This window comes from Rhodococcus sp. 14C212 (assembly GCF_011058195.1).
GTDB lineage: Bacteria > Actinomycetota > Actinomycetes > Mycobacteriales > Mycobacteriaceae > Rhodococcus > Rhodococcus aetherivorans.
Window position 1 is genome coordinate 1 of sequence record NZ_JAALEH010000038.1, and the last position, 51,537, is coordinate 51,537.

The 51,537-nt window shown below is 70.4% G+C and carries 49 protein-coding genes, 1 tRNA gene and 1 other RNA gene; 21 read left to right on the top strand and 30 right to left on the bottom strand.

Features of this window, described 5'->3' with window-relative positions; translation table 11 throughout:
* Positions 1–69: 69 nt before the first annotated feature.
* The 4 genes from G6038_RS17285 to G6038_RS17300 all read right to left on the bottom strand — a co-directional run bounded on the left by G6038_RS17285 (position 70) and on the right by G6038_RS17300 (position 3,162).
* On the bottom strand, positions 70–1,566 hold the full coding sequence (locus G6038_RS17285; RefSeq protein ID WP_165039046.1) for an MFS transporter: 1,497 nt from the start codon (positions 1,564–1,566) through the stop codon (positions 70–72).
* Between the two features lie 100 nt (positions 1,567–1,666).
* A complete protein-coding gene (locus G6038_RS17290) occupies positions 1,667–2,224 on the bottom strand; it encodes a TetR/AcrR family transcriptional regulator (protein WP_006947463.1) in 558 nt (185 codons plus the stop codon).
* Complete coding sequence (recR, locus tag G6038_RS17295; protein WP_003935373.1) at positions 2,221–2,829, bottom strand: recombination mediator RecR; 609 nt, start codon at positions 2,827–2,829, stop codon at positions 2,221–2,223. The genes G6038_RS17290 and recR overlap by 4 nt, the downstream gene beginning before the upstream one ends.
* 9 nt (positions 2,830–2,838) lie before the next feature.
* Positions 2,839–3,162: a YbaB/EbfC family nucleoid-associated protein gene (locus G6038_RS17300; protein ID WP_191902761.1), complete on the bottom strand. Its 324-nt coding sequence runs from the start codon at positions 3,160–3,162 to the stop codon at positions 2,839–2,841.
* A gap of 89 nt (positions 3,163–3,251) precedes the next feature.
* Between G6038_RS17300 and G6038_RS17305 the strand changes: the two genes are divergently transcribed.
* Positions 3,252–4,010, top strand: coding sequence for an Rv3717 family N-acetylmuramoyl-L-alanine amidase (locus G6038_RS17305; protein WP_165039048.1), 759 nt, complete (start codon positions 3,252–3,254; stop codon positions 4,008–4,010).
* Here G6038_RS17305 and G6038_RS17310 read toward each other — a convergent pair.
* Entirely contained in the window at positions 4,007–4,441 is a 435-nt protein-coding gene (locus G6038_RS17310) for an SRPBCC family protein (RefSeq protein WP_029547133.1), read from the bottom strand. The two genes, G6038_RS17305 and G6038_RS17310, sit on opposite strands and share 4 nt — an antisense overlap.
* A gap of 137 nt (positions 4,442–4,578) precedes the next feature.
* Here G6038_RS17310 and G6038_RS17315 point away from each other — a divergent pair, with 137 nt between their 5' ends.
* Both G6038_RS17315 and G6038_RS17320 read left to right on the top strand, forming a co-directional pair.
* Positions 4,579–6,012, top strand: coding sequence for an FAD-binding oxidoreductase (locus tag G6038_RS17315; RefSeq protein WP_165039049.1), 1,434 nt, complete (start codon positions 4,579–4,581; stop codon positions 6,010–6,012).
* Positions 6,009–7,310, top strand: coding sequence for a class I SAM-dependent methyltransferase (locus G6038_RS17320; RefSeq protein ID WP_165039050.1), 1,302 nt, complete (start codon positions 6,009–6,011; stop codon positions 7,308–7,310). The genes G6038_RS17315 and G6038_RS17320 overlap by 4 nt, the downstream gene beginning before the upstream one ends.
* 32 nt (positions 7,311–7,342) lie before the next feature.
* Here the strand turns inward: G6038_RS17320 and G6038_RS17325 are convergent, their stop codons facing one another.
* From G6038_RS17325 to G6038_RS17390, 14 genes are all read right to left on the bottom strand, one after another.
* Complete coding sequence (locus G6038_RS17325; RefSeq protein ID WP_165039051.1) at positions 7,343–8,380, bottom strand: type IV toxin-antitoxin system AbiEi family antitoxin domain-containing protein; 1,038 nt, start codon at positions 8,378–8,380, stop codon at positions 7,343–7,345.
* Positions 8,381–8,525: 145 nt separating this feature from the next.
* Positions 8,526–10,676: a 3-hydroxyacyl-CoA dehydrogenase NAD-binding domain-containing protein gene (locus tag G6038_RS17330; protein ID WP_165039052.1), complete on the bottom strand. Its 2,151-nt coding sequence runs from the start codon at positions 10,674–10,676 to the stop codon at positions 8,526–8,528.
* A gap of 28 nt (positions 10,677–10,704) precedes the next feature.
* A complete protein-coding gene (locus G6038_RS17335; RefSeq protein WP_100056842.1) occupies positions 10,705–11,919 on the bottom strand; it encodes an acetyl-CoA C-acetyltransferase in 1,215 nt (404 codons plus the stop codon).
* 148 nt (positions 11,920–12,067) lie between these two features.
* Complete coding sequence (locus G6038_RS17340; RefSeq protein WP_165039053.1) at positions 12,068–12,730, bottom strand: response regulator transcription factor; 663 nt, start codon at positions 12,728–12,730, stop codon at positions 12,068–12,070.
* On the bottom strand, positions 12,715–14,649 hold the full coding sequence (locus G6038_RS17345; protein ID WP_165039054.1) for a histidine kinase: 1,935 nt from the start codon (positions 14,647–14,649) through the stop codon (positions 12,715–12,717). Before G6038_RS17345 ends, G6038_RS17340 begins: the two co-directional genes overlap by 16 nt.
* Before the next feature lie 44 nt (positions 14,650–14,693).
* Positions 14,694–15,380 (bottom strand): hypothetical protein, encoded by a 687-nt coding sequence (locus G6038_RS17350; protein ID WP_165039055.1) that lies wholly within the window; start codon positions 15,378–15,380, stop codon positions 14,694–14,696.
* Positions 15,381–15,594: 214 nt separating this feature from the next.
* Entirely contained in the window at positions 15,595–15,732 is a 138-nt protein-coding gene (locus G6038_RS17355) for a hypothetical protein (RefSeq protein ID WP_165039056.1), read from the bottom strand.
* Positions 15,733–15,856: 124 nt separating this feature from the next.
* On the bottom strand, positions 15,857–17,074 hold the full coding sequence (locus G6038_RS17360) for a site-2 protease family protein (protein WP_165039057.1): 1,218 nt from the start codon (positions 17,072–17,074) through the stop codon (positions 15,857–15,859).
* Complete coding sequence (locus G6038_RS17365) at positions 17,071–17,757, bottom strand: cutinase family protein (RefSeq protein ID WP_165039058.1); 687 nt, start codon at positions 17,755–17,757, stop codon at positions 17,071–17,073. The genes G6038_RS17360 and G6038_RS17365 overlap by 4 nt, the downstream gene beginning before the upstream one ends.
* 119 nt (positions 17,758–17,876) lie before the next feature.
* Positions 17,877–18,749, bottom strand: coding sequence for a polysaccharide deacetylase family protein (locus G6038_RS17370; RefSeq protein WP_165039059.1), 873 nt, complete (start codon positions 18,747–18,749; stop codon positions 17,877–17,879).
* A complete protein-coding gene (locus G6038_RS17375) occupies positions 18,746–19,234 on the bottom strand; it encodes a hypothetical protein (protein WP_165039060.1) in 489 nt (162 codons plus the stop codon). The genes G6038_RS17370 and G6038_RS17375 overlap by 4 nt, the downstream gene beginning before the upstream one ends.
* 5 nt (positions 19,235–19,239) lie before the next feature.
* A complete protein-coding gene (locus G6038_RS17380; RefSeq protein WP_165039061.1) occupies positions 19,240–21,186 on the bottom strand; it encodes a primary-amine oxidase in 1,947 nt (648 codons plus the stop codon).
* Complete coding sequence (locus tag G6038_RS17385; RefSeq protein ID WP_165039062.1) at positions 21,183–22,664, bottom strand: APC family permease; 1,482 nt, start codon at positions 22,662–22,664, stop codon at positions 21,183–21,185. The genes G6038_RS17380 and G6038_RS17385 overlap by 4 nt, the downstream gene beginning before the upstream one ends.
* Positions 22,665–22,872: 208 nt before the next feature.
* Positions 22,873–24,378, bottom strand: a complete 1,506-nt coding sequence (locus G6038_RS17390; RefSeq protein WP_165039063.1) for an aldehyde dehydrogenase family protein — start codon at positions 24,376–24,378, stop codon at positions 22,873–22,875.
* Positions 24,379–24,824: 446 nt separating this feature from the next.
* Between G6038_RS17390 and G6038_RS17395 the strand changes: the two genes are divergently transcribed.
* Together G6038_RS17395 and G6038_RS17400 are read left to right on the top strand one after the other, a co-directional pair.
* A complete protein-coding gene (locus G6038_RS17395; RefSeq protein ID WP_165039064.1) occupies positions 24,825–26,246 on the top strand; it encodes an APC family permease in 1,422 nt (473 codons plus the stop codon).
* Complete coding sequence (locus G6038_RS17400; protein ID WP_165039065.1) at positions 26,243–26,998, top strand: IclR family transcriptional regulator C-terminal domain-containing protein; 756 nt, start codon at positions 26,243–26,245, stop codon at positions 26,996–26,998. Before G6038_RS17395 ends, G6038_RS17400 begins: the two co-directional genes overlap by 4 nt.
* 45 nt (positions 26,999–27,043) lie before the next feature.
* On the opposite strand, the gene G6038_RS17405 is transcribed toward G6038_RS17400, so the two are convergent.
* The 3 genes from G6038_RS17405 to G6038_RS17415 form a co-directional block, all read right to left on the bottom strand.
* A complete protein-coding gene (locus G6038_RS17405) occupies positions 27,044–27,757 on the bottom strand; it encodes a response regulator transcription factor (protein WP_165039066.1) in 714 nt (237 codons plus the stop codon).
* A gap of 92 nt (positions 27,758–27,849) precedes the next feature.
* Positions 27,850–29,265, bottom strand: coding sequence for an amidase family protein (locus tag G6038_RS17410; protein WP_165039067.1), 1,416 nt, complete (start codon positions 29,263–29,265; stop codon positions 27,850–27,852).
* A gap of 98 nt (positions 29,266–29,363) precedes the next feature.
* A complete protein-coding gene (locus G6038_RS17415) occupies positions 29,364–31,523 on the bottom strand; it encodes a DNA polymerase III subunits gamma/tau (protein WP_165039068.1) in 2,160 nt (719 codons plus the stop codon).
* A gap of 73 nt (positions 31,524–31,596) precedes the next feature.
* Between G6038_RS17415 and G6038_RS17420 the strand changes: the two genes are divergently transcribed.
* Positions 31,597–32,391, top strand: coding sequence for an SDR family NAD(P)-dependent oxidoreductase (locus tag G6038_RS17420; protein WP_165039069.1), 795 nt, complete (start codon positions 31,597–31,599; stop codon positions 32,389–32,391).
* Positions 32,392–32,405: 14 nt separating this feature from the next.
* Here the strand turns inward: G6038_RS17420 and G6038_RS17425 are convergent, their stop codons facing one another.
* Positions 32,406–32,735, bottom strand: coding sequence for a hypothetical protein (locus G6038_RS17425; protein ID WP_165039070.1), 330 nt, complete (start codon positions 32,733–32,735; stop codon positions 32,406–32,408).
* 294 nt (positions 32,736–33,029) lie between these two features.
* On the opposite strand from G6038_RS17425, the gene G6038_RS17430 reads away from it, so the two are divergent.
* The 5 genes from G6038_RS17430 to G6038_RS17450 all read left to right on the top strand — a co-directional run bounded on the left by G6038_RS17430 (position 33,030) and on the right by G6038_RS17450 (position 37,049).
* On the top strand, positions 33,030–34,175 hold the full coding sequence (locus tag G6038_RS17430; protein ID WP_165039071.1) for a beta-mannosidase: 1,146 nt from the start codon (positions 33,030–33,032) through the stop codon (positions 34,173–34,175).
* A 222-nt stretch (positions 34,176–34,397) separates the two neighbouring features.
* Positions 34,398–34,673: a DUF4193 family protein gene (locus G6038_RS17435; protein ID WP_165039072.1), complete on the top strand. Its 276-nt coding sequence runs from the start codon at positions 34,398–34,400 to the stop codon at positions 34,671–34,673.
* Between the two features lie 151 nt (positions 34,674–34,824).
* Entirely contained in the window at positions 34,825–35,103 is a 279-nt protein-coding gene (locus G6038_RS17440; protein ID WP_165039073.1) for a GlsB/YeaQ/YmgE family stress response membrane protein, read from the top strand.
* A gap of 216 nt (positions 35,104–35,319) precedes the next feature.
* Entirely contained in the window at positions 35,320–35,502 is a 183-nt protein-coding gene (locus tag G6038_RS17445) for a hypothetical protein (RefSeq protein ID WP_165039074.1), read from the top strand.
* Between the two features lie 221 nt (positions 35,503–35,723).
* A complete protein-coding gene (locus tag G6038_RS17450) occupies positions 35,724–37,049 on the top strand; it encodes an ammonium transporter (RefSeq protein WP_165039075.1) in 1,326 nt (441 codons plus the stop codon).
* A gap of 6 nt (positions 37,050–37,055) precedes the next feature.
* Here G6038_RS17450 and G6038_RS17455 read toward each other — a convergent pair whose 3' ends face one another.
* Both G6038_RS17455 and G6038_RS17460 read right to left on the bottom strand, forming a co-directional pair.
* Positions 37,056–37,631: an HhH-GPD-type base excision DNA repair protein gene (locus G6038_RS17455; protein WP_165039087.1), complete on the bottom strand. Its 576-nt coding sequence runs from the start codon at positions 37,629–37,631 to the stop codon at positions 37,056–37,058.
* 393 nt (positions 37,632–38,024) lie between these two features.
* Entirely contained in the window at positions 38,025–38,477 is a 453-nt protein-coding gene (locus G6038_RS17460; protein WP_165039088.1) for a DUF6098 family protein, read from the bottom strand.
* Positions 38,478–38,743: 266 nt separating this feature from the next.
* On the opposite strand from G6038_RS17460, the gene G6038_RS17465 reads away from it, so the two are divergent.
* Positions 38,744–38,911 (top strand): hypothetical protein, encoded by a 168-nt coding sequence (locus G6038_RS17465; RefSeq protein WP_165039076.1) that lies wholly within the window; start codon positions 38,744–38,746, stop codon positions 38,909–38,911.
* Between the two features lie 66 nt (positions 38,912–38,977).
* Positions 38,978–40,462: an alpha/beta hydrolase gene (locus G6038_RS17470; RefSeq protein WP_165039077.1), complete on the top strand. Its 1,485-nt coding sequence runs from the start codon at positions 38,978–38,980 to the stop codon at positions 40,460–40,462.
* A gap of 130 nt (positions 40,463–40,592) precedes the next feature.
* Here the strand turns inward: G6038_RS17470 and G6038_RS17475 are convergent, their stop codons facing one another.
* Entirely contained in the window at positions 40,593–41,882 is a 1,290-nt protein-coding gene (locus tag G6038_RS17475; RefSeq protein WP_165039078.1) for an aminotransferase class I/II-fold pyridoxal phosphate-dependent enzyme, read from the bottom strand.
* A 49-nt stretch (positions 41,883–41,931) separates the two neighbouring features.
* An RNA gene (gene ffs / locus G6038_RS17480) (signal recognition particle sRNA small type) lies at positions 41,932–42,026 on the bottom strand.
* Positions 42,027–42,143: 117 nt separating this feature from the next.
* Between ffs and G6038_RS17485 the strand changes: the two genes are divergently transcribed.
* A tRNA-Ser gene (locus tag G6038_RS17485) sits at positions 42,144–42,231 on the top strand.
* 141 nt (positions 42,232–42,372) lie between these two features.
* On the opposite strand, the gene G6038_RS17490 is transcribed toward G6038_RS17485, so the two are convergent.
* Complete coding sequence (locus tag G6038_RS17490; RefSeq protein WP_165039079.1) at positions 42,373–43,371, bottom strand: DUF1524 domain-containing protein; 999 nt, start codon at positions 43,369–43,371, stop codon at positions 42,373–42,375.
* Positions 43,372–43,505: 134 nt separating this feature from the next.
* On the opposite strand from G6038_RS17490, the gene G6038_RS17495 reads away from it, so the two are divergent.
* A complete protein-coding gene (locus G6038_RS17495; RefSeq protein ID WP_165039080.1) occupies positions 43,506–44,156 on the top strand; it encodes a YoaK family protein in 651 nt (216 codons plus the stop codon).
* Positions 44,157–44,216: 60 nt separating this feature from the next.
* The gene (locus tag G6038_RS17500) at positions 44,217–45,029 is read left to right on the top strand and encodes a helix-turn-helix domain-containing protein (RefSeq protein WP_206024966.1); all 813 of its coding nucleotides are present in this window, start codon (positions 44,217–44,219) and stop codon (positions 45,027–45,029) included.
* Between the two features lie 34 nt (positions 45,030–45,063).
* On the opposite strand, the gene G6038_RS17505 is transcribed toward G6038_RS17500, so the two are convergent.
* Positions 45,064–46,221 carry an RNA-guided endonuclease TnpB family protein gene (locus G6038_RS17505; RefSeq protein WP_165039090.1) on the bottom strand — a complete coding sequence of 386 codons (1,158 nt, stop codon included), beginning with the start codon at positions 46,219–46,221 and terminating at the stop codon, positions 45,064–45,066.
* A gap of 117 nt (positions 46,222–46,338) precedes the next feature.
* Here G6038_RS17505 and G6038_RS17510 point away from each other — a divergent pair, with 117 nt between their 5' ends.
* Together G6038_RS17510 and G6038_RS17515 are read left to right on the top strand one after the other, a co-directional pair.
* Entirely contained in the window at positions 46,339–46,896 is a 558-nt protein-coding gene (locus G6038_RS17510) for a TIGR03086 family metal-binding protein (RefSeq protein ID WP_165039081.1), read from the top strand.
* A gap of 19 nt (positions 46,897–46,915) precedes the next feature.
* On the top strand, positions 46,916–48,448 hold the full coding sequence (locus G6038_RS17515) for a metallophosphoesterase (RefSeq protein WP_165039082.1): 1,533 nt from the start codon (positions 46,916–46,918) through the stop codon (positions 48,446–48,448).
* A gap of 7 nt (positions 48,449–48,455) precedes the next feature.
* Here the strand turns inward: G6038_RS17515 and G6038_RS17520 are convergent, their stop codons facing one another.
* Positions 48,456–49,343 (bottom strand): LLM class flavin-dependent oxidoreductase, encoded by an 888-nt coding sequence (locus G6038_RS17520; protein WP_165039083.1) that lies wholly within the window; start codon positions 49,341–49,343, stop codon positions 48,456–48,458.
* A gap of 125 nt (positions 49,344–49,468) precedes the next feature.
* Here G6038_RS17520 and G6038_RS17525 point away from each other — a divergent pair, with 125 nt between their 5' ends.
* The 3 genes from G6038_RS17525 to G6038_RS17535 all read left to right on the top strand — a co-directional run bounded on the left by G6038_RS17525 (position 49,469) and on the right by G6038_RS17535 (position 51,352).
* A complete protein-coding gene (locus G6038_RS17525) occupies positions 49,469–49,876 on the top strand; it encodes a hypothetical protein (RefSeq protein ID WP_165039084.1) in 408 nt (135 codons plus the stop codon).
* 110 nt (positions 49,877–49,986) lie between these two features.
* Complete coding sequence (locus G6038_RS17530) at positions 49,987–50,637, top strand: superoxide dismutase family protein (protein WP_165039085.1); 651 nt, start codon at positions 49,987–49,989, stop codon at positions 50,635–50,637.
* A gap of 130 nt (positions 50,638–50,767) precedes the next feature.
* Entirely contained in the window at positions 50,768–51,352 is a 585-nt protein-coding gene (locus tag G6038_RS17535; RefSeq protein ID WP_165039086.1) for a TetR/AcrR family transcriptional regulator, read from the top strand.
* Positions 51,353–51,537 lie beyond the last annotated feature (185 nt).

Consider the following 51,537-nt stretch of genomic DNA (forward strand, 5'->3'; position numbering starts at 1 on the left):
GGGTACTGATCCGGGGGGAGGGGAGGGCGCCGGCCCGCCCGCCCGGGAGGGGCGGGGGGCCGGCGCGCGTCACCCGGCGGGCACCTCGGCGACGTGCTCGACAGGACGCCGGTTCGCCGCCGGCAGGGCGAGCGCGGCGACGAAGACCACCACCGCGCAGGCGGCGCACACCAGGTAGGCGATCGAGAATCCCGCCGTGGTGATGCCCCCGTTCGACAGATGTGCAGCGAGAACGGTCGCGACCACCGCGCTGCACACGGTGCTGCCCGTGGTTCGCAGCAGCACGTTGACACCGTTCGCCGCCGCGGTCTGCTCCAGCGGGACCGCACCCATGATCAGCACCGGCAGCGTGCAGTACACGAGTGTGGTGCCGATGGCGGCGACGCCGAGCGCCACCACCACCGACCACAGCGGCTTGTCCGGCACCGCATGCAGCGAGTATCCGCACAGCAGGAACAGTGCGCCGGCCAGCATGGGGACCTTCGTTCCCCACCGGTCGGACAACCGCGCCGCGACGAGGGAGAACGACATCATCGCGAAGCTCGCCGGCAGCTGGCACACGGCCGCGAGCAGGATCGGCAGCCCGTAACCGGCGCCGCGGTCCGGGTCGGCCTGCAGCAGCTGCGTGGTGATGAGAGTGTTGCCGTAGAACGCGAACCCGACCAACAGGGCGGCCAGGTGCGGCATCAAAACGGTGCGCCGCGCCGAGACCCGCAGATCCACGAGCGGGTTGCGGTTGCGCAACTGCTGGAAGCCCCACAGTCCGAACAGGACCACGGCGGCGGCGAACATCGACAGCACGGCCGGGCTGGTCCAGCCCCAGGTGCTGCCCTGGGTGATCGGGACGAGCAGGCTCACCAGCGCGGCCGTCAGGCCGACCGCGCCGACGCCGTCGAACCGGCCTCCGGTGCGGGTGCGGGACTCCCGGACGAACACCGCGGCCGCGGTCATCACCGCCGCTCCGATCGCGGTGGTGACCCAGAACAGCACGTGCCAGTCCGCGAACTGGACGATGGCGGCGGCGAACGGGATGCCCAGGGCGGTGCCCAGCCCGAGAGTGGAGCTGAGCAGGGCGATCGCCCGTCCGATCCGTTCCCTGGGCAGTTCCTCGCGCAGGATCGACATGCCGATCGGGATGATCGCGGCGCCCGCGCCCTGCAGGCCGCGGGCGGTGATGAGCACCGAGATGTTCGAACTGATCGCGCACAGCAGCGACCCGACGGTCATCAGAACCAGAGCGACGAGCAGCATGCGCTTCTTGCCGACCATGTCGGCGAGCCGCCCGAAGATCGGGGTCATCACGGCCCCGACGAGCAGCGTGGTTGTCACCAGCCACGACACGGCCGTGGTGCCGGCACCCGTCAGCGCCGGCATGCTCGGCAGCAGCGGCACCATGACCGTCTGCATGATCGCCTGGAAGATCGCCCCGACCGCGAGGATCGGGAAGACGAAACGCGACGGCCGGGGCGCGACGGCCGTTCCCGACCCGCCGGCGGACGACACGGCGAGGGGCCGCTGCGGCCGGGACCCGCGCAGCCGGAGGGGATGGCTGGACACGTACGCCATCGGTCCTCCTCCGCGTGGGGTGAATAATTGTTTACCAGGCTAAGTGAATAGCCGTTTACCCCGCAACAGAGGTGACCCGCGTCTCACCCCGGACCGTCCGTCACTCCGCCCCGTCGAGCAGCTCCTGCACCAGCGGCGCGTACCGCGCCACCACGTCCGGAACCGAACCGGTGGCCCGCTCCCCCAGCATCCGGCGCCGCATGATCGCCAGCCCCATCACCATCGACATCGCCAGCTCCGCGCGCAGCCGCGCGTCCGGACCGGGCAACCGCGCGGCGAGCGCGTCGATCATCTGCTTCGAGTAGTTCTCCCGGAGCGTGCGGTTGCTCTCCTCGCTCGCCCCGCTCATGAACAGGATGTTCATCGAGAGCGGTTTGTACGGCTCGAGCGGCCGGGCCAGCATCGAGACCATCCGCTCCCCCAGCTCCCCGAGCGGGCCGTCGAACAGCACCCGCGCCGCCTCCTGGAAGTCGACCAGGGCGTCGAACAGCTGTTCCTTGGAGCCGAAGTACTTGATGATCAGCGGCGCGCTGACCCCGGCATCCTCGGCGATGTCCTTGAGGGTGATCTCGCGGTACGGGCGCGTCGCGAACGCCATGCCCGCCGCGTCGAGGATCCGGCGGCGCGTCTGCTCCCCGGTGCGCCTCGGCGCCGTCACAGTGTGCGTCGGCCCGAGAGCGCCCGACCGAGGGTCAGCTCGTCGGCGAACTCGAGGTCGCCACCCATGGGCAGACCGGACGCCAGCCGCGTCACCGTCAGGCCGGGGAAGTCCCGCAGCATCCGCACGAGGTACGTCGCGGTGGCCTCGCCCTCCGTGTTGGGGTCCGTCGCGATGATCACCTCGGTGACGTCGACGCCGTCCTCCTGGTTACCGATGCGGGTGAGCAGCTCGCGGATCCGCAGCTGGTCCGGCCCGATGCCGCTGAGCGGATCGAGCGCGCCACCGAGCACGTGGTAGCGGCCCCGGAACTCGCGGGTGCGCTCGATGGCCTGCACGTCCTTCGGCTCCTCGACCACACAGATCTGGGTGCGGTCCCGGCGCGGATCGGAACAGATCCGGCACCGCTCCTGATCCGACACCGTGCCGCACACCTCGCAGAACCGGACGCCGTCGCGCACCTGCTGCAGGGCCGCCTGCAGCCGGTCGATCTCCGGCGGCTCGAGCGACAACAGGTGGAACGCGATGCGCTGGGCGCTCTTCGGACCGATGCCCGGCAGCTTGCCGAGCTCGTCGATCAGGTCCTGGACCGGTCCCTCGTACACGTGACTCCTCTAGAAGCCGGGCAGGCCGGGGATGCCGCCGCCCAGCCCGCCGGCCAGCGGGCCGAGCTTCTCGGAGGCGATCTCCTGCGCCTTCGCCGACGCGTCGGCGATCGCGCCGATCACCAGGTCCTGCAGCGTCTCCACGTCCTCGGGGTCCACGACCTTCGGGTCGATGCGCAGGCCGACAACCTCGCCGGTCCCCTTCACCGTCGCCGTCACCAGGCCACCACCGGCCTGGCCGGTCACCTCCGCCTGCGCCATCTCCGCCTGGGCGGCCATCAGCTGCTGCTGCATCTGCTGGGCCTGCGCCAGGAGCTGCTGCATGTCGGGCATTCCACCGGGTTCCAAGGCATGTCCTTTCGCGGGATTTCGCAACCGGGATTTCGCAACTCAGGGTAGTCCGTCCCCGGTACCGTGACGGCATGCGCGTGCGTGGACTGTCCCGCCGGATCACCGTCGCCGCCGCCTGCGTGCTAGCCCTGTCCCTACCGGGACTGCCCGCGACCGCGAACCAGGACCTGCCGCTGGCCGGACGCACCGTCTTCCTCGATCCCGGCCACAACGGCGCTAACGACGCGAGCATCGCCACCCAGGTACCCACCGGTCGCGGCGGCACCAAGAACTGCCAGACCACCGGCACCAGCACCGACTCCGGCTACGCTGAGCACACCTTCAACTGGGACGTGGCCACGCTCGTGCGCGCCGAACTCGAGCGGCTCGGCGCGCACGTGCTGCTCAGCCGGCCCGACGACACGTCCGTCGCCGCGTGCGTGGACCGCCGCGCCGAGGAGGCCAACGCCTCCGGCGCGGACGTCGTGGTCAGCCTGCACGCCGACGGCGGGCCGGCCGACGGCCGCGGCTTCCACGTCAACTACTCGGCGCCCCCGCTCAACGAGGTGCAGGCCGGCCCGTCCGTCGCCCTCGCCACCGCCGTGCGTGACGCCCTCGTCGACGCGGGCCTGACCCCGTCCACCTACCTCGGCACCGACGGCCTGCTCGGCCGCGACGACCTGACCGGGCTCAACCTGGCCCGCCGGCCGTCCGTGCTGGTCGAGTTCGGGAACATGCGCAACGCGGCGGACGCCGCGACGATGACCGGTCCCGAAGGGCGGCAGCGCTACGCCACCGCCGTCGTCGCCGGGATCGTCGCGTTCGCCGGCGAACCGGCCGAGGCTCTCTAGTCCAGTTCGCGCTTCAGGTTCGCCAGCACCTGCTCCTGGATCTTGCGCAGCCCGAGCGGCGCGAAGGTCTTCTCGAAGAAGCCACCGATGCCACCCGCGCCCTTCCACTCCGTCAACGTCACCACGGTCGAACCGGTGCCGTTGGGCACCACGCTCCACGTGGTCACCAGGGACGAGTTCGCGTCCCGCTCGGTGATCGTGCTACCCGACACCGCCACCCGCGCCTCGACGTCGCGGGCCCGCTTCTTCGTCGCCTGCAGGATCCAGTGCACGACCGTGCCGTCGCCGCGGCCACCCGAGAGCACCCGGTAGTCGCGGTACTGCTCGGTGAGGATGCGCGGACGCACCGACTCGTAGTCCGCGAGAGCCTCGAGCACCCGCTCCGGCGCTGCGGCGAGCTGAATCGAACTGCTGGCGCTTACCTGTCCCACTGTTCCTCCTGCATCTCGTGGGCCGCTCACGTCGCGGCCGTCACCTAGTCCCATCCTGCCTGCTGCATCGTCGCGCCCGGCCGGGCCCGCGGGGCTATTGTGAAGATCGCCACCGGCGCGTCGCCCCAGGGAGTCGTATGCAGAAGCCGAAGTCAGTCGTAGCCCCGAGCGGAGAATCCGCCCACCGGGCCGGTGTCGAGCGCCTGTTGCGCTCCTACCGCGCCATCCCGTCCGACGCTCCCGTGCGCCTGGCGAAGAAGACCTCCAACCTGTTCCGGGCCCGGGCCCGGGTGAACGCGCCGGGCCTCGACGTGTCCGGCCTCGGCGGGGTCGTCTCCGTCGACCCCGCCGCGCGCACCGCCGACGTCGCCGGCATGTGCACCTACGAGGACCTGGTCGACGCGACACTGCCCCACGGCCTCGCGCCCCTCGTGGTGCCGCAGCTGAAGACGATCACCCTCGGCGGGGCGGTCACCGGGCTCGGCATCGAGTCGACCTCCTTCCGCAACGGCCTGCCGCACGAGTCGGTCCTCGAGATGGACATTCTCACCGGCGCCGGCGAGATCGTCACCGCCACTCCCGACGGCGAGCACGCGGACCTGTTCCACGGCTTCCCCAACTCCTACGGCACCCTCGGCTACGCGACGCGCCTGCGCATCGAGCTCGAGCCGGTGAAACCGTACGTGGCGCTGCGGCACCTGCGGTTCGACTCGCTCGACGAGATGCAGTCCGCCCTCGACCGCATCGCCACCGAACGGGTGCACGCCGGGGTGCCGGTCGACTATCTCGACGGGGTGATGTTCTCGGCGACCGAGTCCTACCTGACCGTCGGCACGCAGACCGACGCGCCCGGACCGGTCAGCGACTACACCGGCGAGCACATCTACTACCGCTCCATCCAGCACGCGTCCGTCAACCATCCCCGGACCGACCGTCTCACCATCCGGGACTACCTGTGGCGGTGGGACACCGACTGGTTCTGGTGCTCGCGCGCCTTCGGCGCCCAGAACCCCCGGATCCGGCGGCTGTGGCCGAAGCACCTGCTCCGCAGCAGCTTCTACTGGAAGCTGATCGCCCTCGACCACCGCTACGGCATCGCCGACCGCATCGAGCGGCGCAAGGGCAACCTGCCGCGCGAACGCGTCGTGCAGGACATCGAGGTGCCGATCGAGCGGACCGCGGAGTTCCTGCGCTGGTTCCTCGACGAGATACCGATCGATCCGGTATGGTTGTGCCCCTTGCGGTTACGCGAGAACGGCCCCGCAGCGGGCGATGTCCAGCGCCCGTGGCCCCTGTACCCGCTCGAACCGAAGCGCACCTACGTCAACATCGGCTTCTGGTCGTCGGTCCCGACCGTCCCCGGCGAGATCGCAGGCGCCGCGAACCGTCGCATCGAACACAAGGTCGCCGAACTCGACGGACACAAATCGCTGTACTCCGACTCGTACTATTCGCGTGCGGAGTTCGAGCAGCTCTACTACGGTGGCGGGGACTATCCCGCCCTGAAGAAGCGGTACGACTCCGAATCCCGTTTGCTGGACCTCTTCGCGAAGGCGGTGCACAACAGATGACCACGTTGCGAGAACCACGCCCGCACGACGGCCGGCTCACCCTCGCCCAGATCCTCGAGACCGTGACCGGCGGCGAGCTGCCGGTGCGGTTCACCGCGTACGACGGCTCCAGCGCCGGCCCCACGGACGCCCCGTACGGCCTGCGGTTGACCTCGACGCGCGGCACGACCTACCTGGCGACGGCCCCCGGCGACCTCGGCATGGCACGCGCCTACGTCTCCGGCGACCTCGAGGCCGAGGGCGTGCACCCCGGCAACCCGTACGAACTGCTGAAGGCTCTGGGGGACCTGCACTTCCAGCGTCCACCGGCGCTGACGCTCGCTCAGATCGCGCGCTCGCTGGGTCTGGAGACGCTCAAGCCCATCGCGCCGCCCCCGCAGGAGCACCTGCCGCGCTGGCGCCGGTTCGCCGAGGGCCTGCGGCACTCGCGCAGCCGCGACGCCGAGGTGATCCACCACCACTACGACGTCTCCAACGCGTTCTACGAGCGCGTCCTCGGGCCCTCCATGACGTACACGTGCGCCCTGTTCGACTCGGAGACGCAGAGCCTCGAGGACGCGCAGGAGAACAAGTACCGCCTCGTCTTCGAGAAGCTGCGGCTGCAGCCCGGGGACCGGCTTCTCGACATCGGCTGCGGCTGGGGCGGGATGGTCCGGTACGCGGCGCGGCGCGGCGTCAAGACGCTCGGCGTCACCCTGTCGCGTGAGCAGGCCGAGTGGGCGCAGAAGGCCATCGCCGAGGAGGGCCTCACCGACCTCGCCGAGGTCCGCTTCTCCGACTACCGCGACGTGCCCGAGACCGGCTTCGACGCGATCTCGTCGATCGGGCTGACCGAGCACATCGGCGTGCAGAACTACCCGGCGTACTTCCGGCGGCTGCACGACAAGCTGCGCGAGGGTGGGCTGCTGCTCAACCACTGCATCACCCGTCCGGTCAACCGCGGTCCCGTGAGGGCCGGGGGCTTCATCGACCGGTACGTCTTCCCCGACGGGGAGCTCACCGGCTCGGGACGCATCATCACCGAGGTCCAGGACGTGGGCTTCGAGGTGCTGCACGAGGAGAATCTGCGCCAGCACTACGCGCTGACCCTGAAGGGCTGGTGCGAGAACCTCGTCGCCGACTGGGACGCCTGCGTCGCCGAGGTCGGCGAGGGCACCGCCCGCGTCTGGGGCCTGTACATGGCCGGATCCCGTCTCGGCTTCGAACGCAACGTCGTTCAGCTGCACCACGTCCTGGCCGTCAAGCTGGGCCCGGACCAGGTGCCGAACGTCCCGCTGCGCCCCTGGTGGGTCGCCTAGGCGGCTCCGCCGCCGTGGTGTCCTTTCGGATCTCAGGCGGTCCGAAAGGACACCACGCACCTCGGGCATCTCGGTGCTTCCGTCCGCACCCACCCCATCCGCTCCAGCACGGTCGCGATCTCCGCCGCAACCTCGCACGGCGTGCGGTCGACCTCCTCGAATCCGTATACGAGCCGGGCCCTCCCGGCGAGTTCCGCCGCGTTGTCACGACGACGATCCCGGAACGCGACCTCCCGCATCGCGTGCACCCGCCGGCCGTCCAGTCGGACGATCAACTGCCGGCCTGCGACGTCGTACACGCAGTCCTCGTACAGCGTTCGACCGTCGACCGATACCGGACCCTGCCGGTGCGCGCTCGGCAGGGCGTGCGCGACCTCCACGTCGTCGGCGAAGGCGGCCTCGAGCACCGACTGGACACCGTCGGCGAGCAGTGTCACCGCCGAGTCCAACGCTTTGACGTAGCGGTAGGGCCGCCGTTGTTGCATCCGCTTTCGGAGCTCCGACAGACGAATGCCACCGTTCGTGACGGTGGCGATCAACGAGGCGTAGCCGTCGGCTGCGGTGGGCGCCGCGGTTGCGAGATCCAGAGCCGTATCGGCCCGCGAGGTACGCGGCGGGTTGGTGTCGACGCCGATGTACGCATGCGCCTTGGACCGATGCACGATCACGCCTGGGTGCAACGGGGCGCCGTGGTTCGGCACGGGTACCGTGCCGGATCGGACCCTGGTGGGCGCTTGCCCTTTCGTGGACAGGCCCCGCGGAACCGTGATGTGCACGGGCCGGATCGGATCGAGCGGAATCATGCCCCACTCCTCGGCGGCGGTGTGATGGCTGAGGATCGTCGCGCCGCCCCCGAACAACACGGCCGCCATGAGAATCATGTCGCGGCTCAACGGCCCGTTCGTGACGGCGTACACGCCCCGGAGTACCCACTGCCACCTCCCCGCCTCGAGATGGCGACGGATCCGTGAACGTGGGTACCCGTGCGGGGTGAGCTGCGCCTGCGTGACCAGGCCGAACTGACGATCGAGAAGCGTCTGGAACTCGGCGGGCAGATGCGGCGTGACCATGCCCGCAATCTTCGGACACCGGAACGACCACAGCCTGCGACGAAAGATGTATTCGGCGCAGGCTGTGGATAAATCGTGAGGGTGGGGACAAACCTTCGTGGTGTCCTTTCGGACCGCGTCAGGTCCGAAAGGACACCACGGCGCGTCAGCGCAGGGACGCCGGCGGGGTGAAGCGCTCGCCGTACTTGGCGGCGAGTTCCTCGGCGCGCTTGACGAAGCCCTCCTTACCGCCCGGGTAGCCGGCGATGTACTGGGCGACGCCACCGGTCCAGGCCGGGAAGCCGATGCCGAGGATCGAGCCGATGTTGGCGTCGGCGGTGGTGCGCAGCACGCCCTCGTCGAAGCACTTCTGGGTCTCGATGGCCTCGATGAACAGCATCCGCTCGATCAGATCCTGGATCGGGATGTCGGTGGGTGCGCTGCTGAACTTCTCGCGCAGGCCCGGCCAGATGCGGGTGCGCTTGCCGTCGGCGTACTCGTAGAAACCGCCGCCACCGGCGCGGCCCGGGCGCCCCTCGTCGACGAGGAAGTCGACGACGGTGGTCGAATCGTCGTGCGGCACCTTCAGACCCGACGCCTCGGCGGCAGCCTCGGTCTCCTTGCGGATCTTCTGCATCAGCGTCAGGTTCAGCTCGTCCGACAACTGCAGCGGCGGAGCCGGGTAGCCGGCCTGCGAACCGGCCTGCTCGATCGTGGCCGGCTCGATGCCCTCGCCGACCATGCGGATCGCCTCGTTGACGAACGTGCCGATGACGCGGGAGGTGAAGAAGCCCCGCGAGTCGTTGACGACGATCGGGGTCTTGCGGATCTGCTGGGCGAGATCGAACGCCTTGGCCAGCGTCGCGTCGGAGGTCTTCTCGCCGGCGATGATCTCGAGCAGCGGCATCTTGTCGACCGGCGAGAAGAAGTGCAGGCCGATGAAGTCCTCCTGCCGCTTCACTCCCTCGGCGAGGCCGGTGATCGGCAGGGTCGAGGTGTTCGACCCGAGCACCGCGTCCGGCGCGACGACATCCTCGATCTCCTGGAACACCTTGTGCTTGAGCCCGGTGTTCTCGAACACGGCCTCGATGACCAGGTCCGCGCCGGCCAGGTCGGCGGCGTCGGCGGTCGGCGTGATGCGGGCGAGCAGCGCCGCGGACTTCTCCTCGGTGGTCTTGCCACGGGCGAGAGACTTGGCCTCGAGGCCCTCCGAGTAGGCCTTGCCCTTCTGCGCCGACTCGATCGCGACGTCCTTGAGGATCACCTCCATGCCGGCCTTGGCGCACACGTAGGCGATGCCCGCGCCCATCATGCCGGCGCCGAGCACGGCTACCTTCTGGAACGTGGTCTTCGGGAACGGCGTGCCGTCGGCCTGCTTGGGGCGCGACGCCCCGGAGTTGATGGCCTGCATGTCGAAGAAGAACGCCTGGATCATGTTCTTCGCGACCTGGCCGGTGACCAGCTCGGTGAAGTAGCGGCCCTCGATCTTCGACGCGTTGTCGAAGTCGACCTGCGCGCCCTCGACGGCGGCGGCCATGATGGCCCGCGGGGCGGGCATCGGGGCGCCCTTGAGCTGCTTGCGCAGGTTCGCGGGGAACGCCGGCAGGTTCGCCGCGAACGACGGCGACGCGGGGGTGCCGCCGGGGATCTTGAAGCCCTTCTTGTCCCAGGGCTGCACGCCGCCTTCGGGATTGGCCTTGATCCACGCCTTCGCGGCGGGGACGAGTTCGTCGATCGAGCCGACGACCTCGTCGATCAGGCCGAGTTCCTCGGCCTTGACCGGGTTGTACTTGTTGCCCTGCAGCAGCAGCTGCATCAGCGCGGTCTGGATGCCGAGCATGCGCACGGTGCGGGTGACGCCACCGCCACCGGGCAGCAGGCCCAGGCTGGCCTCGGGCAGGCCGATCTGCACGCCCTTGACGTCGGCCGCGATGCGGTGGTGGGTGGCCAGGGCGATCTCGAGACCGCCGCCGAGGGCCGCGCCGTTGATCGCGGCGACGACGGGCTTGCCGAGAGTTTCGAGCCGGCGCAGGTCCGCCTTGATGCCCTCGACCTCGTCGAAGATCCGCTGCGCGTCCTCGGGGCCGACCTTGATCATGTTCTTCAGGTCACCGCCGGCGAAGAAGGTCTTCTTCGCGGAGGTGATCACGACACCGGTGATGTCGTCCTTCTCGGCGACCAGGCGGTCGACGGTGGCCTTCATCGACGCCTTGTAGAGCTCGTTCATGGTGTTGGCGCCCTGGTTCGGGTCGTCGAGGGTCAGCACCACGATGCCGTCGGCGTCGCGCTCCCAGCCGATCATGTTGTTCTCAGTCACTGTGAATTCCCCAGTCCCTTCCGAAGTTTCAGACACGCTCGATGATCGTGGCCACGCCCATGCCGCCACCGATGCAGAGGGTGACGAGGGCGCGGCGGGCACCGCGGCGCTCGAGCTCGTCGACCATTGTTCCCGTGATCATGGCGCCGGTGGCGCCGAGCGGATGCCCCATCGCGATGGCGCCGCCGTTGACGTTGAGCTTCTCGTCCGGGATCTTCAGGTCCTTCTGGAACTTGAGCACGACCGACGCGAACGCCTCGTTGATCTCGAACAGGTCGATGTCGTCCACGGTCAGGCCGGCGGCGGCGAGGGCCTTGTGCGCGGCCGGGGTGGGGCCGGTAAGCATGATCGTCGAGTCCGCACCCGAGGTAGCGGTGGCGACGATGCGGGCCCGCGGGGTCAGGCCCATGTCCTTGCCGGCCTGCTCGGAGCCGACCAGCACCAGCGCGGCGCCGTCGACGATGCCGGAGCTGTTGCCGCCGTGGTGGACGTGGTCGATCTTCTCGACGAAGTGGAACTTCTGCAGCGCGACGGCGTCGAAACCGCCCATCTCGCCGACCATCGCGAACGACGGCTGCAACCCGGCCAGGCCCGCGAGGGTGGTGTCGGGACGCATGTGTTCGTCGTGGTCGAGAACGGTCAGGCCGTTCTGGTCCTTGACCGGCACCACGGACTTGGCGAAGTAGCCGCCGGACCACGCCGCCGCGGCCAGCTGCTGCGAACGCAGCGCATACGCGTCGACGTCCTCGCGGCTGAAGCCTTCCATGGTGGCGATCAGGTCGGCGCTCACACCCTGCGGCACGAAGTAGGTGTCGTAGTTGGTGGCCGGGTCGAGGGCCCACGGGCCGCCGTCCGAGCCCATCGGCACCCGCGACATCGACTCGACGCCACCGGCGACGACGAGTTCGTCCCAGCCGGAGCGGACCTTCTGCGCGGCCATGTTCACGGCCTCGAGGCCGGAGGCGCAGAAGCGGTTGATCTGCACGCCGCCCACGGTGTCGGGCATGCCCGCCGCGGTGACGGCGGTGCGGGCGATGTCGGCACCCTGGTCGCCCACCGGTCCGACGACGCCGAGGATCAGGTCCGAGATGCGGTTCTCGTCCAGGTCCGGGAACCGCACGCGCAGTTCGTCGATCAGGCCGGTGACCAGGGAGATCGGCTTGACCGAATGCAGCGACCCGGTCTTCTTGCCGCGGCCGCGCGGAGTTCGGATGGCTTCGTAGATGAATGCCTCGGAGGTCACAGTGCAGGGTTCCTTCCCGTGCTTTGCGGATGCGAGGGGCGGCGGCTCGTGACAGCCGTCACGCCCGACCTCGTTCACCCTAGGAGCGGAGGCGCCCCCGATTGAAGGACCGAACCGAGCGGAGTCCGTGACCGAACCGAGCGGACGTTCACGCCCCGAGGCCGGCCTCGCGGGCCCGCACGATCGCCGTCGACCGGTCGGCGGCGCCGAGCTTGCCGAGCACGTTCGACACGTGGTTGCGCACCGTTTTCGGACTCAGCACCAGCCGGCGGGCGATGGTCGCGTTGTCGTGCCCGCGCGCCATCAGGTCCAGCACCTCGCGTTCGCGATCGGTGAGTTCCGGGAACACCGCGGGCGCCAGGGTGCGGGAGGCGGCCATCGCCCCGATGGCCTTGGCGGCGACGGCGGCACCGACGATGACCTCGCCGTCCGCGACGGCCCGGATCGCCCGCTCGACACCCGACGGGTCCGCACCCTTGACGAGGTAGCCGCGCGCCCCGGCGCGCACCGAGGCGACGAGCGACTCCTCGTCTTCGTGCATCGTCACCACCAGCACCCGCAGCCCGGGGAAGCGCGCGAGCAGCTGCCGGGTCGCCTCGATGCCCGAGCCGTCCCCGAGTTCGAGGTCCATGAGAACGACGTCGACGTCCGCGGTGATCACCTCGAGCGCCTCGGCGACCGAACTGGCCTGGGCCACCACCTCGATGCCGTCGAGGGTGCCCAGCAGCGCGACGAGCCCGAGCCGGAACACGGGGTGGTCGTCGACGACGGCGACGGCGATCGCCGCGGGGGCGCTCACGACGGCCCCCACGGGAGGTGTGCCGTAACGACGGTGCCGTGCGGCTGCGCCGCGGCGATCTCGACGGTGCCGCCGACGTCCTCGGCGCGTTCGCGCATGCTGTGCGTCCCCACTCCCCGCCGGGCGTTCCGGTCCATCCCGCGGCCCGCGTCGCGCACCTCGAGGGTGAGCCGGTCCGCCGTCACCCGCACGAGCACCCGGCACCCGTCGGCGCCGCTGTGCCGCCGCGCGTTGGTGACCGCCTCGGCGGCGATGCCGTACGCCGCCGCGACGACCGCACCGCCCCGGCCCGGTGGCACGTCGGCGTCCACGTCGACGCGGAATCCACTGCGCGAGTGGACCGCCGACATCTCCTCCAGCGCGGCGGCGAGACCGAGCTCGTCCAGGACGGGCGGCAGCAGCCCCCGGGAGAGCTCGCGCACGCCCTCGACCTGGTGGTCGAGCTCGCGCAGCAGCGAGTCGATCAGCGGAGCGGCGCCGGCAGAATCACTGTCGACGAGGTTGCGGGCGCCCTGCAGCCCGAGCCGGATGCCGGCGAGGGACGGACCGAGCCCGTCGTGCAGTTCCCGGCGGATGGTGCGGCGCTCGGCGAGCCGGGCCTCGGTGAGCCGAACGCGCGCCGCGTCGAGTTCCTCCGAGGACCGCAGCACCACAAGGCCGGCCTCCACCACAGAGGCGAGTTCGCCGAGCGCGCGGAAGCTGCGGGGCCCCAGCGTCTCCCCGGGCGGGGCAGTCACCTCGAGCCGGCCGTCGCGCAGGACGACCTGCTCGGCGGGCCCGGTGGGGGTGCCCCATCGGGCGAGCGTCTCGTCGTCGCGGCGCACCGTCACCGACTCGAGGCGCAGCGCCACGCCGACTCCGGCGGCGAGGTCCTCGAGCAGCCGGCGCGGCGTCTGCGCCCCGGCGAAGTGGCGGCCCAGCCGGCGCACCGCGCTCGCCGGGTCGTCACCCTCGCCGTAGACGAGGGTGTGCACGCGCCGGGTCAGCCAGGCCCGCACCGGTTGGACGGCCAGGGCCACCGCGACCGCGGCGATGGCCTGGGCGACGACGGATCCGTCCGTCGGCAGGATCAGGGCGACGGTGGCGGTCACGGCGAGGTAGCCGGTGGCGAGTACCGCGACGAGGCTGCCGGCGACGGCTGCGCGGCTGACCGCGAGGTCGAGCCCCCACAGCCGTTGCCGCAGCACCACCACGAGGATCGCGACCGGGTAGAACGCCTGCGTGGCCAGGTGCAGCAGCGGCGTGAGCATCCACGGCAGACCGGGCACGGCCAGCGGGATGTAGGACACCGCCATCAGCGCGGTGCCGAGCGCGAGCCAGCCCAAGCCGATGCGATCGGAGACCGGGCCGCACCGCCACCGGTAGGTGATGTCCGCGGCGGCGAGCAGACCGACCGTGACGACGGGCAGCACGAGCCAGCCGACGGCGGTGCCGGTGAAGGTACGGGCCCAGAAGAACCACGCGGTGACCAGGGCACCGGCGAGTACGCCGAGGCGGGCGCGCCGGTCGAGCGGCGGTTCGCGGACCAGCCAGGGCACCACCAGGAACAACGCCAGGGTGCCGGGGATCCACGCGGTGCTCTGCAGCGGGGCGAGGACCCCGGCGAACGGCAGTCCGGGCCGCACCTCCGCGAGCTTCGTCCAGGCGTAGCTCAGGGCCGAGAGCCCGACGCCGATCGATGCGAGCGACAGCAGGATCGGCACCGGATGCACCCGGCGTGCGAGCACCACCCCGGCGACGGTGCCGTACACCGCGGCACCCACGACGTCGACGAGGAAGAACAGCTGATCCGAGTCGAGGTCCGGACGGGCGGCCGCGAAGACGGCGAGGGCGGTGACGGCGAGACCGCACGACAGCACGGCGACGACGGCGGCGGGCACCGGTGCGCCACCGGTGCCCGCCGCCGTCTCGGATGCGTCCGCAACAGCCATGGTGCGGTGAGTATGCCCCGCGGCCGGTTCCGTCGCGCGGCAGCCTATCGGCGCGCCCTGTCGGAGACGGCGAATCCGACGCCGGCGACGAGCACCCACACGGGACCGACGAAGCCGGCCATGTATTGCAGCGGGGAGATCCCGAGCAGCGCGGTGAGGCCACCGAGCACCACGCTCGCCCAGCCCAGCCACCGCGGCGTCGCGCCGTGCCGCAGCGACGCGGCCGCCACCGCCAGGCCGCTGACCCCCGCGCCGACCCACAGCCACGGGATCGTGCCGACCCAGTGCGAGCCGACGACGGCGAACTCGGCGACCATCTGTCCCGGTTCGCTCAGCCCGAACAGCAGCTCGGTGTCCAGGCCGGCGCCGAGCAGTCCGGCGGTCGCCGTGAGCAGCAGACCGAACGCCGCGACCGACGGCAGCAGGCTGTCCTCGGGCAGGGCGATCCGCAGGCGGCGCTGCAGCCCGGCGGCGAAGATGAGCAGCAGCACCGTCGACACCATGAGCGACAGGTGCATCACCAGCAGTGGGGTCCGTTCGCCCGCGAACGCCTCGGCGATCGCGGGCGCGTTGCCGGCCGTGGATTCGTCGTAGGCGGCGCCCATGCCCAGGCTCGCCTGGATGGCGACGACCCCGGCGAGACCGGCGACGGCCCCCGACCATGCCCAGGCACTCGACGACGCGCGCCGTGCGGCCGTGCGTCCGTCCTCCGTCACGCTCACTGTGCTCATCGGTTCGGTGTCCCTCCCGTCGTACCGGCGCGCTCTGCGCCTGACGGAGAGGCTGCTGCGCCCGGCGTCCCGATCGCCAGGGACACCCGTCCCGTCCCGGTGGGAATTCTGCCGGCGGGATGCCGGACCGGCCCTCGCGCGCGCCGGTGCTTGTCGCGCGCGTGAGGACGCGCGCGACATGCACCATTCCGCGCGAGAGCGACTGCGCCGCGGATCAGACCAGCGCCGGACCGATCACGGCCAGCGCGACGAGCGCGATCAGCGCCGAGCAGCCGGCGATGGCCACACCACCGACCGGCGATTCGACGTCACCGAACAGCGGTTCCTCCTCGTCCCAGCACCACCGCGGCATCACTCCATGGAAGCGGCTCGCCCCCGCATGCGCAATGGGGCGAGCGGGATTCGGCCGAATTGCGGCAAGTTCCACGAGGTTTGCCCGGTTCCACCGGAATCCTCCGGCGCCGGGGCAGGAAGGATCAGGCCGGACGAACGGGGGCGACGATGTCCGCCGCGAGGGTGAGCAGCATGAAGGCCCCACCGACGACGACGAACGCGTACGTCACCGGCAGCAGCTTCACGAAGTCGACCGGCGCTCCGCCGGGTCGGCCCAGCCGGGCGCGCACCCGGTTCCGAAGATCCTCGTAGATCGCCACGGCCATGTGCCCGCCGTCGAGAGGCAGCAGCGGCAGCAGATTGAACAGGCCGACGAAGAGGTTCAGGCTCACCAGCAGCAGCACGAACGACTCCCAGGCGCCCCGCTCGACGGCCCGGCCCCCGAGCGATCCGGCCCCCACCACGCTGATCGGGGTGTCCGCGTCGCGTTCGCCGCCGGTCACCGACCGCCACAGCGACGCCACCTTCGTCGGCAGGTCCACCACCGTGCGCGCCGTGAGCACGGCGAGGTCGCCGGTGAACGCGAGGGCGGCGGGCACCGCGGTGACGACGTCGTACCGCACGGGACCGGCGGGCGGTCGCGCGGACACCCCGATCGCACCGACCGCCGTCGAACGCTCGGCCCCCGTCCGAGGGTCGACCACCCATCGCTGCACCTGCTCGGTCGCGACGGGCAGCACCAGCCGGCGGCCGTGCCGTTCGATCGTCAGTGCGACGACTCCTGCGCTGTCCCAGATCTTTCCGACCAGGTCGCCGAACCGGGTGACGCCCTCGCCGTCGACGGCGAGGATCACGTCGCCGGGACGTATCCCCGCGGCCGCGGCCGGTCCCGGGCCGTCGCACGCGGCGAGGCCGTACCCCGGGCCGGGCCGCTGCGACGACGGGACGCATCCGACGGACTCGACGACCACCTTCGGATGCAGATCCGGCAGCCCCCACCCGACGGCGAGCACGAGGACGAGGACCCCGGCGAGCAGGAAGTTCATGCCGATGCCGCCGGACATCACGACCAGCCGCTTCCAGGTCTTCTGCCGGTACAGAGCGCGGTCGTACTCGTCGGGGGTCAGTTCGTCGAGCGCGGTCGTGCCGGCGATCTCGCAGAATCCGCCCACCGGGATCAGTCCCAGCCCGTAGTCGGTCTCACCGCGCCGGACGGAGAAGAGCATCGGGCCACGTCCGAGGGAGAAGCGGCGCACCTTCATCCCGAGACGTCGGGCCGCCCACAGGTGACCCGCCCCGTGCAGGGCGACGGACACCGCGACCCCCAGTGCGAAGAGCACGACGCCCAGCGCGAACGTCACGGGTGATACGTCGCGTGCTCGCGGATGTACCCGCTGACGTTCCCCTCCGGGTCGCAGACCATGTCGCCCTCGAGGCACTCGGTGGTGACCGGGATGTGCCGCAACTCGCCCGCCGGCTGGGGAAGGGTGATGCCGGGGACGAGCGGCCCGGCGTACTGGGCGGGCCGGCCCTGCGCCGGATCGGCGATCAGGTGCACCCGTACCCGGTCCTGCAGGTCGGTGCCGTCGTCGTGCACGGGCGCCGCCGCATCGATCTCCATCGCAACCCTGCGCACGACGATCGCTCCCTGCGAGTAGCCGTACAGCTCGTAGCGCGTGCGCGGCCCGCATGCGGCCTCGGTCCGGCCGATCTCCGCCCAGAGATTCTGCACACCGATCTGCACCGACTGGTCCATGAACGTGTCCCAGCCGAACACCCCGGCGACCATGCCCGCCGGATACCGCACGTGCCGCACCGCGAAGTCGGGACTGTTGCGGTACTGATCGGTGTAGGAGTTGAGCGGGCTCTCGGGATCGATCGAGTCCGGCGTTTCGGGACCCTTCGTGCCGTCGACGGCGAGCACCACGGTCGGCGCACAGTACGAGGCCGGGGACGGGTCGGCATGGGCGATCGACACGGCACCGAACATCGAACCGAGGGTCAGCGCGCCGACGATCGCCACCCGGACAGCGGAAAGGATCATCGAAACCGTCCTTCAGCCCATGGGATCCAACCCAACGATTCCCGACCGCGTTCATAAGTAAGCACAGTGATCGTAAAGTCCGCAAATCGAACACGCGGGGGCGGTGCACCTCGGTGGGCTCAGCGGACGACATCGGCCAGATCCACGAAACCGTAACCCCGCGTCCGCAGACCGTCGATGATCGCCGGCAGCGCATCGGCGTCCAGGGTCGTGCCGTCGTCGGGGTTCGCGCCCACGTGCAGCAGAACGATCTGCCCGGGCGCGGCCGCGGCGAGGACCCGCTCGGTCACCGCCGCGGCGTCGAGACCACCGCTCGTGCCCTTCCAGCCGAGCGAATCCACGGTCCAGCGCACGGGCACGTAGCCGGCACCGTTGACGACGCGGATGTCGGCGTCGGTGCGGGCACCGAAGGGAAACCGGAACAACGGTACGGCCGGGCGACCCGTCAGTGCCGTGATCGCGCTCTCGGCCGCTGCGAGGTCGGCCCTGATCTGCTCGTCGATCAGATCCGGATAGGAGGGGTGGGTGTTGCTGTGGTTTCCCACCGAGTGCCCGGCGGCGGCGAGGGCACGGACCCGGTCCGGATACGTCCGCGCGAAATCACCGGTGACGAAGAACGTCGCCGGCACGTCGTAGCGGGCGAGCGTGGCGAGGATACGGGAGACGGCCGTATCGGAGGCTCCACCGTCGAAGGTCAACGCCACCACCTTCTCCTCGGTGGGGATCCGTTCGAGATCGATGCCGCGCAGGGCAGCAGGTACACCCGCCGGAGGCACCGGCACCGGACCGGACGACGGGGCGGGGAGGGTCGCGGAGGGCGCCGGCGCCGGCACCGGGGACGAGGGTCGGGGCAGCGTGGTGGCCGGCTCCGACGTCGGACTGCTCGTCGCGGTGGTTTCGGGCGGCTCGTCGGGCGGGCCGGAACCACAGGCCGTCACGACCAGGATCGACGCCGCGACGACGAGCGATCCGCGCCGGAACCGGATGTTCATGTGGACAGTGTGCCGCTCCAACCCGGCTGCGCCGCTGCGTTTGCCGGGTCGATCCCCCGGGTGCGGTGGAACACCACGCTCACGGCAAGGAGGACCTCCGCGGCCGCGACCGCCAGCGCGGCCGCCATGAGAGGGGGGATCGAGGCACCCGCCGCTGCACCGGCGACCGGAGCCACAGCGTGCCCGTGGTGGCCGCCCGCGGCCCGGCCCGGGCTCATGGTGGTCAGGTGCACCATGATCATCGCGACGTTCATGACGGTGACCAGGATCCAGTCCCGCTGGTCTCCGCGCATCCACAGGTGACGGGCGCAGTAGAGGCACCCGGCGACCATGACGAGGGTCAGGGCCGCCGAACCGGGCGACGGTGCGTGCTCCCCGAGCGAGCCGGCATGCAGGACGGCCGCCGACACGGCGAGGGCGGCGGCCGCCCGGCCGCACCACGTGGTGGTGGTGCGGCGGGCGGCTTCCGGAACCGTGGTGGACATGTCCGTCAGTCCGTGCAGCAGTGCTTCGACGTGCCGGCCGGGACGTCGAGGGCCGGGTTCCGGTCGAAGAAACCGACCGGCTTCAGCGTGAACCCGGCGTAGTCGACGGGCATCACGGGCCAGTCCTCCGGGCGCGGGAAGTGGGTGAGCCCGAAGGTGTGCCACAGCACCAGGTCCTCGCCCTCGATGTTCCGGTCGCCGGCGACGAACGTCGGCAGACCCGCCTGTCCCGGATGCTGGTTGACGAAGTCGCCGGCCGGATACCGCTGCGCCGGGTCGTACTGCGTGACCCACAGGTGCTTGGTGGCGAACGCGGCGCGGGCGGCGATGGAACTCGACGGGTCGGCCAGCAGCACGGGCTGGCCCTCCGGGTGCAGTGCGTACCCGACGTTCCGCCCGAGCCGGTTCTGCTTGGTCGGGTTGGTGATGTGCCAGACCCGGGCCTTGGTGTTGTCGGCCAGCCTCTGCCCGTCGGCCTCCGTGGTGAGGGTGGTCTTGCGGCAGCGGAACGCGTTACCCCACGGGTTGTCCGGCCCCATCGGTTCGGGCACGGCGTCGACCTCCTCGACCGTGTTGACGTTGCCGTCGACCGCCATGTCCAGGCGGGCGGAGAAGAGGTGCTGGTGGAACGGCGCACCGAGCCCGGGAGCCATCTCGGTGGCGAATCCGTCCTCGCCGCGGTAGGCGGAGGTGAAGACGATGCCGGTGGCCTTGGCTTCGAGTTCGATGGTGCCGTCCAGGTAGAGGTACCAGTAGAAGCCGTAGTCGTAGTTGCCGATGGTGAGGAAGAAGGAGATCACGAGCCGGCGCGACCGGCGGGTCTCGGTCATGCCGTTGAACATGTCCGTGTGCTTCCAGAGGACGCCGTAATCCTCCTCGTGGAGGCAGATCGCGTTCTTCATCACCCGCGGGTCGCCCTTCTCGTCGGCGATGGTGACGTCGAAGTACCGGATCTCGCCGAGGCAGTCGCACCCGAGTTCCAGCGAGTTGGTGTAGCGGCCGAACAGGTATTCGCCCTGGTCGAAGTAGTTCTGCCAGTACCGCACCGGCGACGGGTCGGCGTAGGGCACGACCATCTCGGCAATGGATGCGCGGTAGATCACCGGCCGCTGCACGCCGTCGTCGGAGAACGACAGCTGGTGCAGGGTCAGGCCCTCGCGTACGTCGAACCCGAACCGGAACGTCCAGTCCGCCCAGGTGATCCGGTTACCGTCGACCGAGAAGCTCGGCCCCTCGGGCTGGGTGATCTCGATCGGCTTGAGGTCGGTGCGGGCCGGTTTCGCGTGCGGAGCGGCGTCCCATTCGCCGCGTTCGGCCGGCACGGGCAGCTGCATTTCGTCGACGACCTTCACCACCCGCTGCTCGGTGAGGTCGACGTAGGCGACGACCCCGTCGATCGGATGTGCCCAGGGCAGGTCGGCCCCGTCCTCCTGGTGGAACGCGAGCACGCGGACGATCCGGTGCCCCACCTCGTCCTCGTGCCCGAACACCCCGGCCGACAACGGAACCGCGCGCACCTTCTCCGGATCGATGCCGCGCGCAGCCATCGCCGCAATCCAGTCGAAGCTGGAAACGAGAAACGCTTCGATGTCCTCGAACTCCTCGTCGAGGATCGGGACATGCCCCTCGCTGGCGGAGTCGACGGCGACGGTGCTGAGGATCCTGCGTTCGGCGACGGACACGACGTGATCGGAGCCCACCCCGGTCGCGCGGTCGAGGAGAAGGACACGGGCACGGCGCTCGATGTGCTCCCCCGGCCTGAACGCCAGGACCGCCGACTTGTGCGGTTCCTCGAGCCCGACGTAGACGAACCGGACGTGCTCGGTCACCAGCCCCTCCGCCGATACCGTTTCCTTGACGGCGGTGATCTCCTCGGCGGTCAGAGGGGTGAGCGGGTGGTCCGGTGCGGGCGTCGATGCCGCTTCGGTGAATTTCGTGGTGGCAGTGCTCATCGTGCGATCTCCTTGTCGCTCTCGGTTTCGGTCGTGGCGGCGGTCGCGATGCCGCCGGAATGGTGGTGATGTCGTGCAGCGTCGGGGCGGAGAACAGCCACGGCCGCTCCGCCCGCGAACGTCCCGGCGAGAAGAACGCCGATGACGGCGGCGAGGGTGCCGGATCCGCCCACGAGCAGCGGCAGGTTCGCGATCGTCATCGCGAGCAGAGCGCTCAGCCCCGCGAGGCCCAGCACCGGCGCGATCAGCGTGGGCCACGGCCTGGCGTCGACCCGGGATCGCCGGAAGAAGACGAGGACGGCGATCGACGTCAGCGCCATCAGCGCGAGCACGCCGACGGACGCGACACCGGCGAACCAGGCGAAGACCTCGGTGACGGGATCGAGCCCGCCGACGGCCGAGGCCACGACGAGAACCAGGGCCGAGACCGTCTGCACGATCGAGGCCACGTAGGGCGACGCATGGCGTACGTGCGAGCGGCCGCATCGCGCCGGCAGTGCCGCGCTGTTGCCGAGCGAGAAGATGTAGCGCGAGAGCACGTTGTGGAAGGACAACAGCGCCGCGAAGAGACTGGTGACGAGGAGCACCTGCACGACGTCTCCCGCCGCCGCTCCCACGTAACGGGTGGCGGTCTCGATGATCATGCCCTCGGGGTTCTCGGTGGCCAGGACGACGGCACCCTCGTCACCCCACGCGCTGACCAGCGCCCAGCTCGACAGCGCATAGAAGCCGCCGATGACCACCAGGGCGAGATAGGTGGCCCGCGGGATGGTCCGGGCCGGATCGCGCACCTCGTCGCGGAAGACCGCGGTCGCCTCGAAGCCGATGTAGCCGGCGACAGCGAAGATCAGGGCGATACCCGGTGCGCCCGAGAAGAACTCGGACGGACGTAGCGCGGCGGTGGACAGCCCCTCCGCTCCGCCACGAGCGATCACCGCCGCATCGATCACCAGCACGATGCCGACCTCGCAGAGCAGCAGGACCCCGAGGACCTTTCCGGACAGGTCGATGTGGCGGTAGCCGAGAATCGCGACCGCCGCCAGAACGATCAGGGCCCAGAGATACCAGGGCAACTCGGGACCGCCGTGCGAGGTCACGAAGTCGCCGAGGGCCGCGCCGATGTATCCGTAGACGGCACCCTGGACCGCGGTGTAGGACAACAACGCCAGGAACGCGGACCCCAGTCCGACGTGCCGGCCGAGTCCGTGGGTGACGAAGGTGTAGAACGCCCCCGCCCCGGGCACGTGCTTCGCCATCGCCGTGAAGCCGACGGCGAAGAAGAGCAGAACCACCGTGCAGACGACGTACGAGGCGGGGTACGCGGCCCCGTTTCCGGCGGAGATACCGAGGGGGACCGTGCCGGCGATCACGGTCAGCGGGGCCGCGGCCGCGACCACCATGAAGACGACGGCGCCGGGGCCGAGGCTGCCGGACAACCGGTGGGCGGGGGGTTCGTGTGCGCGAGCGTTGAGGGTCATCGGTGCTTCGACTTTCGGGAGAGGGAGTGCGCCGCCGGTTTCGTGCCGACCGCCGGAAGAAGCGTGCGCCCGGAGATTGTCGGTGCGGTCACCGCGGCGTCACGGTTCGTCGACGGCAAACGAGAAGGTCGGGGCGCCGGGTTCTCGTTCGACCTCGCAGGGGTACGGACGGCGGTGCCCACACAGTGCCGGGCACCGCCCCGACCGGTCACAGTGCGATGTTGACCGACTTGGTCTGGGTGTACTCCGCCAGGGCCCCCTCGCCGAGTTCACGCCCCCAACCCGACTGCTTGTATCCCCCGAACGGCAGTGCGGTGTCGAACGCGTTGTGGCAGTTGATCCAGACCGTGCCCGCCTTGATCTCCGCGGCGACCTCGTGGGCCCGGGACACGTCCCGCGTCCAGACACTCGCCGCGAGGCCGTAGGGCGTGTCGTTGGCGGCGGCGCGAACTCCCTCCTCCCGGTTGAAGGGCACTGCGACGGCGACCGGGCCGAAGATCTCCTCCCGGTACACGTCGAAGTCGCTGCGCACGTCGACGAGGAGCGTCGGCTCGACATAGAAGCCGCTGTCGCCGTGCCGCTTTCCTCCGGTCAGGGCACGGGCGCCGTCTTCGAGTCCGGCGCGGAGGTAACCGGACACCTTGCCGAGCTGCTCCTCGGAGATCAGCGGACCGATATCGCTGGTGGGATCGAGTCCTGGGCCGATCTTCTGCGACCGTGCGAATTCCGCTACACCCTGGGTGAATTCGTCGAAGATACGATCCTCCACCAGCAACCGCGTCCCGGCGGTGCACGCCTGACCGTGGTTGAACAGGAATCCGCCGGCGACACCGGGGATCGCGGCCTCGAGGTCGGCGTCCGAGAAGACGACCTGAGGGCTCTTGCCACCGAGTTCGAGCGAGACCTTCTTCAGGTTCCCGGCCGCGGCGCCCACGATCTTCTTGCCGACCTCGGTCGAGCCGGTGAAGGCAACCTTGTCGACGTCGTGATGGGCCGACAGGGCCGCACCCGCGTCCCCGAAGCCCGTGACGACGTTGACGACGCCGTCGGGCACCCCGGCCTCGGCGGCGACTTCGGCGAGCAGCAGTGCTGTGAGCGGGGTCTGCTCCGCAGGCTTGAGCACCAGAGTGTTCGCGCACGCCAGCGCAGGGGCGAGCTTGAAGGCGGCCATCACCAGCGGAAAGTTCCACGGCACGATCTGGGCGCACACACCCACCGGCTCGCGGCTGGTGAACGCGTGGAAACGAGCGCCCGGAGCCCACGGAACCGACACCGGGACGGTGCGGCCCTCGATCTTGGTCGCCCAACCGGCGTAGTAGAAGAAGATCTCGGCCGCCCAGGTGACGTCGACCGCCTTCGCGACGACCACCGACTTGCCGTTGTCCAGGGACTCGAGCTGGGCGAACTGGTCCGCCCGGGCCAGGATGCCCTCGCCGATCCGCCACAGGATGCGCTGGCGCTCGGCCGGGGTCAGGCGCCGCCACGGCCCCTCCTCGAAGGCCCGGCGGGCAGCGGAGACGGCGCGGTCGACGTCCTCGGCGCCGCCGTGCGGCACCGTGGTCAGCACCTGCCCGGTGGCGGGGTCGACCGTGTCGAACCGCCGACCCGAGGCCGACTCGACCCACCGGCCGCCGATCAGCATCTGCTTCGGCGACGAGAGGAAGTCGACCACCTCCGGGAGCAGGCCGGTGGCCGATTGCGCAACTGCAGTCATGATGTCTCCGACTCGTGAGAGAAAGTGAAAAAGACTCGGGTACAGTCGTTTCGGCGTCGAATCGCCGGTCTCCGTCGCTGTGACCCGAACCCACGATAACCACACGATGTGGCCGGAGTCACCCCCGATTCCGGATGGAAATCGCGCGGTGTCCGATTCTCATTCGACTGCGGCCCAGACCCTTTCCCGATTCTCGTTCGACTTCTCGACCGCACCCCAGGTGACGGCCGCACGAGCACCGGCGGTCCCTCTCGATCGCGCGCCGAACGGCCCGTCGTTCTCATTCGAGTGACCGAAAATTGATGTGCGATCGGTGCAGCGCACTGCGTGCCTGCGCTACCGTGCACCCCACGGGATCGTCCGGCGGCAGACGCTCGACGTCCCCTGGCGAGTGTGGAAGCAGGTGCAAGGTGTCCGGTACACCACAGATCAGAGGTACTTCGCCGGTGGCCGGCCTCGAGCGCGGCCGCCTCACGTTCTTCGAGGTGCTCGCACAGTCCGTCTCGGCCGTCGCCCCTTCGGCGGTGATGGTCACCCTGCCGGCTCTCGTCATCCCCGAAGCCGGGCGCGCGGCCATCCCGGTGTTCGTCGCGGCGGCCGTCCTGATGGCTGCCGTCGGATACTGCATCGGGCAGTTCGCCACCCGCATGGTCGCGGTCAGCGGCTTGTACAGCTACACGGTGAAGGGACTCGGCCCCCGCCTCGGGTTCGCGGGAGGATGGTCGCTGCTGATCGGCTACGCGGCCGCCGCCATGGCCAGCACGGTGGGGGCCGCGAGCTATCTGGCATCGCTGCTCGAACGGATCGGGTTGCCGGCCGGACCGTCGACGAGCGCGGTGCTCGTAGGGGTCGTCGGCGCCGTCGCCCTGCTGCTGATGGTCCGCGGCGTCCAGCTCTCCGCCCGCATCATGCTGGGCGTCGAGGCGTTCGCCATCGTCGCCGCCTCGGTCGTCCTGGTGATCGCGTTCGCCGTGTCCGTCCGGGACGGCGACCCGCCCTCGGCGCCGACCGGAACGGGTTCGGAATCCGCGATCGGCTTCGCGCTCCTGCTGGCGATCACCTCGTTCGTCGGCTTCGAGAGCGCCGGAACGGTGGCACGCGAGGCCCACAGCCCGCTGATCAGCGTGCCGCGCGCGATCAGGTGGACGCCGATCGTGCTCGCGGCGCTCTACGTGTTCGCCGCGGCGATGCAGTTGCCGGAGTCCGCGAGGGAAGGAGTCGGCTCGCTCCGGATCGTGCTCACCCTCCCGGACACCGCCGGGAGCGGGTCGGCGGTGCTGGCGGTCCTGATGGAACTCGGCATCACCGCGTCGTGGTTCGCGTGCGTCATGGGCTCCACCACCGCGCTGTCGCGCACCCTGTTCGCGATGGGCCGTGAGGGCGTCGCCCCGGCGATCGTCGGCCGGGCCCACGCCCGGTTCCACACGCCGCACGTCGCGCTGGCCGTCGCGATGCCTGTCGTCGTTGTCGTGCCCGTCGTCTTTCTGGCGGCGACCGGCTCGAACCGCGACGTCCTGATCGGACTGCTGGCCCTCTCGGCACACGGGTACGTCCTCGCCTACATCCTCCTCTGCGTCGCGACGCCCGCCTTCCTGCACCGGATCGGTGAGCTGACCCGTCTGCCGCTGGTCATCGGCGCGCTCACCGCCACGTGCCTGGTGGCGCTGATCGTCTGGGCGGCTGCGTCGGGGGTCTACGTGGCGGGCGCGATGACCGCCGTGTACGTGGTCCTGATGCTCCTCGGGGTCGCGCTGCTCGCGGTCCGGCTGCGGCGCGCCCCGGACGTCGCGGACCGCATCGGCGTCTACGACGAGACCGTCGCCGGCGATCTGCTCGGCCGGCACCGCCCTTGGCAGGTGCGGCGGTGAGCCCCGCGGACGGCACCCTGTCGGGGCGGCAGCCGAAGGCGGTGATCAGCGCCCTGCGCGCCCTCGAGGAAGTCGCCCGAGCCGGGGCCGGGGTCACCGCCAAGGACATCGCCGCACACCTCGCACTGCCGCCGGCGACCACCTATCGGCTCCTGAACCTGCTCGCCGGAGAAGGCTACGTCGTCCGGCTGCCCGATCTGTCCGGCTTCGCACTCGGGCGCAAGATCGGCGTACTGGTCGACGCGGCCGTCGTCCCCACCGTCTGCACAGCCGCACGTGACCTTCTCACCGAGCTTCGGCTCACCGTCCGCTTCGGCGTCCACCTGTTCTACTACACCGACACGGCGCTCCGCCTCGCCGACGCCGACCCCGAATATCCACCCCGCGCCGACGAGGCCCTCCTCAATCGGCATCTCCAGGCGAGCGCCGTCGGCAAGCTGCTGCTCGCCGAGAAGAACGACCTCGACACCGTCCTCCCCCGGTGGGAACCACATGCACTCACCGGCCGCACGATCGTCGTGCGCAGCGACCTGCTGCGTCACCTCGAGGAAATCCGCGACCGGGGTTTCGCCACCCAGCTCGGAGAACTGCGCGACGACTCCGCGTGCCTCGCCGTTCCCGTCCGCTCCGCCACCGGCACCCTCGTCGCGGGCCTGGCCCTGTCCGGCAGCATCGACCACCAGCACCTGCTGCTGCGCCACCTCGACTCACTCCGAGAGCACGCGCAGCAACTCGTGCCCCTGCTCACCTGAACGGGACGTCCACGTCGGGTCCCGCCGCCGGCCCGGACCGGGTTGCTACGTGGACTGCGCCCACGAATCCCGATTCGACACCAGACCGAGCCGGACCGCGCGCACCACCGCACACACCCGGTTGGGGGCATTCAATTTGCGCAGCAGATGCTCCACATGAGTGTTGACCGTGCTGCGCGACAGCTGCATTCTCTGCGCGATCTCGCGGTTGGACAGGCCGGCGCTCACCAGCTCGAGAACTTCCAGTTCTCGTGGGGTGAGGGCGATCTCTTTCTGCCGCCTGAGCGAGTCCACCGACCAGGCGGCGTACTCCCGAGCATCGCTCAGCGCCGTCTTGACCCCGTGGGGGACCGAATCGCGCGCCACACTGACGTGCAGTGCCCCCACCGCGACTCCGGTGGGGGACGTCAGCACGACGGAGGTGCCTTCGGAGAATCCGGCAGGGCCGAACACTTCGCGCACCGAGTAGGTCTGACGATACGACGGGATGTCCCGCCAGGTCAGTATCGCGGAGGGCTCGGCCCGAACCGCCTGCATGCCCGGATCCTCGTCGACGAAATCGGTGACGAGGTAGTCCAGGGTTCGGGCGTCGTATCCACGGCTGGCCACCACCGCGTGCCGACCGTCCGCCACGCGTGTCACGGCAGCCGCCGCGCATTCGAGCTGATCGGTCATGTACCGGGTGAGCCCGGCCATGCGATCGACGGCGTTCTCTCCCAGCAACACCGAGATCAGTCCACTGAACACGGGTACGACCATTGCTCGACGATAGTCGAATCCCGTGCCCAGTGGAGTCGAATCCTGTTACCGGACAGATACGTTCCGGTTCCCGCGCCCGTTTCCCCGCCCGGTCACAGTTCCGGGATGCGGTCCGCCCAGGGGCGAGCGCGTTCGAAGTTCGCCGCTGCGCGCAGTACCGCGGCGTCGGCATGGAGCCGTCCCGCGATCTGCAGTCCGACCGGACGCCCGTCCGAGGTGAATCCGGCAGGGACGGTGACGGCCGGCGTCGTCAGCATGTTGTACGGATAGGTCATCAGCCAGCCGAGCAACTGGGAGCGCAGAGACGCCCCCGCCAGCCGGCCGGGAGCGAACTGTCCCAGCGGATGGGCCGCTTCACACAGCGTGGGCGAGACCAGCAGGTCATAGCCCTGCATGAACGACGAGAACGTATCCCACATCCGGCCACGGAACAGGTCCGCCCGCCCGACATCGACACCCGTGAGACGCTCTCCCTCACGCATCAATTCGACGAGATTGTCGTCGACCTGGCCCTGCCACTCGTCCCAGTCGATCATGTCGTGTTCGGCCGCGAAACCGGGAACCCAGATTCCGTGCCACATAGCTTCTTCCGGATCTCCCCAGCCGGGCGTCGCTTCCTCGACCCGGGCACCGAGGTCTTCGAACACCCGAACGGCCTGCGCGCAGATCGCCGCCACCTCCGGATCGACCTCTGCGAAGCCCAGATCCGGTGACCACGCGATACGCCACCCGGCGATGTCCTTCTTCGTCTCGGCGACGTAGTCGGTGGCCGAGGCCGGCAGACTGAGCGGATCGGATTCGTCGGGTCCGGCGACAATACCGAGCATGAGGGCATTGTCTTCGACCGTGCGGGTGATCGGACCGTGGTAGGCCCAATGGTAGAAGCGACCGCCCAGGATGGTCTGCGGCACCCGCCCGGTCGAGGGCTTGAGTCCGACCACACCACAGAGCGACGCAGGAATGCGCACCGACCCTGCTCCGTCGCTGCCTTCGGCCAGCGGGCCGAGACCGGCCGCGACGGCGGCGGCAGCTCCGCCGCTGGAACCTCCCGCGCTGTATCCGCGCTTCCACGGATTGTGGGTGGGACCGAACAGGTGGTTGTCCGTGCCGCCGTAGTACCCGCTCTCCGGTGTGTTGGTCTTGCCCAGGTAGAGACCGCCTGCGGCTTTCAGCCGCCGGACGATCACCGCGTCGTGGTCGGCGATGTTGTCCTTCATCGGCACCATGCCGAACGTCAGGGGCCGGCCCGCCACGGCCGTCAGATCCTTGATCGTGAAGGGCACTCCGTGCAGAGGTCCGACGGACTCGCCGTCGACCAGTTTCGCATCCAGCGCGCGTGCGTCCGACAGGACCTGTTCGCGATCGAAGTCGACGATCGCGTTGATCGCCGGGTTGACGTTGTCCACGCGCCCCACGAAGTGCGCCGCGACTTCGCTCGCGCTGATCCGTCCTCGGCGAACGTCGGTCGCGAGTTCGGCTGCGCTGAGCCAGGAAAGGATATCGGTCATGGTTGTCTCCGTGAATCGCAGGGTTCCGGTCGAGCTGGCTCGACCATAGGAACCCGGCGATCTCGCCGACAATCGGTCAACTTACCGATCTTTCGTGATCACTCGCTGATCTTCTTCGCTCCCAGGATGTCCTGCAGCAACTCGATCGCCACTTCCTCCGGTTCGCGCCGCGTCGACGGGTCGCCCGGGGTGGCGGCCTCGGCGAACATCTCCTCCTCGTCCTCGGCGGTGACGTCGGCCGGGCTGATCCGCGGTGACTCGTAGTCCGGCTCGGGACCGGGGTCGTCAGGGTAGTCCGGCGCCTCGGGCGGCGGGATGTCGTCGACCTCGGGACGCGACGGAACCGGCGGCGCGCCGGGGGACGTCACGTTCGGTTGCGGGGCGGGCTGCGCCTGCCGGGCCTGGCTGGGCCGGGAGAACCGAGGCTGACCGGAAGGACGCGACCCCGCTTGCGCTGTGGCGGGTTTCGCAGCGGTGGGGGGTGTCGCCACGCCCTGCACGCAGGTCACCTCGAAGTCCACCCCGAACACCGCCCGCAGAGCGTCGGCGATCACGGCGGCGTTGCGCGGTTCGACGAGCCTCTTGACCAGGGGGGCCGAATCGTGACCGAGCACGATGCGGCCCGCTTCGACGCTGCGGACCGTGGCGCCGGACAGCATGACCTCGACGGTGCGGCTGCGCTCGCGGACCTTGGTACGGACCTCGGACCACACCGCGCGAACGGCGGCGGCGTCGGGCCCGGCGGCGGGCGCCGGCGCCGGTTCCGGTGCGGGCGCCGGCTCCTGCTCCTGCTCGGGTTCCGGCGTAGGTGGCGGTGCAGGCTCCGGTTCCTGCACGACGGGACGCGGTGCAGGCTCCGGTTCGCGCACCGGTGGGGCGGGCGTCGGCGGCGGCACGGTCGTCGGCGCCGCGGCGGCCGGTCGCGGCGCCGCCTGTGGAACAGGGGCCGGCTCGGCCGCAGGCTCGGGAACGGGCGCGACCGTGGCCGGTGCGGCTCGTCGCTGCGAGGGTCGCTGGAAACGGGCGGCCGGCTCGTCGGGAACGATCGGCGGCGTGGGCGCGGCCGGCGCCGGAGCGACGGTCCGCGGGGCGGCGCCCTGCGGTGCCGCGATGCCGCTTTCGAGGCGCTCGAGACGTTGCAGCACAGCCGATTCCGAACCCGACGCGGCGGGCAGGAGCATCCGTGCGCACATCACCTCGAGGAGCAGGCGCGGGGCCGTGGCACCGCGCATCTCTCCCAGACCGGAGTGCACGATCTCCGCGTACCGGGTCAGGGTGGCGGGACCGATCCGGTCGGCTTCCTCCCGCATCCGTTCCAGCACGTCGCCTGGGGCGTCGACGAGACCGCGATCGGCGGCGCCGGGCACCGATCGCATCAGGATGAGATCACGGAGCCGCTCGAGCAGGTCGACTGCGAACCGTCGCGGGTCGTGGCCGGCATCCATCACCTTCTCGACGGTCCCGAACAGACCGGCACCGTCGCCGGCGGCGAGGGCGTCCACGGCCTCGTCGATGAGGGCGACGTCGGTGACGCCGAGCAGCGAGAGTGCACGGCTGTAGGTCACGCCCTCCTCGCCGGCGCCGGCGAGGAGCTGGTCCATCACCGACAGCGAGTCGCGCGGCGAGCCGCCGCCCGCCCGGATCACCAGCGGGTAGACGGCGTCCTCGACCGGCACGTTCTCCTGCGTGCAGATCTTCTCGAGCAGCCCGCGCATGACGGGGGGCGGCAGCAACCGGAACGGGTAGTGGTGGGTGCGCGAGCGGATCGTCGGCAGCACCTTCTCCGGTTCGGTGGTGGCGAACACGAAGATCAGGTGCTCCGGCGGCTCCTCGACGATCTTGAGCAGGGCGTTGAAACCCTGCGTGGTGACCATGTGGGCCTCGTCGACGATGAAGATGCGGTACCGCGACTCGGCCGGCGCGTAGAAGGCGCGGTCGCGTAGTTCGCGGGTGTCGTCGACGCCGCCGTGGCTGGCGGCGTCGAGCTCGATGACGTCGAGGTTGCCGCCACCGCCGGGACCGAGCGCCACACAGGACCGGCACGTCCCGCACGGCGCCGACGTGGGGCCCTCCGCGCAGTTCAGCGAGCGGGCCAGGATCCGGGCCGAGGAGGTCTTGCCGCAGCCGCGCGGGCCCGAGAACAGATACGCGTGATTGATACGGCCTGCGTCGAGGGCGATGCTCAGGGGCTCGGTGACGTGCTCCTGACCCACCACCTCGGCAAAGGTCGCCGGTCGGTACTTACGGTAGAGGGCCACGCGCCGAGACTACCGGCGCCGACCGACAGCCCGGCCGCGTGGTTGCGGCGGAGCGATGCGGGTATCCGGGGCCATGACCGAAACACGACCGTTGGCCCTGGTGACCGGAGCGTCGAGCGGAATCGGCCTGGAACTCGCACGACTGTTCGGCCGGGACGGATACGACCTCATCCTGGTGGCCCACTCCGATGCCCTCGACGCCGCCACCCGCGCTCTCGCCGCCACCGGCGCCGCCGTGATTCCGGTGCGCGCCGACCTCCGGACGGCGACGGGCGTGGAGGAGGTGTGCGCCGCCCTGACGGCGACCGGCCGGCCGCTGGCCGCCGCGGCGCTCAACGCCGGTACCGGACAGGGTGGCCTGTTCGTGGACACCGGCCTCGACGACCAGCTCGAGGTGGTGGACGTCAACGTGCGCTCGACCGTGCATCTCGCCAAGTACGTCCTCGACGGCATGGCCGGGCGCGGCACCGGCCGCGTGCTGATCACGTCGTCGGTGGTCTCGGAGATGCCCGGGCCGTACCAGGTGGTCTACAACGCCTCCAAGTCGTTCCTGCAGTCGTTCTCCGAAGGCCTGCACGAGGAGCTGCGCGGGACCGGGGTCACCGTCACCGCGCTGATGCCCGGCGCGACCGACACCCCGTTCTTCCGCAAGGCCGAGATGGCGGACGCGCCGATCGCCCGCGGCCCCAAGGACGACCCGGCGAAGGTCGCCCGCAAGGGCTACGAAGCGATGCTGAAGGGCAAGCGGAAGGTGGTGGCCAGCTCGCCCATGTCCAAGGCCATGGCGGTGACGGCGGCGGTGACGCCGGATTCGGTGAAGGCCTTCCTCCACCGCTTCATGGCCGCGCCGGCGTCCGCGCCTCGCTAGCCGTGGCAGGTGTCTCAGAGGTTGGGCAGCGCCCAGCTGAGGAACACCACGCCCACGAGGATGCCGAAGATGCCGGTGAGCATGCCGACGAGGGCATCGAGGGACTTCGCCTCGTCGGTGAACACGGCGGGTCGGCGGGTGGCGGCGATGCCGGTCCCGACGGCGGCCGCACCGAGCAGAATGCCGAAGCCGAACGTCCAGAAGGTCACAATCGACAGGGCGCCGAGCATCAGCGCCAGATCGGCCCCCTTGTCCTCGACTGCCTCACGCAGCGACGACAGCGCGGGGAGGTCGAGGCGGGAACGGCGCGGCCCGGAGGGGATGGGAGTGTGCAGGACGGACATGGTCTTTCGGATCCTCGTCGGCGATGGCGGAACGGTGCGCAGCATCCGGTGACGGACTCGTACGGAACCTTCTGCAGGACAAGGATTCCGGGGTGGATGAACGGTCCGGCGACCGCCGCTCGATGCGGCCGGGAACAGATACGGCACACGGCATCTACTCCTGAATCGACCTCACTCGTCGGCCCGGCTGCTACGCGGGACAGATTAGCACTCACCGAACCCGAGTGCTAACGCAGCGGTGGCGCGCGGTTCGCATGCGCAGCCGATCCGGCTCCGCGACAGTACAGTTCCTCCATGGGATCGGGGAGCACGGTAAAGACGTGGGCGGTGGGCCTCTCGATCGTCGCCGCGACGATAGGCACGGCCGGCACCGCTGCCGCCGATCCGGATCCGGGCGCGCGGGTCACCACCGACGGCACGGCGCTGCGGCTCGACGGGCAGCCCTGGTGGCCGACCGGCTTCAACGCCTACCAGCTGGGCACGAACTGGGCGGTGAATCGGGGCTGCGGCGCCATGGTCGATCTGGATGCGTACTTCGGCGCGCTGCCACCGGATTCGCTCACACGCTTCAACGCCTTCCAGGCCCTGGCCGTCGACCGGTTCACCGGCGAACTCGACTTCGGCCCGCTCGACGCCGTGTTCGCCGCGGCGGAGGCTCACGGTCAACTCGTCATCCCGGTCCTCGCCGCCCAGGACGGCGCGTGCGAGGACGAGGCGTTCAAGGACCGGCAGTGGTATGTCGACGGGTGGACGGAGCCGGTCGATCACGAGCGTGCCGTGCTGAGCTTCCGGGACTGGGTGACGACGGCGGTGACGCGGTGGAAGGACTCCCCGGCGCTGGCTGCATGGGAACTCGTCGGCGAACCCGAGACCAGCATGTGCACCGACGCGGCGTGCTCGTGGTGGCTGCGGCAGTGCCCGCCGGACGCGGCCGCCGTCCTGCGCGGGTTCTTCGACACGGCGGGGGCGCAGGTCCGCGCGATCGATCCCCGCACCCTGATCACCGCGGGGCTCACCGGCGGCGGGCAGTGCGGCACGCAGGGCGACGAGTACGCGCTGGTCGGGTCGTCGCCGTGGGTGGACGTCGTCCAGTACCACGACTACGGCGCCGACGGGGTCCCCTTGCCCGGCGACCAGTGGAACGGCCTGGCGCGCCGCATCGCCCAGGCCCAGCAGATCGACAAACCGCTGCTGGTGGCCGAGATCGGCGAGCCGGCGGGCTGGTGCGGCGCCACAGCCGACCGCGCCGAGCACATCGCGACGAAGATCGAGGGACAGCAGGCAGCCGGCACCGCCGGGGCGCTCATCTGGGCATTCGTGCCCGATCCCCGGCCGGACTCCTGCACCTACGACGTCGGCCCCGACGACGAATTGTGGGACGTGATCGAGGAATTCGGAACCACGGGCGCATCCGACGGGCCCATCCCGAACACCGGATAGCCGGGGCCCGCGCGCGGCGAGACCACCCGTCCGGTCGGCCGGCCGGCCTGGATCGCCCACCGGTTCAGGCGCAGTGGTTTGGCATCTCCCCGGTCCGGGTACAGGAGGGCGATCACGGCCCGGCGTCGCCCTCACCGGCACCCGCCGGAAGGTGACACGGAGAAGAAATCGCACCGCGCGGCTGGTGCCGTCGCCGGGCGGCGACCAGGACTGAGGAGGGTCATGACACTCGACTACGACACCCGCAAAGAGCTCGACACGGACGAGCTGACCACCCCGACGCTTCCGGCGGTGAGCGAGACCGTGGAGCCGGACGACGGCGACATCGCCGAGTTCTTCGAACTCCCCGGCGCCGACCTGTCCGGCGAGGAGCTCACCGCCCCGGTCGTCCCCCGGCGGAACGACGAGTTCGTCTGCGACAGCTGCTTCCTCGTCCACCACCACAGCAGGCTCGCGCCGTCCGACGACGGCACGACGCGCTGCCGGGACTGCAGCTGACAGGCCTCGACGGAAGGCGCGGAACGAGAACAACTTTCCGCCGAGGTGTAATCCTTCGCGGGACGGGGTACCAGTAGTTGCGACCACGCCGGCGACGGCGGGTGAAGACCGGAGGGGATCGACGAGATTCCCGAACGAAGGGAAGTGGAGCGTGCTCGGACTCGGAATCATCGGATGGATCATCATCGGCGGCCTCGCCGGCTGGATCGGTAGCAAGATCATGAAGACCGACGAACAACAGGGCATCCTGCTGAACATCGTCGTGGGCGTCATCGGCGGCCTGCTCGGCGGCTTCCTGCTCAGGCTCTTCGGCGTCGATGTGGCGGGCGGCGGCCTGATCTTCAGCTTCCTCACCTGCCTCCTCGGTGCGGTGATCCTGCTGTTCCTGGTCAAGGCCGTCACCGGCCGCCGCACGGTTCACCACCGGTAATCTCGCGGCCCCAGTCACACGCGCAGCGGCCTCCCGTCGCCCCGCTCCGGGGCACGGGAGGCCGCTGCGCTGCGCGGGCCGGATCCGCGCCGGGCGTGTCGGCCGTCATCCGCTGCGAAAACGGGACCTTTCCGGCATGCTGGCCGGGTGGATGGCGCGTGCGGTGAGCGTGGCGGTCATCCGGGGGAACGCCGCCGAGCGACGAGAGGGACACCGATGGACGACACCGCAGCAACGAGGGCACGCTCCGCCACCGCGGGCCGCACCACGCAGCAGACCCCCGAGCTGTCCTCGGAGGACCTCGCCGCCGTCGTGGAAGCGCTGACCGGCCGTCCGGCAGACATCCCGGAGTCGGAACCGGCCCCGAAGCGACGCCGGTCGACCCGTAAGAAGACCTGAGCCCCGGCCGCCGACCTCGTCGGTCCCGTAGCGGGCGAACCTCGCGAACACCGCTCCGCGGCACCGCCCGTGCGCGGCTACCGGGACACCCTCGCGGTCACTTGTCCGAAATGACCGTTTCCGTAACTCGCTCGCAACACCCGCGCCGCGTGGCAGAAACCGGCCCGGCACATCGTGGATACCCGGCGCACCGAGAACCGTGCGCGTGAGGAGAATCTGCCGTGTCACCCACGATCGACGCCGGGGCCACCGCGTGGCTGCTGGCGAGCACCGCCCTCGTCCTGCTGATGACCCCGGGTCTCGCCCTGTTCTACGGCGGGATGGTCCGCTCCACCGGCGTCCTCAACATGATCATGATGAGCTTCGTGTCGATCCCGCTCGTCACGGTCACGTGGCTCGTCGCGGGCTACACGCTCAGCTTCGACGACGATCTCGGCGGCGGAGTGCTCGGTGGATTCGCACACCTGGGGATGAGCGGTATCGGGCCCGACACCGTCCACGGCCAGGTGCCGGAACTCCTGTTCGCCACCTTCCAATTGACCTTCGCGATCATCACCGCCGCCCTCGTCAGCGGGGCGATCGCCGACCGGGCCAAGTTCTCCGCCTGGATGCTGTTCGTGCCGCTCTGGGCACTGCTCGTGTACGTCCCTGTCGCCCACTGGGTCTGGGGACCCGACGGCTGGATCGCGCGGCTCGGCGTGCTCGACTACGCGGGTGGGCTCGTCGTCGAAACCGTCTCCGGAGCGTCCGGTCTGGCCCTGGCACTGGTGCTCGGACCGCGACTGGGATTCCGTTCCGAGTCCATGCGGCCGCACAACCTTCCGATCGTCCTGCTCGGTGTGGGCCTGCTGTGGTTCGGCTGGTTCGGATTCAACGCCGGCTCCGCCCTGGCCGCCGACGGCAAGGCCGCCGCGGTCTTCCTCAACACGCTCGTCGCCGGGTGCACCGGCATGCTCGGGTGGCTGTTCGTCGAACAGCGCCGCGACGGGCACCCCACCACGTTCGGCGCCGCCTCGGGCGTCGTCGCCGGGCTGGTGGCGATCACCCCGTCGTGCGGCACCGTCGATGTTCTCGGTGCGCTCGTCGTCGGCGCGGTGGCCGGCATCGTCTGTTCGTACGCGGTGGGCTGGAAGTTCCGCCTGGGCTACGACGATTCGCTCGACGTCGTCGGCGTGCACCTGATGGGCGGCATCGTCGGCACCGTTCTCGTCGGCTTGCTTGCGACCGCGGTGATGACCGACGGCCCGGAAGGATTGCTGTACGGCGGCGGCTTCGCCCAACTCGGCAAGCAGGTCCTCGCAGTGCTGGTGGTGGGGTTCTATGCCTTCGGCGTGTCCTACGGCCTCGGCAAGCTGATCGACCGCACCTTCGGCTTCCGGGTCAGCAAGGAGGACGAGGCGTCCGGTATCGACCTGGCTCTGCACGCCGAATCCGCCTACGAACACGGCGTGCCCGGGCACGGGGCGATCGGAGGGGTCAATCCGCTGCACTCGGTCTTCCCGCCTCAGGCACGAGAAGAGGCCGTGCACGGCGACGACGAGCGCTAGCGCGGCTCACGTCTTCTTCGCGGCCGCCTTCGACGCCTTCTTGAACTCCCGGACCTCCTGCAGGGTCTGTGCATCGACGACGTCCGCAATGGACCGCCGCGCCCCGTCCTCGCCGTACTCCCCCGCAGCCTGCCGCCAGCCCGCCGGCCGCACCCCGATCTGCTTGCCCAGCAAGGCGAGGAAGATCCGGGCCTTCTGGTCGCCGTAGCCGGGCAGGGCCTTCAGGCGCTTCAGCACCTCCTTGCCGTCGGGGCCGCCGCTCGTCCACAGGGCCGCCGCGTCGCCGTCGTAGCGGTCCGTGATGTCGGCGCACAGCGCCTGGATCCGCTTGGCCATCGATCCAGGGAACCGGTGCACGGCCGGCGGCCGGGCGCAGATCGCGGCGAACTCGTCCGGATCGGCGTCGGCGATGCGGTGCACGTCCAGACCACCGAGGCGGTCGGCAAGCTTCTTGGGTCCCGCGAATGCGGTCTCCATCGGAACCTGCTGATCGAGGAGCATCCCGATGAGCAGGGCGAGCGGGTCGGCGGCGAGCAACGCATCGGCGTCGGCATCACCTACGAGGTTCAACGTCGGTGCCATGCTCACGATCCTCGCATCCACGGGAGTCCGGCAGGTGAACTGCGTCGCTGTTCGACGATCAGCCCCGGCCGCCCAGCGCGAACGCCACCAGGCCATCAGCGCCGCGAGCAACGGGCGGGGTAGGTCGTACCGGAGCCCGACCAGGGCACCGGCGAACAGGGGCACCGCAGTACCCAGTCCGTACCAGAGGGCGCTCAGCACCGGATCACTCTACGACGGCAGCGACGAGACATGTTGCATGCCAATACAGAACACTTCCGTCCGCGACGGCGGTCACCCGCGTCGGGCGCCGCAGCCGTCCCGGTGTCGACGTCCTCGACACCCGCGCGGAACGACCTTCGCACCGGCGCCCGGCAGCGTCCTGTCGCGGCGGCAGAGCGAGCGGCCGCCGCCTCACCACTGCCCGGAACCCGGCTCCACCTCGAAGCGCTCGCGGTAACGTCTTTCCGCCTCCCACAGCACCTTCGGGCTCAACCGGGCGTGCGGGCGGATGTCGATCACCAACGGCTCCTGGTCGAGGCCGCGGCCGACCATCGTGCCCTCGAGCAACCACAGGAAACGCCCGTCGGTCTCGTCGCAGGCGGCGTACCGGTGGAGCCGACGCGCAACCCAGTCCTCGACAGGACGCCGCCACCACGGTTCCGGCGCGACGGGAAGGACGGACCACCCCGGCAGGGTGAGATTGGCCGCCCGATCGCGCGTGGGACCGTCCGCAGCGTCCGCCGCCGGCCCCCGGGAAAAGCGCAGGTAGAGGAGCGGATTCCCGGCGACGAGCGCAGCGAGCTGGTCGAGGCCGGTGATCACCTGCATGTCGTCGGGATCGGGATACATCTCCTCGCGCAGCATCATCGACGCGTCTCGTCCGGCCGTCAGCTCGGGTCCGGCACCGGACGAGGCGAGGACCGCCGTCGTCGAATCGGCTCGCCGGTGGCCACGACGGCTCCCTTCGTCGACGGTTCCGGTGCGAGCTCCGCAGGACACCCGCTGACCCGCACGATACTCCCGAATCCTGGTCCGGCCGACGCAACGCGATCGCTGCAGTGGATCGCACGAGCGGGCATGCGTGCGACAAGCGCGCCGTCCGCGACGGCGTGCCGGAGTATCGTTCGGATATGCCACTCCACGGCGACGAATCGGAGTACACGCGCGTTCTCGAAGACGTCCGGGACCTCGTTGCACACGCGATCGTTGCGGGGAATTCCGCGGAGAGCGTCCGGGAGTTCTGGCGCGAACAGATCGACCGGTACGTCGAGGACGCGGCGGCCTCGGACCGAATGTGACACGGGTTCGACCGTAGTGGTGTGATATTCGGCCGCGCGGCCGGCGCGCAATCGGAAGGGGAGCGGATGGCTCAGGCCGGCTCGGGCGTGAGGATCGCGCTCGCGCTCGTCACGGCGGCCGTGGCAGGCGCGGTCACCGCGGCGACGCTTCCCGTGGGGCCGGTCACGACGGTCCACGCGCTTCTGGTGATGACGTCCGGCCTGCTGCTCGGTGCGGTCGGTGGCTGGGCCGGGCGCTCGGCCTGGATGGTGGTTCCGCTCTTCCTCGCCTACGGCATCGCCCTGGAGATCGTCCGGCTGGACGTGTCGGTACCGACGATCGACGACGTGCGGATCGACTCGATCTACGGCGTACTGGCGCTGGCAGTGAGCCGGGGCCTGCATGCGATCCTGCTGGTGCTGCCGATGCTGGTCGGTGCCCGCCTCGGGGTCGCGCTCACCCGACGGCGTGCCGGGACCCCACCCGGTCCCCGTCGAGGACTCGTGCTCACCTCGGTCCTGGGCGTGCTGACGCTCGTACTGGCAGCCCTGGTCGTCCGGCCGGCCTCCACACCTCCCGTGCTCGGGCCCGAGGGGCAGCCGGTGGGAGTGGCGGCTCTCGAGACCGTGTCCCTGGGCGGCGACGACCACGCGCTGATGATCCGCGCCGCGGATCCCGGCAGGCCTGTGCTGCTGTACCTGTCGGGCGGCCCCGGCCAGTCCGACATGGCGCTGGCACGCGCCCTGGCGGAGCCGTGGGTGGACGACGTCGTGTTCGCAACCTACGACCAGCGCGGCAACGGCAAGTCCTACGGCGCGCTGTTCCCGACCGACGAGACCACGCTGGAGCGGGCCGTCGCCGATACCGTCGAGGTCGCCGAGTATCTCCGGGACCGCTTCGACGAGGACCGGATCTACCTCATGGGTGAGTCGTGGGGCACGATCCTCGGTGTCCGCACCGTGCAGCAGCGCCCCGACCTGTTCGCCGCGTACCTCGGCAGCGGGCAGATGGTGAACGTCCGGGAGACGGACCGCCGGATCTACCGCGATCTGCAGGAGTACGCGACCCGGACGGGTGACACGGACCTCGCGGCGACCCTGCAGGAGATCGGAGAGCCGCCGTATGCGGACATCCCGTGGGCGAACGCGCAGGTACTCGCTGCCTACGACTACCTCTACGATCCGTACGAGCCGGCGGCGGGGTATCGCGCGCGGGGCGAGTCGAGCGGCCTGGACGGCTTCGGGATTCTCGGCACCGAGTACTCGCTGATGGACAAGGCGAACGTGCTGCGAGGGCTGATCGACACCTTCACCGTGATGTATCCGCAGATCCAGGACGTCGACTTCCGGCGGGATGCGACCCGGCTCGAGGTGCCGGTGTACATCCTCGACGGGACGGCCGAACTCGACGGGCGCCGGGAACTGGTCCTGGAATGGTTCACTCTGCTCGACGCGCCGGAGAAGAGACTGATCACGTTCGACGACGCTGCCCATGCGGTCGCATTCGAGCAGGCCGACGCCGTGGAGCAGCTGCTCCGGGACGACGTGATCCCGAGAACGTCCGGCCGGTGACGACGTGGTGGGCAGCAGGTTCTCCACCGGTTGTCCACGACTTGTCCACAGAGTTGTCCACAGGTGGGGGATACGCTCGGCCCCGGCCGTCGTGTGACGACCGGAGCCGAGGGACGGAACTACTCGCCGGCTACTTCCCCAGGGCCTTCTCGGTCGCCGCGAGCAGCACGCACGTCGCGACGCCGTCCATGGCGGTGGCGAGTTCGTTCAGCGACGGGAAGCTCGGGGCGAGCCGGATGTTCTTGTCCTCGGGGTCGTTCTTGTACGGGAAGGCCGAGCCGGCCGCGGTCAGCGCGATCCCCGCGTTCTTCGCGAGGGAGATGACCCGCTTGGCGGTGCCCTCCACCACGTCGAGACTGATGAAGTAGCCGCCCTTGGGCTCGGTCCAGGACGCCACCTTCGACGGCCCGAGCCGGTCCTCGAGGATCTTCAGCACGAGCGCGAACTTCGGCGCGAGGAGCTCGCGATGCTTCGCCATGTGGGCCCGCACCCCGTCGGCATCACCGAAGAAGCGCAGGTGACGCAGCTGGTTGACCTTGTCCGGGCCGATGGTCTTGATGCCCAGGAACTTCTCGTACCACGCCAGGTTCTCGGCCGAGCTGCCGAAGAAGCTGACGCCGGCGCCGGCAAAGGTGATCTTGGATGTCGAGGCGAGGACGAACACGCGGTTCGGGTGACCGGCCTCGGCCGCCATGCCCAGGATGTCCAGTGCGGGGGCGGCCTCCTCGACCAGGGGATGCACGGCGTACGCGTTGTCCCAGAAGATCCGGAAGTCCGGCGCGGCGGTCGGCATCGACGCCAGTTCGCGGGCGACGCGCTCGGAGTACACGGCGCCGGTCGGATTCGAGTAGGTGGGAACCGCCCACATGCCCTTGATCTGCGGGTCCGAGCCGACGAGCGCGGCGACCTTCGCCATGTCCGGTCCGTCGTCGCGCATGGGCACCGGAATCATCTCGATCCCGTACGACTCGGTGATCGCGAAGTGCCGGTCGTAGCCGGGCGCGGGGCACAGGAACCTGACGACGGGTTCCTGGGACCACGGGCGCGGCGAATCCACCGTGCCGTGCAGCAACGACGCCACGACCAGGTCGTGCATGATCTCGAGGCTGGCGTTGTTGCCGGCGATCAGGTTCTCGGTGGGGATGCCCAGGAGCTCCCCGAAGATGGCGCGCAGCTCGGGCAGTCCGCGCAGGCCGCCGTAATTGCGGCAGTCCGTGCCGGACGCGTCGCGGTAGTCGTCGGCCCCAGGCAGCGACAGCAACTCCGCGGAGAGGTCCAGCTGCTCGGGGGACGGCTTGCCGCGAGTCAGGTCCAGCGTCAGCTTCTCGGCTTCGAGTCGCGCGTAGTTGTGGGACTGGCGCTCGTGCTCTGCGACGAGTTCCTCATGGCTCATCAACCCAATCTGGGTTTGGGTAGGCATGCGGAAGGACCTTTCACCGCGCCCAACGGCACGGGCATCGGCATCGGAAGCTAGGGGACCCCGCGCACCCGGCAGAGCCCGTTGACCCTTGCTGCCTTCCGGCCCTGGGGGAGTTCACAGGATGCGCGCCGCGCGGGATCCATCGGCCAGTGTAGACACACATCGCCCGCGACCGTGAATCGACCCTGCCGCACCCCTCCGAAACCCGCGGCGACCTCCCCGTTTGGCATCTACCAGGTCGTATTCGGTATGCTTCCCCACGGAGGATTCGCCTAGTGGCCTATGGCGCTCGCCTGGAACGCGGGTTGGGTTAACGCCCTCAGGGGTTCAAATCCCCTATCCTCCGCCACGGCAACGGCCCGTGATCAGTGGAAACACCGGTCACGGGCCGTTGTCCGTTCGTCGGGCACGCAGTCGCGCGGTCCGCAGTCATCCGCTGCCGCAATTGCGGGTGCGAACGGCTGAACGAGGCGCGGCTGTCTACCCCAGCTCACTCGCAGGCGACGCCGTCCCCGTCGCCGTCCATCTTCTCGCTGTACCCGGGCTGACCGGCGTACAGCGGCGCCGCGCCGGCGGCCCGCGCCTCGGCGCAGTTGCGGAAGACCGCGGCCGGAGCCGGGACCGAGGGCGCAGGCTCCGGCGCCACCGAGGGAGCAGGTTCCGGCGCCACGGGCGCGGCGGGCACCGGCGCCGGGGTGGCGGCGCCACACTCGGTGAGGACACGGACCATCGCGTCGTACTCGGCCTGGGTCACCCACAGCCGGTAGAGGGCCTTGACCTCGATCTGCCGCGCGACGTACGTGCACCGGTAGGACCGGTTCGGCGGCAGCCAGGTCGCGGCGTCGCCGTCGCCCTTCTGCTGGTTGGCATCGCCGTCGACGGCCTGCAGGTTGCGGGGATCGTTGGCGAAGTTCGCGCGGGTCTGCTGGTCGAGCTGCTGGGCACCCTTCTGCCACGCGTCGGACAGCGCGACGACGTGGTCGATCTGCACGTCGGCGGAGGTGTCCTGGCCGCGGCGGAACTCGATGGTCGTGCCGGTGTAGGCGTCGTGGAGGGTGCCGAAGAGGACCACGCAGTCCCGGGTGGCGGTCTTGTAGGTGATGTCGACCAGGTCGCGCCGCAGGATGTCGTTGCGGGTGTCGCAGCCGTTGTGGCCGCCGTCGACGTCGACGTCGTCGCTCCACGCCGGTCCGAAGAGCTCACGGTCGTAGCCGGTCTTGGGCGCTCGGCCCTTGATCGGCAGAGTCGCGAGCGTGGTCAGCGCCGGCGTGGCGGACGCGTCCGCAGGGACGGGGGTCGGCGACGCCGCAGGAGCCGGTGTCGGGGTGGTCGTCACCGTCGGGGTCGCGGCGACGGTGGGCGCGTGGGTCCGGGTGCCGGTGTCCGTCGCCGCGGCACATCCGGCCAGCAGCAGGGCCGCCGCGGCGAGTCCGGCGCTCCATCCCCGACTGCGGTGATTCGGGGACTGGCGGGACGGTGAGGCGAACACGCTGGATACTCCTGGGGGCGGGATGCGGCACGGCGGCACCCTTCGCGGGGGAACGAAAGGGTGTCTCCCGGACGTCGCACCGGACATCCCTTTCGTTACCAGAGGTAACAGCACAAGGTGATTACGATTTGTCCGTGGTCGGATACGGCAGACAACTCACGGCCCTCGCCATCGCGCTGTCCGGCCTCGCCGGATTCGTCGACGCGCTCGGATTCATCACCCTCGGCGGTGTGTTCGTGTCGTTCATGAGCGGAAACTCCACGCGCATGAGCGTCGGCCTGGCCGACGGCGCCTGGGGCCCGGCCGCCCTCACCGCCGGCGTCATCGGGCTCTTCCTCGTCGGTGTCGTCCTCGGTGGGGTGGTGGCGCAACTGTCCGACCGCAGCCGTCGCGCCCGCAAGACGGCCGTCCTCGCCGCGGTATCCGCGCTGCTGCTGCTCGGTGCGCTCGCCCACACGGCGGGGTGGACGCCCGTCGCGGTGGTGGCGATGACCCTCGCCATGGGCGCGGAGAACTCGGTGTTCCAGCGCGACGGCGAGGTGAGCGTGGCCCTGACGTACATGACCGGGGCGCTCGTCAAGATCGGGCAGCGACTCGCGGCCGCGCTGTTCGGCGGGCCCCGCTGGAGCTGGCTGCCGTACCTGGGTCTGTGGCTGGGCCTGGTGACCGGCGCCGTCGGCGGCGCCCTCGCGCATCGGGCGCTCGGACTGCACGCCCTGTGGGTCGCCACCGCGGTCGCCGTCGCACTCACCGTCGCGGTGCGGCATCTGCCGTACCGACCGTGACGGAAGCCGGTTCCCCACGCGGGCAGCGATTGTCGGTGCCTGAGCCTACGCTCGTGGGCCATGAGCTGGTATGTGCCGAGCGCTCCCAGCGCGGACCTCGCCGAGCACGTGGTGTGCGTGTGGTCGGCGGTCTCCGACGGGCAGAGTCACCTCCTCGTTCCGGACGGATGCGTCGACGTCCTGTGGATCGCCGGCGTCGGCATCCGCGTGTGCGGTCCGGAAACGTCCGCGTGGTCGTTCACCCTGCCGCCCGGCATCGTCTCCGCCGGGGTGCGGTTCCGCCCCGGTCTCGCCTCGTTCACCCTGCGCGCGTCGGCCGCGCAACTCCGCGATACCCGCGTCGGGTTGGACGACCTGATCGGCTCGGCAGGGGCCCGACCACTCGCCGACCGGCTCGACAACGCCCGGACCGCCCCCGAACGGCTCGAAGTGTTCCAATCCGCGGTGCGGCGCTGGCTCGCGCACGGCCTTGCCCCCGACCCGCTGATCGGGCATCTCCGGCAGGCGCTCTCCGGGTACTCGTGGAGCGTCGGCGCGCTCGCCGACACCGCCGCGCTCACCGAGCGTCAGCTGCAGCGCCGCTGCAACGAGGCGTTCGGGTACGGCCCGGCCACGTTGCGATCCATTCTTCGCCTGCAACGGTTCATGGCCCTGGCCGACGCCGGTCCCGGGCGCGGACTGGCCGAACTCGCCGCGTCCGCCGGCTACAGCGACCAGTCGCACCTGAACCGGGAGGCCCGCAGGATCTCCACCCTGACGCCCACCGCCCTGCTCGCCGGCGAGGCACCCCGGTGGCACGGCCCGGGCTCGGCACTCGATGTCCGAAGTATCCAATCCCTCGGCGACCGCGGGGCGGAAGAATCGGCGGCTTAACGCCTCTCCTGCCTGAAGGCTGGAGATTCCCGGCTCAGACCGCAACCGCACCACCGAGGAGGTGATCCGCTTGTCTGACGTCGTCGACACCGGTGTGGCCACGCTCCGCCACAGCCAGAACCACTCCGGCAGCGTTCCGGTCCCGGCATCCGCTGTAGCCGCACGCCTGGCACCGGAAGATCCGTTCCGCGAGTCCGAGGGACTGCTTGGCTCTCACGAAACACCCCGAACACGTCATGCTCGTGTACGCGGGCCGCACAAGCACCACCTTCCGGCCGGCCCGCCTGCCCCGCTCGACGACTTCGCGCTTGGTCGCGGCGATCTCCGCATCCGCCCGCTTGCCCGCCATCGTGGACCTGGCCAGGAACCGCGGCCGGAAATCCTCCACCGCGATGAGCCCATGATGCTCGACCACCCGCCGCACCCACACCCGCGCCTCGTGCCGGGTCCGCGCCGCGGCCTTCTGCTGGATCTTCGCCGCCCGCTTACGGGCCCGCCGGTAGCCGTTCGACGGGGTTCGGCCTCTTCCCCGGCGGCGACGGGCCATCGTGCGTTGCGCCTTCGCCAACTCCGCCGCGCAGCGGGTGCGGTGCTGCCGGTGCGGCAGATCGAACCGTTCGTCGGTGGTGGTCGCGGTCCGGCTCACCCCCCAGTCGACACCGATCGCCGAACCCTCGGGGGCCGCGGGCACCGGTTCGGCATCGCGGGTGACGACGAACGAGGCGTACCAGTGCCCCAGTGCATCGCGGGTGATGCGCACACTCAACGGCTCGGACGGCAACTCCCGCGACCACACCACCGGGACACTGACCCCCTTGGCCGGCACCAACCGTCCCTCGCGCAGGGTGAAGCCGCGGCGGGTGTACTCGAGCGAAGGCAACGCCTTCTTGCGGGCCTTGCACCGCGGCCGGCCCCGCCCGCTGATCCGGAACGAGTCGTCCAGGGCCCGGGCGTAGGTCCGCAGCGTCTGCTGCTGGGCCACCTGGGATCCGGCCCGCAGCCACGACGACTGCTGCCGCGCCGCGGTGAGCAGTCTGCTCAGCTTCCCGAAGGTGGGTTTCGCCCCGGCGTTCTGTTGGTGGACCGCCTCGTTCCACAGGAACCGGCAGCGATGCCACTCGTCGAGCAGGGCGCGTTCGGCGAGGCGGCCCGGCCGCAGCCGGTAGTTGTAGCGCACCACCTCGCCCCCCATGCCCGGCACCGTAGCCGCACCCACCGACACGTTTCCTCGACACCACCCCGACACCGAGAAAGGAGGACGGCGCTTGTGCTCCCTCGTCTACGAGGCAGTATCCGCGCCGAACACCAGATGACCGAGACCCTCTCCCCCGCCCGTCACTACCGCGAACTCGCGGCGAAGTTCACCACACGCGTCGAGGCCGTGCCGGCCGAGCGGTGGGACGCGCCGTCGCCCTGCGAGGGCTGGTCCGCCCGCGACGTGCTGCGGCACGTCGTCGACACGCAGCGGCAGATCGTCACCGTCGTCGGCCTGGAACTGCCCGCCGGCCCGTCGCCGGACACCGACCCGGCCGGAGCCTGGGCCGCCGCCCGCGACGGCATGCAGACGATCCTCGACGATCCGCGGCGCGCCGGAATCGAGTACGACGGCCACTTCGGCCGCACCACTCTCGCCGCGACCGTCGCGCGGTTCTACAACTTCGACCTCGTGGTGCACGCCTGGGACCTCGCCCGCGCTGCCGGCCTCGACGACTCCGTCGACGACAAGGACCTCGACTTCGTGGAGGCGACGGCGCAGGCCCTGGGTGACTCGATCCGGATGGAGGGAGTCTGCGGACCGGCCGTCGAGGTGCCGGCGGACGCCGACCGGCAGACCCGGGTGCTCGCACACCTGGGGCGTCGCGCCTGAGCGGCGGTAACCTCGGGGCATGCGCGCTCCGGCCTTGTGGCTACCGGTGTCGCTGCTGGCCGTGGCCGCCCTCCTGTCCGGCCCCGCGGGGGCGGCACCGTCGATGCCCGCGCCCGTCACATCCGTCGGCATCCCGGCGACGGGACTGACCACCGACGTCCCGGCGACGGCCGCGACGATGTACGCGGGCGTGACCGACTCGGCGGACCCACCGCTCCCGCACGACGTCACCGAGAGCGGCGCACCGGTGTCCGTCGGCGACGAGTTCGACGAATATCCTTATGTCCGTTACGAACTCGAGTTCCCCGCCGGAACCGAGGCGGTGACGCTCCGGTGGCAGGGCCGCAGCGTCAACCTCGACGATCTCGCCCTGCACGTGCGCACGGGCCGATCGTGGGGCGAGCCGCGCGCCGTGGCCCGGCCCGCGGCGCCCGGCGGACCGATCGTGCTCGAGGCCCGGATCACCGGCGTCGCCGGCCCCGTGGAGATCCTGGTGATCGACGCGCCCCGTCGCGACCGGGGTTTCCGCGACGCCAACGCCGTACCGGACCAGGCGTTCGCCGATCCGGCGGACTACGACTTCGCGATCCAGCATCTCACCGACACCCAGTACCTCGCCCGCGACGACACCGCCGCCTTCCGGGCCATGACGACCTGGACGGCGCGGCAGGCCCGCGACCGGAAGATCGCGTACGCCGTGCACACCGGGGACCTGATCCAGTCGTGGATCCGGCCGGGCGCCCCGGACGCCCGTGCCCGCGCCGAGTTCGAGGTCGCGTCGGAGGCGATGGGAATCCTCGAGGGGGCCGGGATGCCCTACGGGGTCCTGCCCGGCAACCACGACAACCTGTGGAACGTCGCGGGCCGGCTCGTTCCCGGCGAGCACGAACGCAACCACGCGCTGTACAACGAGTACTTCGGGCCGCAGCGGTTCCGGGACCGGCCGCAGTGGGGCGACTCGGTGACCGCCACCGACAACTCGGCGCACTACGACCTGTTCGAGATCGCCGGCGCCCGGTTCCTCGTCCTCTACATCGGCTACAACCCGGCGGAGCACGTGATGCGCTGGGCCGAGAAGGTGCTGGCCGCCCATCCGGACCGCAACACGATCGTCGCCGCGCACTACTACCTGGACGAGGACGGCCGCCTGCGGATGAGCGGATTCGGCGACATCGGCGGCAGTTCGGGCCAGCAGATCTGGAACCGGCTCGTCGTGCCGCACGAGTCGGTGTTCATGGTGCTGTCCGGGCACGTGGACGGGCAGACGACCGTGACCGACCGCCCGATCCCCGGCAGCGACCGGCGCGTGGTCGAGATGCTCGCCGACTATCAGTACTTCCTGGTCGACGGACGACGCGCGACGGCGTTCCAGCGGTTGCTGCAGTTCGATCTCGACGCCGGCACGGTCGCCGTCACCACTCACTCCCCCGCGCTCGACAGCTTCCGGGTGGAGGACCACGACCCGCGGCGCCGCTACACGCCGGAGGACGGCGACTTCGTGGTGGACGTGCAACTGCGTGCCGGCGTGCCGCGCGCGGTACTCCCCGGCTGAGGCCGGCTCACCTTGCCGCCGAAACCAGTTCACGGACGCGCGGTGCGACCTCCTGTGCGAATCGCTCGATGTCGGTGCGGGAATCGGTGCCGAGCACGAAGCCGCTGATGCCGTGGCGCAGGGTCAGCTCCGCGAGCTGCTCCGCCCACACGGCGGCCGGCCCGGCGAGGAACCCGCCGTCCGCACTGCCGTCGAATCGGCCGCTGATGTTGTAGAGCCGGCGGATCTCACGCGGGTCCCGGCCGGCGTCCACAGCTGCCTCGTCGACCCGCCTCGACATCTCGGCGAGTCTGTCCGGCAAAGCGGCGAACGAGCTGGGCAGCCATCCGTCGGCGGCGCGTCCGGTGAGGGCGAGCATGCGAGGACCGTAGGCGCCGAGCCAGATTCCGATGTCGTGGGCGGGCGCCGGGCCGCGCTTGGCGCCGGCGAGACGGTAGTGGGTGCCGTCGACGCGGGCGCCGCCCCGGCGGTCGGCCCACAGCTCCCGGATGACGGTGATCGCCTCCTCGAGCGCGTCGACGGCTTCGCCCGTGGTGCGGTGCGGTCCGCCGTTCGCGGCGATCGCGTCCCAGTAGGCTCCCGCGCCGAGGCCGAGTTCCACGCGTCCACCGCTGAGCCGGTCGAGGGAGGCCGCGCTGCGCGCGAGGATCGCCGGGCCGCGCAACGGCAGGTTCGCCACGTTCGGCGCCACGAGTACCCGCGTCGTCCGCGCGGCGACCCAGGTGAGCAGGGTCCAGGCATCGAGGAAGCGGGCCTGGTACGGGTGGTCCTGGAAGGTGACCAGGTCCAGCCCGGCGCGCTCGGAGGCGACCGCGAGGTCGACGACCGCGGCAGGGTTCTCGGCGGTCGGCGTGAGGAAGCTGCCGAAGAGGAGCTTCCGGCCGTACTCGGACATGGGGTCCTTCCGGTGGGTGAGCCGACCGGTTCATCGTGCTGCATCCGGACGGACGTGGGAAGTTTGCCGCCGCCGTCACAGGGAATGCGGGATAATCGGTCACATTCGATCCTCCGGAGGTTCCCGTGCGACTGAGCAACGTTCCGCTCCGGCTGGCCACCGGTGCCTTCATCCTCAATTCCGGGCTGGGCAAGCGCGATCTCCCGCCCGAGGCCGCGGCAGGGCTGCAGGACATGGCGAGCAAGGCGCTCCCCCGGCTCGGGAAGATGCGGCCGGAGACGTTCGGCCAGGCCCTGTCGACCGCCGAGATCGGCGTCGGCGCCCTGCTGCTGGCGCCCGTCGTCTCCCCCGTCGTCGCCGGCGCCGCGCTGACCGCCTTCAGTTCGGGTCTGCTCGCGATGTACTGGCGGATGCCCGGGATGCACGAGGGCGGATCGTTCCGCCCGACCCAGCAGGGCACGCCGATCGCCAAGGACGTCTGGCTCCTCGGCACGGGCCTGTCCCTGATCATCAGCGGGATGGCCAGGAACTGACCGCGCGGGACCGCGGCGGTTCGGCGCGGCAGGTGCTCCTTTCGCACCTTGCCGCCGGTGAGCGCTCCGTCGGAGGTTCAGCGCGGCACACCACGGGGTAACGCCGAATCATGAACACACGACGTACAAGCTTGATCGCAGGCGTGTCCCTGACCGCACTCGTCGCCGCCGGATGCGGCGGCGACGACGCCTCGACGGACAACCAGGCGACCGTCGAGACGCCCCCCGCGTCTTCGGAAACGACCACCGGCATGCCCACGCCCCTGCCCGGCACGGATGGAGTGGCCTTCCAGCTGCCCGGGGAAGGTGGGGGTGACGACAACGCATACACCTACGACGAAGCCGCCGTCCCGGTGGGTTCGACCGTGACCGTCGAATCCGAGGAGGAGAACGGCCGCACGACGGTCACGCTCAACGCAACCGGTCTTGCACCCACCCGCGACTTCGGCGTGCATGCACACACGCAACCGTGCGGGCCACAGCCGTCGGATGCGGGGCCGCACTATCAGAACAATGCGGACCCCGCGGCCACCCCGCAATCCCCGTCGACGGACCCGGCCTACGCGAACCCCCAGAACGAGATCTGGCTCGACATCACCACCGACGGCAACGGCAACGCCCAGGCGTCGACGACCGTCGACTGGGCGGTTCGCGACGGTGCGGCCGCATCCGTGGTGCTCCACGCGCAGCGCACCAAGACCGGCCCCGGCGAGGCCGGCATGGCCGGGGATCGCCTGGCCTGTATCGACGAGGACTTCTGACGAACGCCGGCTGTCCTGTGACCGCACGCGGCACCGCGGGTGGTGCAGGACGATCGCCGACACCGCCCGGAGGCGCGGGGGCCGATGCCCCATACCGACGTATGGAGATGCGCGCAGGTACGGTGCATCCATGCGCGCGCGCCCCTATGCCACCACCAGTCCCACGCGTCTCGCCGCGGCCCTGCTCGAGGTCGCGGCGCGGATCGGGCTCGACGGCGCCAGCGTGCGCGAGGTGGCCAGCCATGCAGGTGTATCGATCGGCGCCGTGCAGCACCATTTTCCTACCAAGGACGAGATGCTCGCCTACTCGTTCCGTTCGCTCGCCGAGCGGGTGCTGACGCGGCTGAGCACCGTCGACCCCGACATCGATCCGGCGCGCACCCTGTTCGCGGCCCTGAGCCAGCTGCTGCCACTCGACGAGCCGCGCACCGCCGAGGCGCACGTGATGGCGGCGTTCACCGTGCGGGCCGCCACGTCGCCCTCGTTGAGCACGATCCGGCACACGACGCTGTTCACGATGCGCACCGCGGTCTCCGCCGTCCTGATCCGGATGGGCACCGCGGAGCCCGAAACCCGGGCGGCGCTCCTGCTGGCTGCGGTCAACGGCCTGGCCCTCGATGCCGTCGCCAGCCCGGAACTGTATCCGCCGGAATACCTCACCCACGCGTTGCACACCCAGATCCAGCTGTCGCTCGACGGCGCGGACGCCCACTGACCGTCGCGTACCCCAAATCGTCTGTGGCCGAATGTCACACGCGTTCGATCCGATCGACGCGATGATGCTCCTATGTTCCGTCAAGGGGGTTTGGGGTTCCGGTGGTGGTGAGCAGGCGGAAGACTTCGCGGGCTACGGCACGTTTGAGGCAGCGGATGATCTCGCGGGTGCTTTTGCCTTCCGCG

Excerpts from the sequence above, each read along its gene's own strand:
- G6038_RS17380 (WP_165039061.1), bottom strand. The coding sequence starts at position 21,186 with ATGAGCACTGCCACCACGAAATTCACCGAAGCGGCATCGACGCCCGCA.
- G6038_RS17520 (WP_165039083.1), bottom strand. The coding sequence starts at position 49,343 with ATGTCCGAGTACGGCCGGAAGCTCCTCTTCGGCAGCTTCCTCACGCCG.
- G6038_RS17305 (WP_165039048.1), top strand. The coding sequence starts at position 3,252 with ATGCGCGTGCGTGGACTGTCCCGCCGGATCACCGTCGCCGCCGCCTGC.
- G6038_RS17375 (WP_165039060.1), bottom strand. The coding sequence starts at position 19,234 with ATGTCCACCACGGTTCCGGAAGCCGCCCGCCGCACCACCACCACGTGG.
- G6038_RS17475 (WP_165039078.1), bottom strand. The coding sequence starts at position 41,882 with ATGCCTACCCAAACCCAGATTGGGTTGATGAGCCATGAGGAACTCGTC.
- G6038_RS17445 (WP_165039074.1), top strand. The coding sequence starts at position 35,320 with ATGGACGACACCGCAGCAACGAGGGCACGCTCCGCCACCGCGGGCCGC.
- G6038_RS17285 (WP_165039046.1), bottom strand. The coding sequence starts at position 1,566 with ATGGCGTACGTGTCCAGCCATCCCCTCCGGCTGCGCGGGTCCCGGCCG.
- G6038_RS17505 (WP_165039090.1), bottom strand. The coding sequence starts at position 46,221 with ATGGGGGGCGAGGTGGTGCGCTACAACTACCGGCTGCGGCCGGGCCGC.
- G6038_RS17320 (WP_165039050.1), top strand. The coding sequence starts at position 6,009 with ATGACCACGTTGCGAGAACCACGCCCGCACGACGGCCGGCTCACCCTC.
- G6038_RS17460 (WP_165039088.1), bottom strand. The coding sequence starts at position 38,477 with ATGCTGCGCGAGGAGATGTATCCCGATCCCGACGACATGCAGGTGATC.
- G6038_RS17530 (WP_165039085.1), top strand. The coding sequence starts at position 49,987 with ATGAACACACGACGTACAAGCTTGATCGCAGGCGTGTCCCTGACCGCA.
- G6038_RS17510 (WP_165039081.1), top strand. The coding sequence starts at position 46,339 with ATGACCGAGACCCTCTCCCCCGCCCGTCACTACCGCGAACTCGCGGCG.
- G6038_RS17410 (WP_165039067.1), bottom strand. The coding sequence starts at position 29,265 with ATGACCGATATCCTTTCCTGGCTCAGCGCAGCCGAACTCGCGACCGAC.
- G6038_RS17515 (WP_165039082.1), top strand. The coding sequence starts at position 46,916 with ATGCGCGCTCCGGCCTTGTGGCTACCGGTGTCGCTGCTGGCCGTGGCC.
- G6038_RS17390 (WP_165039063.1), bottom strand. The coding sequence starts at position 24,378 with ATGACTGCAGTTGCGCAATCGGCCACCGGCCTGCTCCCGGAGGTGGTC.
- G6038_RS17470 (WP_165039077.1), top strand. The coding sequence starts at position 38,978 with ATGGCTCAGGCCGGCTCGGGCGTGAGGATCGCGCTCGCGCTCGTCACG.
- G6038_RS17535 (WP_165039086.1), top strand. The coding sequence starts at position 50,768 with ATGCGCGCGCGCCCCTATGCCACCACCAGTCCCACGCGTCTCGCCGCG.
- G6038_RS17430 (WP_165039071.1), top strand. The coding sequence starts at position 33,030 with ATGGGATCGGGGAGCACGGTAAAGACGTGGGCGGTGGGCCTCTCGATC.
- G6038_RS17345 (WP_165039054.1), bottom strand. The coding sequence starts at position 14,649 with ATGGCTGTTGCGGACGCATCCGAGACGGCGGCGGGCACCGGTGGCGCA.
- G6038_RS17385 (WP_165039062.1), bottom strand. The coding sequence starts at position 22,664 with ATGACCCTCAACGCTCGCGCACACGAACCCCCCGCCCACCGGTTGTCC.
- G6038_RS17435 (WP_165039072.1), top strand. The coding sequence starts at position 34,398 with ATGACACTCGACTACGACACCCGCAAAGAGCTCGACACGGACGAGCTG.
- G6038_RS17365 (WP_165039058.1), bottom strand. The coding sequence starts at position 17,757 with ATGATCCTTTCCGCTGTCCGGGTGGCGATCGTCGGCGCGCTGACCCTC.
- G6038_RS17300 (WP_191902761.1), bottom strand. The coding sequence starts at position 3,162 with ATGCCCGACATGCAGCAGCTCCTGGCGCAGGCCCAGCAGATGCAGCAG.
- G6038_RS17425 (WP_165039070.1), bottom strand. The coding sequence starts at position 32,735 with ATGTCCGTCCTGCACACTCCCATCCCCTCCGGGCCGCGCCGTTCCCGC.
- G6038_RS17355 (WP_165039056.1), bottom strand. The coding sequence starts at position 15,732 with ATGCCGCGGTGGTGCTGGGACGAGGAGGAACCGCTGTTCGGTGACGTC.
- G6038_RS17350 (WP_165039055.1), bottom strand. The coding sequence starts at position 15,380 with ATGAGCACAGTGAGCGTGACGGAGGACGGACGCACGGCCGCACGGCGC.
- G6038_RS17420 (WP_165039069.1), top strand. The coding sequence starts at position 31,597 with ATGACCGAAACACGACCGTTGGCCCTGGTGACCGGAGCGTCGAGCGGA.
- G6038_RS17315 (WP_165039049.1), top strand. The coding sequence starts at position 4,579 with ATGCAGAAGCCGAAGTCAGTCGTAGCCCCGAGCGGAGAATCCGCCCAC.
- G6038_RS17465 (WP_165039076.1), top strand. The coding sequence starts at position 38,744 with ATGCCACTCCACGGCGACGAATCGGAGTACACGCGCGTTCTCGAAGAC.
- G6038_RS17370 (WP_165039059.1), bottom strand. The coding sequence starts at position 18,749 with ATGAACATCCGGTTCCGGCGCGGATCGCTCGTCGTCGCGGCGTCGATC.
- G6038_RS17455 (WP_165039087.1), bottom strand. The coding sequence starts at position 37,631 with ATGGCACCGACGTTGAACCTCGTAGGTGATGCCGACGCCGATGCGTTG.
- G6038_RS17500 (WP_206024966.1), top strand. The coding sequence starts at position 44,217 with ATGAGCTGGTATGTGCCGAGCGCTCCCAGCGCGGACCTCGCCGAGCAC.
- G6038_RS17405 (WP_165039066.1), bottom strand. The coding sequence starts at position 27,757 with ATGGTCGTACCCGTGTTCAGTGGACTGATCTCGGTGTTGCTGGGAGAG.
- G6038_RS17325 (WP_165039051.1), bottom strand. The coding sequence starts at position 8,380 with ATGGTCACGCCGCATCTGCCCGCCGAGTTCCAGACGCTTCTCGATCGT.